This is a genomic window from Streptomyces sp. NPDC020742, from assembly GCF_040641675.1.
Lineage (GTDB): Bacteria > Actinomycetota > Actinomycetes > Streptomycetales > Streptomycetaceae > Streptomyces.
In genome coordinates this window covers 344859-402529 of the sequence record NZ_JBFAEA010000001.1, presented here as the reverse complement: position 1 = coordinate 402529, position 57671 = coordinate 344859, and the positions used below count along the sequence as shown (strand labels likewise).

The 57671-nt window shown below is 71.6% G+C and carries 45 protein-coding genes and 1 pseudogene (2 of these 46 cut by a window edge); 30 read left to right on the top strand and 16 right to left on the bottom strand.

Features of this window, described 5'->3' with window-relative positions:
• On the top strand, window positions 1-350 hold the end of the coding sequence (locus tag AB0G84_RS01645; RefSeq protein ID WP_361313911.1) for an IS630 family transposase. The gene continues 817 nt to the left of window position 1, outside the view; 350 of the gene's 1167 nt are visible here — the last part of the coding sequence; its start codon lies off the left edge, out of view; its stop codon occupies window positions 348-350.
• 325 nt (window positions 351-675) lie between these two features.
• On the opposite strand, the gene AB0G84_RS01640 is transcribed toward AB0G84_RS01645, so the two are convergent.
• Window positions 676-1233 (bottom strand): DUF3291 domain-containing protein, encoded by a 558-nt coding sequence (locus tag AB0G84_RS01640; RefSeq protein WP_361313908.1) that lies wholly within the window; start codon window positions 1231-1233, stop codon window positions 676-678.
• Window positions 1234-1539: 306 nt separating this feature from the next.
• Here AB0G84_RS01640 and AB0G84_RS01635 point away from each other — a divergent pair, with 306 nt between their 5' ends.
• Window positions 1540-1767, top strand: coding sequence for a helix-turn-helix domain-containing protein (locus AB0G84_RS01635; protein WP_361313906.1), 228 nt, complete (start codon window positions 1540-1542; stop codon window positions 1765-1767).
• Between the two features lie 60 nt (window positions 1768-1827).
• Here the strand turns inward: AB0G84_RS01635 and AB0G84_RS01630 are convergent, their stop codons facing one another.
• The 3 genes from AB0G84_RS01630 to AB0G84_RS01620 form a co-directional block, all read right to left on the bottom strand.
• The gene (locus AB0G84_RS01630) at window positions 1828-2028 is read right to left on the bottom strand and encodes a hypothetical protein (RefSeq protein ID WP_361313904.1); all 201 of its coding nucleotides are present in this window, start codon (window positions 2026-2028) and stop codon (window positions 1828-1830) included.
• A 153-nt stretch (window positions 2029-2181) separates the two neighbouring features.
• Window positions 2182-3936 (bottom strand): ferric reductase-like transmembrane domain-containing protein, encoded by a 1755-nt coding sequence (locus tag AB0G84_RS01625; RefSeq protein ID WP_361313901.1) that lies wholly within the window; start codon window positions 3934-3936, stop codon window positions 2182-2184.
• A 237-nt stretch (window positions 3937-4173) separates the two neighbouring features.
• Window positions 4174-5025, bottom strand: coding sequence for an alpha/beta fold hydrolase (locus AB0G84_RS01620; protein ID WP_361313899.1), 852 nt, complete (start codon window positions 5023-5025; stop codon window positions 4174-4176).
• Between the two features lie 57 nt (window positions 5026-5082).
• Here AB0G84_RS01620 and AB0G84_RS01615 point away from each other — a divergent pair, with 57 nt between their 5' ends.
• Window positions 5083-5556 (top strand): MarR family transcriptional regulator, encoded by a 474-nt coding sequence (locus AB0G84_RS01615; RefSeq protein WP_361313896.1) that lies wholly within the window; start codon window positions 5083-5085, stop codon window positions 5554-5556.
• Window positions 5557-5693: 137 nt separating this feature from the next.
• Here the strand turns inward: AB0G84_RS01615 and AB0G84_RS01610 are convergent, their stop codons facing one another.
• Together AB0G84_RS01610 and AB0G84_RS01605 are read right to left on the bottom strand one after the other, a co-directional pair.
• On the bottom strand, window positions 5694-6305 hold the full coding sequence (locus AB0G84_RS01610; RefSeq protein ID WP_361313893.1) for a hypothetical protein: 612 nt from the start codon (window positions 6303-6305) through the stop codon (window positions 5694-5696).
• Between the two features lie 142 nt (window positions 6306-6447).
• Window positions 6448-7095, bottom strand: a complete 648-nt coding sequence (locus AB0G84_RS01605; protein ID WP_361313891.1) for a TetR/AcrR family transcriptional regulator — start codon at window positions 7093-7095, stop codon at window positions 6448-6450.
• 40 nt (window positions 7096-7135) lie between these two features.
• Here AB0G84_RS01605 and AB0G84_RS01600 point away from each other — a divergent pair, with 40 nt between their 5' ends.
• Complete coding sequence (locus AB0G84_RS01600; RefSeq protein ID WP_361313888.1) at window positions 7136-7612, top strand: DUF1453 domain-containing protein; 477 nt, start codon at window positions 7136-7138, stop codon at window positions 7610-7612.
• 313 nt (window positions 7613-7925) lie between these two features.
• On the opposite strand, the gene AB0G84_RS01595 is transcribed toward AB0G84_RS01600, so the two are convergent.
• Window positions 7926-8339, bottom strand: coding sequence for a hypothetical protein (locus AB0G84_RS01595; RefSeq protein WP_361313885.1), 414 nt, complete (start codon window positions 8337-8339; stop codon window positions 7926-7928).
• A gap of 156 nt (window positions 8340-8495) precedes the next feature.
• Between AB0G84_RS01595 and AB0G84_RS01590 the strand changes: the two genes are divergently transcribed.
• The 7 genes from AB0G84_RS01590 (at window position 8496) to AB0G84_RS01560 (ending at window position 16168) form a co-directional block, all read left to right on the top strand.
• Entirely contained in the window at window positions 8496-9326 is an 831-nt protein-coding gene (locus tag AB0G84_RS01590) for a helix-turn-helix transcriptional regulator (RefSeq protein WP_361313883.1), read from the top strand.
• Window positions 9323-9610 (top strand): DUF397 domain-containing protein, encoded by a 288-nt coding sequence (locus tag AB0G84_RS01585; RefSeq protein WP_361313880.1) that lies wholly within the window; start codon window positions 9323-9325, stop codon window positions 9608-9610. Before AB0G84_RS01590 ends, AB0G84_RS01585 begins: the two co-directional genes overlap by 4 nt.
• Window positions 9607-9882 carry a DUF397 domain-containing protein gene (locus AB0G84_RS01580; RefSeq protein ID WP_361313878.1) on the top strand — a complete coding sequence of 92 codons (276 nt, stop codon included), beginning with the start codon at window positions 9607-9609 and terminating at the stop codon, window positions 9880-9882. The genes AB0G84_RS01585 and AB0G84_RS01580 overlap by 4 nt, the downstream gene beginning before the upstream one ends.
• Window positions 9883-9892: 10 nt before the next feature.
• A complete protein-coding gene (locus AB0G84_RS01575) occupies window positions 9893-11098 on the top strand; it encodes a M20 family metallopeptidase (protein ID WP_361313875.1) in 1206 nt (401 codons plus the stop codon).
• Window positions 11099-11141: 43 nt separating this feature from the next.
• Window positions 11142-12101: an NAD-dependent epimerase/dehydratase family protein gene (locus AB0G84_RS01570; protein ID WP_361313873.1), complete on the top strand. Its 960-nt coding sequence runs from the start codon at window positions 11142-11144 to the stop codon at window positions 12099-12101.
• Window positions 12102-12441: 340 nt separating this feature from the next.
• The gene (locus tag AB0G84_RS01565) at window positions 12442-13887 is read left to right on the top strand and encodes a glyceraldehyde-3-phosphate dehydrogenase (RefSeq protein WP_361313870.1); all 1446 of its coding nucleotides are present in this window, start codon (window positions 12442-12444) and stop codon (window positions 13885-13887) included.
• A gap of 226 nt (window positions 13888-14113) precedes the next feature.
• The gene (locus AB0G84_RS01560) at window positions 14114-16168 is read left to right on the top strand and encodes a glycoside hydrolase (RefSeq protein WP_361313868.1); all 2055 of its coding nucleotides are present in this window, start codon (window positions 14114-14116) and stop codon (window positions 16166-16168) included.
• Between the two features lie 103 nt (window positions 16169-16271).
• On the opposite strand, the gene AB0G84_RS01555 is transcribed toward AB0G84_RS01560, so the two are convergent.
• The 3 genes from AB0G84_RS01555 to AB0G84_RS01545 form a co-directional block, all read right to left on the bottom strand.
• Window positions 16272-17210 carry a YcxB family protein gene (locus tag AB0G84_RS01555; RefSeq protein WP_361313866.1) on the bottom strand — a complete coding sequence of 313 codons (939 nt, stop codon included), beginning with the start codon at window positions 17208-17210 and terminating at the stop codon, window positions 16272-16274.
• A 92-nt stretch (window positions 17211-17302) separates the two neighbouring features.
• Entirely contained in the window at window positions 17303-17953 is a 651-nt protein-coding gene (locus tag AB0G84_RS01550) for a response regulator transcription factor (protein ID WP_361313863.1), read from the bottom strand.
• Between the two features lie 12 nt (window positions 17954-17965).
• Window positions 17966-19276, bottom strand: coding sequence for a sensor domain-containing protein (locus tag AB0G84_RS01545; RefSeq protein WP_361313860.1), 1311 nt, complete (start codon window positions 19274-19276; stop codon window positions 17966-17968).
• Window positions 19277-19433: 157 nt separating this feature from the next.
• On the opposite strand from AB0G84_RS01545, the gene nirB reads away from it, so the two are divergent.
• The 15 genes and pseudogenes from nirB to AB0G84_RS01470 all read left to right on the top strand — a co-directional run.
• The gene (gene nirB, locus AB0G84_RS01540; RefSeq protein ID WP_361313857.1) at window positions 19434-22037 is read left to right on the top strand and encodes a nitrite reductase large subunit NirB; all 2604 of its coding nucleotides are present in this window, start codon (window positions 19434-19436) and stop codon (window positions 22035-22037) included.
• The gene (gene nirD / locus AB0G84_RS01535; protein ID WP_361313854.1) at window positions 22037-22444 is read left to right on the top strand and encodes a nitrite reductase small subunit NirD; all 408 of its coding nucleotides are present in this window, start codon (window positions 22037-22039) and stop codon (window positions 22442-22444) included. The genes nirB and nirD overlap by 1 nt, the downstream gene beginning before the upstream one ends.
• Window positions 22445-22556: 112 nt before the next feature.
• The gene (locus AB0G84_RS01530) at window positions 22557-23087 is read left to right on the top strand and encodes an SRPBCC family protein (protein WP_361313852.1); all 531 of its coding nucleotides are present in this window, start codon (window positions 22557-22559) and stop codon (window positions 23085-23087) included.
• A 365-nt stretch (window positions 23088-23452) separates the two neighbouring features.
• Window positions 23453-23749, top strand: coding sequence for a metalloregulator ArsR/SmtB family transcription factor (locus tag AB0G84_RS01525; RefSeq protein WP_361315065.1), 297 nt, complete (start codon window positions 23453-23455; stop codon window positions 23747-23749).
• A 287-nt stretch (window positions 23750-24036) separates the two neighbouring features.
• Window positions 24037-26043, top strand: coding sequence for an APC family permease (locus tag AB0G84_RS01520; RefSeq protein WP_361315062.1), 2007 nt, complete (start codon window positions 24037-24039; stop codon window positions 26041-26043).
• A gap of 248 nt (window positions 26044-26291) precedes the next feature.
• Entirely contained in the window at window positions 26292-27140 is an 849-nt protein-coding gene (locus AB0G84_RS01515) for a maleylpyruvate isomerase family mycothiol-dependent enzyme (protein WP_361313850.1), read from the top strand.
• Between the two features lie 94 nt (window positions 27141-27234).
• Window positions 27235-27663 carry a hypothetical protein gene (locus tag AB0G84_RS01510; protein ID WP_361313848.1) on the top strand — a complete coding sequence of 143 codons (429 nt, stop codon included), beginning with the start codon at window positions 27235-27237 and terminating at the stop codon, window positions 27661-27663.
• Between the two features lie 395 nt (window positions 27664-28058).
• Complete coding sequence (locus AB0G84_RS01505) at window positions 28059-28523, top strand: hypothetical protein (protein ID WP_361315059.1); 465 nt, start codon at window positions 28059-28061, stop codon at window positions 28521-28523.
• A gap of 306 nt (window positions 28524-28829) precedes the next feature.
• Window positions 28830-35426: a toxin glutamine deamidase domain-containing protein gene (locus tag AB0G84_RS01500; RefSeq protein WP_361315057.1), complete on the top strand. Its 6597-nt coding sequence runs from the start codon at window positions 28830-28832 to the stop codon at window positions 35424-35426.
• A gap of 72 nt (window positions 35427-35498) precedes the next feature.
• Window positions 35499-37847: an SUKH-4 family immunity protein gene (locus tag AB0G84_RS01495; RefSeq protein ID WP_361313845.1), complete on the top strand. Its 2349-nt coding sequence runs from the start codon at window positions 35499-35501 to the stop codon at window positions 37845-37847.
• Window positions 37848-38045: 198 nt separating this feature from the next.
• Window positions 38046-39305 (top strand): extracellular solute-binding protein, encoded by a 1260-nt coding sequence (locus tag AB0G84_RS01490; protein ID WP_361313842.1) that lies wholly within the window; start codon window positions 38046-38048, stop codon window positions 39303-39305.
• 44 nt (window positions 39306-39349) lie between these two features.
• Complete coding sequence (locus tag AB0G84_RS01485) at window positions 39350-40297, top strand: sugar ABC transporter permease (protein ID WP_361315054.1); 948 nt, start codon at window positions 39350-39352, stop codon at window positions 40295-40297.
• Window positions 40298-40302: 5 nt separating this feature from the next.
• The gene (locus AB0G84_RS01480; RefSeq protein WP_361313839.1) at window positions 40303-41184 is read left to right on the top strand and encodes a carbohydrate ABC transporter permease; all 882 of its coding nucleotides are present in this window, start codon (window positions 40303-40305) and stop codon (window positions 41182-41184) included.
• 37 nt (window positions 41185-41221) lie between these two features.
• Window positions 41222-41362 (top strand): hypothetical protein, encoded by a 141-nt coding sequence (locus AB0G84_RS01475; protein WP_361313836.1) that lies wholly within the window; start codon window positions 41222-41224, stop codon window positions 41360-41362.
• Between the two features lie 145 nt (window positions 41363-41507).
• Window positions 41508-42057, top strand: a pseudogene (locus AB0G84_RS01470) (TauD/TfdA family dioxygenase); the annotation flags it as partial.
• A gap of 231 nt (window positions 42058-42288) precedes the next feature.
• Here AB0G84_RS01470 and AB0G84_RS01465 read toward each other — a convergent pair.
• The 5 genes from AB0G84_RS01465 to dusB form a co-directional block, all read right to left on the bottom strand.
• Window positions 42289-43125 carry a winged helix-turn-helix domain-containing protein gene (locus tag AB0G84_RS01465; protein ID WP_361313834.1) on the bottom strand — a complete coding sequence of 279 codons (837 nt, stop codon included), beginning with the start codon at window positions 43123-43125 and terminating at the stop codon, window positions 42289-42291.
• Between the two features lie 558 nt (window positions 43126-43683).
• Complete coding sequence (locus AB0G84_RS01460) at window positions 43684-44853, bottom strand: hypothetical protein (RefSeq protein WP_361313832.1); 1170 nt, start codon at window positions 44851-44853, stop codon at window positions 43684-43686.
• A 493-nt stretch (window positions 44854-45346) separates the two neighbouring features.
• The gene (ppdK, locus tag AB0G84_RS01455; RefSeq protein WP_361315051.1) at window positions 45347-48127 is read right to left on the bottom strand and encodes a pyruvate, phosphate dikinase; all 2781 of its coding nucleotides are present in this window, start codon (window positions 48125-48127) and stop codon (window positions 45347-45349) included.
• A gap of 608 nt (window positions 48128-48735) precedes the next feature.
• Window positions 48736-49269 (bottom strand): MarR family winged helix-turn-helix transcriptional regulator, encoded by a 534-nt coding sequence (locus AB0G84_RS01450; protein WP_361315048.1) that lies wholly within the window; start codon window positions 49267-49269, stop codon window positions 48736-48738.
• Between the two features lie 664 nt (window positions 49270-49933).
• Window positions 49934-51061 (bottom strand): tRNA dihydrouridine synthase DusB, encoded by a 1128-nt coding sequence (gene dusB / locus AB0G84_RS01445; protein ID WP_361313829.1) that lies wholly within the window; start codon window positions 51059-51061, stop codon window positions 49934-49936.
• A gap of 147 nt (window positions 51062-51208) precedes the next feature.
• Between dusB and AB0G84_RS01440 the strand changes: the two genes are divergently transcribed.
• The gene (locus AB0G84_RS01440) at window positions 51209-52663 is read left to right on the top strand and encodes an MFS transporter (protein WP_361313826.1); all 1455 of its coding nucleotides are present in this window, start codon (window positions 51209-51211) and stop codon (window positions 52661-52663) included.
• A gap of 310 nt (window positions 52664-52973) precedes the next feature.
• Here AB0G84_RS01440 and AB0G84_RS01435 read toward each other — a convergent pair whose 3' ends face one another.
• The gene (locus AB0G84_RS01435) at window positions 52974-53855 is read right to left on the bottom strand and encodes a helix-turn-helix transcriptional regulator (protein WP_361315046.1); all 882 of its coding nucleotides are present in this window, start codon (window positions 53853-53855) and stop codon (window positions 52974-52976) included.
• A 453-nt stretch (window positions 53856-54308) separates the two neighbouring features.
• On the opposite strand from AB0G84_RS01435, the gene AB0G84_RS01430 reads away from it, so the two are divergent.
• The 3 genes from AB0G84_RS01430 to AB0G84_RS01420 form a co-directional block, all read left to right on the top strand.
• Window positions 54309-55694 carry an MFS transporter gene (locus AB0G84_RS01430; RefSeq protein ID WP_361315044.1) on the top strand — a complete coding sequence of 462 codons (1386 nt, stop codon included), beginning with the start codon at window positions 54309-54311 and terminating at the stop codon, window positions 55692-55694.
• 240 nt (window positions 55695-55934) lie between these two features.
• Window positions 55935-56939, top strand: a complete 1005-nt coding sequence (locus AB0G84_RS01425; protein ID WP_361313823.1) for an aldo/keto reductase — start codon at window positions 55935-55937, stop codon at window positions 56937-56939.
• Window positions 56940-57319: 380 nt separating this feature from the next.
• Window positions 57320-57671 carry the 5' portion of a TetR family transcriptional regulator gene (locus AB0G84_RS01420; protein WP_361313820.1) on the top strand. 230 nt of this gene lie beyond the right edge of the window, so only the first 352 of its 582 coding nucleotides appear in the window; its start codon is at window positions 57320-57322; its stop codon lies beyond the right edge, outside the window.

Genomic DNA, 57671 nt, shown 5'->3' with positions numbered 1-57671 from the left:
TGTTCTGGATCGTCGACAACGGCTCCTCCCACCGCGGCCAGAAAGCAGTCGCCCGGCTGAGGACCGCGTTCCCGAACACGGTCATGGTCCACACCCCCGTCCGCGCCTCCTGGCTAAACCAGATCGAGGTCTACTTCTCCGTCATCCAGCGCAAAGTCGTGACCCCCAATGACTTCACCGACCTGACCCAAGTCAGGGACAGGCTCCGGGACTTCGAGAACCGCTACAACGCCACGGCACAGCCGTTCCAGTGGAAGTTCACCACCTCCGACCTGGACGATCTGCTGGCCAGGCTCGACCGGCACACCGCCGACCACCCAGAACAATCCTCCGACGCACCGACAGCATGATCAACCCCCGAAGGACTTCCGGAGCCGACCACTAAGTGGTCGGCTCCGTAAATCCTGCGGGGGGTGACTGTGGAGCCTGTGTTGTGTGTGGTGCGGGGTCAGAGCTGGGGTCGGTGAGGTAGAGACCGCAGGCGCAGTCGAGGGCGTCTTCGGGGGTGCCGGCGAAGACGCTGGTGGGCAGGATGGCGTCTTGGTACTCGTCGGTGCTCGCGAGGTAGAGGGCGAAGCCCCAGGTACTGACGGATCCGCCGTACCGCGGACGCATCGGTTCGCCGTCATTCAATCGAGGCGTTTGACAGCGGCCCCAGTCGTTCAGGCTTCCTTGTCAGCGAGCCTGGTCGCTCGTCGGCCCGATGCCTTTGTTCCTGGTCGGAGTTCCGTCCGGGGCGAACGAGTGGTGGAAGGTGAAGGCGTGCGGCGCGGAGCCGTGGTCGTGGAGGTGTTCCAGCTTGGAAACCCCGTCCTGCCAGGTGGGTATCACGCCGTCGGAGACCCACCAGCACACGTAGTTCGGGTGTGCTGTCCTCTCGAACCAGTCGTAACGCCTGTTCAGCGCCTCACGGTGCAGACCGGTGTAGACGGCGTCGACGGCGGGGCGCAGGTCGGTCCAGAGTGAGAGGGTCGCGTCCAGGGCGGCGGTTTCCACCGTACGGCCCTTGCCGTACCAGGTCGGTACGGCGAACTCTCCCCATGCACCCCAGTCCAAGTCGAAGTGTGTGCCCCGATCGCGGTCTACCGCTTCAGCACGGGCGAGGTACCCGGGGTGCTGGCTGATCTTCCGGTAGATGGCCTCGCCGCTGGCGTGGAGTTCGCGCGTGAGAGGTGCGGGATCGGCGAGAGGTGACTTCAGGACGCCGAATGTGTACAGCGCAAGATGGGGCATGCGTCTCTCCCTGGTTGGGGGTGCCTGGTGTGGACCCGGTTCGGCGGCTTACGCATGGGGGCGAGGAGTCGTGGGGCGTGACCGACTCATCCCGTCGCGGGTGGCTCAGCCTGAAGGAACTCCTGTGCGACCGTGGGCGATCGCCGAAGACCAGGTGAAGGTAGCCGCCTCTGCGGGCCCTGTCGAAGTTGCGTTTTCCCTGTCCAAGTGGCCTCTCGCACCGGTCGTTGCGGGGGCTGGGGCGGCGACGGGCGGGGCAGGCTGCGGGGTACCAGTGGTCCACTTCGGCCGATCGGTTCGCCCGCCATGCCCGTCCGCACCCCCTGTCCGATAGCCCCGAGTGCCGCCGAACGCGTGCGGTTGAAGAAGATGGCCTACGGCCACAAGACCGAGCACCGGCTGCGGGTGCGTGCACAGGTGGTGCTGCACGCCGCGCGTGGACGCTCCCACGCATGCATCGCCCGGGAGACGGGGCTCCCTTGGGACACCGTGCGCCGCTGGCGTGGCCGGCTCCTAAGGCCCGGACGTGGCTGAGGAGCTGGTGGTGCGTGCCCTGCACCCCACCCGGAGGGCCTGGACCATCGGGCGCCTTCCTCACCGACCGGAGGCGGCCTGCGGATCCGGCAGGGCGTGCCCGGCCGGGGCCCGGTCGGGCGCGGGCGGGGCGGCCGGGTTGACCGTCAGGGTCAGCAGGGTGGCGCTGAGCGCACTGGCACCCGCCAGGCAGGCCGCCAGCTGACGGCGGACGCGCAGGGTGACGACGGGGACGGGGGACGGCTTGCGGTGGCGGGCCATGGACGGTGGTTCCTCAACATTCGGAGGGGCGGACGGCTGGACGGGTACGGGTGGCGCGGACCGGTGCGGGTGGCGCGGAACGGTGTGGAACGGTGTGGGCCTGGCGTGGAACGGCGCGGAACAGGCGCGGACGGCGCGGGACGCGCGCAGGGCTCAGAAGGTGAATTGCTCCGAATGGATACGGGACGCGGGGACGCCGGCCCTCTCCAGGGCGGCGACGGCGGCCCTGGCCATTCCGGGTGGCCCGCACAGGTACACATCGTGCTCCGGCAGGTCCGGGACGAGGTCGCGCAACGCGCGCGGCGCCAACGGGTCGTACGGACCGTCGGACGGGCCGAGCAGGTAGTGCAGGGTCGCGCCCCGGGCGGCGGCGATCGACTCCAGCTCCTCCCGCAGCACCAACTGGGCGGCGTTGCCCGCCCGGTAGAGCAGGGTGAGGTCTCCGGGCCCGCCCGGCAGGGTCTCGAAGAGCGCCCGCATCGGGGTGATCCCGACCCCGCCGGCGAGCAGCAGCACCTTGCTCCGGGTCCGCCGGTGGGCCGTCAGCGCCCCGAACGGCCCGGTGGCCAGCACCCGTACGCCCGGTCGCATCCGGCGGATCCGCCGGGTGTGGTCACCGCACGCCTTGACCGTGATCCGCAGGGTGTCGTCGCGTACCGGCGCGGACAGCGAGAAGGGCAGCGCCGTACGCCACAGCCGCCGGGACAGGAACCGCCAGCGGAAGAACTGCCCCGCCTCGGCCCGCAGCGCCGCCAGCCCGTGCCCCCGCATGACGACCGAGACGACACCGGGCCCCTCGACCCGGACCTCGGTGACCCGCAGGCCGTGTCGCAGCGCCGCCCGCACCGGTACGACCAGGCGGTACCAGAGCAGCAGGGTGCCGACGGTGGTGTGCAGCAATGTCCACAGCCAGACCGCGAGTTGACCACCGGCCAGGTCGGGTCCGGCGAGCTGGTGGGCGAAGGCCAGGGCGGCGGCCAGATACGTCAGCAGATGGACGGCGCGCCAGGTCTCGTGCCGTACCTGGCGGCGGACCGCGCGCGCCGAGGTGACGCCGACGGCGATCAGCAGAACGGTGCCCACGGTGGCCGCCGCCAGCCCCGGGTACCCCAGCAGCCCGCCCAAGGCCGTGAGCAGGTCGGTGCCGGTGTGCGCCGCGTATCCACACAGCGCGAGGAGGGCATGGCCGCAGCAGAGGCTGAGGACGTAGCGACCGCCGAGGGCGTGCCAGCGGGCCAACCGGTCGGCGCCGACGCCGTGTTCGACGGCCGGCACCCGGGCCATCAGCAGCAGCATGGCCAGGGTCCCGTAGCCCGCCAGGAGACCGGTGAGGTGCGCGAGGGTGGCGAACAGCGCATCGAGTCGGACCGACGGCTCGGCCTGTACCAGCCAGAGGCCGGTGACCAGCACCGCCCCGGTGGCCAGCCCGGTCAGCAGGGCGCGCGGCGAGAGGTGCAGCGGCGGCGCCGGCGCCGGCGGGATGCGCGGCGCCCGGACGGGCTTGGGCGGTACGGCCTGCGGGACGACCCGCGAGTAGAGGGGGTGCACGGTGGGCGGCTGCGGGTGCAGCGCCGCGAACGGGTCCGGAGCCGCGAACGCGTCCGCGTGCGCGAACGGGTCCGGGCCCGGGTGCGCATACGAGTTCAGGTCCGGGCCCGGGTCCACGGACAGGTACGGGCCCGCAAAGGGGGCCGGGCCCGCGGAGGGGGCCGGGTCCGCGGACGGCTGCGGGCCCGCGGAAGGGTGCGGCTCCGCGGAGGGTCGCGCTTCGGCGGGAGGGCGTGGGTCCGCGGAAGGGTACGGGCCCGCGTACGACTGCGGCTGCGGCTGCGGCTGCGGCTGCGCGTACGGCTGCTGTTGCGGGCGCGGCTGTGGGTGCGCGAGCGGGGTGTCGGCCTGGGTGGTCACGGGCCGACAACCTATGGCCGAGCGAGCCACGAAACAGCAGGTCAAGGCTCCGATTCCGGTTCCTTAAGGCAGCCTTGAGGAACGGCTGAACCGGGGTTAAGAGCAACCGCCGGAAACGGCTCGCGGGGCCATGCCCCGCACCTGTTCGGCGCCTTGAACGGTCCGCGGGAGGCTTGGGAGGGGAGCCGTGCGCCGTGGTCGGTCACGACCGACGCATCAGAGCCCCGCGTCCGCCCCTCAGCGCCAGCACCCCGTGTCCGCTCCTTCAACGGACACCGAGCGGAGAAAGTGCCCGAGGATCTCGTTGAAGGCAGCCGGTCGTTCCATGTTGGGGTAGTGGGCGGTGCCTTCGACGGTCGTCGCACGGCCGTCGGCGACGGTGCGTACGAGACGTTGGGCCATCCCGGTGTGGTCGGACGAGTCGATGTCGCCGTTGATCGCCAGCACCGGGACCGTGATCTTCGCCGCTCGAACCCAGGTGTCGGTCACCGGGACAATGTGCACGGGTTCGGAGCCGGTGTGCTTGGCGACGGTCCGCCGAGTCATCCCCCGCAACCTGCGCACCACTTCCGGGTCGACGTCGTCGAGCGTACGGTGCGGTCCTGCCGCGAACCGGTTGAACGCCTCGACCCAGCTCTCGGCGTCGCCCGCGGCCAGCGCACGCGCCTGCTCGGCCTCGATCTCGTGGACCCAGGGGTCGACGAATTCGGGCTCGCTGGTGCCGACGCCGCTGACGACCAACGCAGCCACCAGATCGGGGTGTTCGAGCGCGGTGTCGACGGCGACGCTGCCGCCCATCGACACCCCGACGAGGACCGCGGGGCCGACGTCGAGATGGCGTAACAGAGCTGCGACGTCATCGGTGTGCCGGAACGGTCCGCTCGCGTTGGCGGATCCGCCGTGCCCGCGGGCATCCGGTGCGATCACCCGGTGGTCCGGCGCGAAGACCGGCACCTGGTCGTCCCACATGCCGTGGTCCAGGAAGCCGCCGTGCAGCAGCACCAGCGGCCGGCCCGCCCCGACGTCGCGGTAGACGAGGTGGCCGTCCCCGGTGTCGAACGAGAACACATCAGAAGAAGAGTCAGTCATGACAACCAAGGTGCCATTCTCCCCCGCGGTTGGCAACCAAGATGTCATCCTGTCGGAGTGACTGACACCGACTCGCCCCTCGGACCCGACGACCTCGCCCACCGGCTCACGGAGGTGTTCGCCCTGGTCGGCCCGCTGTACCGCCGCGTCCACCGCAAGGTGGAACAAGCGGCACCCATCGAGGGGCTGTCCGTCGGCGTGCGTGCCGTCCTGGACCTCCTCAAGGAGCACGGGCCCATGACCGTCCCGCAGATGGGCCGCGCCCAGGCGTTGAGTCGACAGTTCGTGCAGCGCATGGTCAACGACGCCGCGAGCCGACGACTGGTCGAGATCACCCCCAACCCCGCCCACCAGCGGTCCTCGCTGATCCGGCTGACCGACGAGGGCAGGGCGGACATCACCGCGGTGACCGCCCGCGAGCACGCCCTACTGCGCCAGGTCGGCGGCGATCTGACCGACGCCGACCTGACCGCATGCGTACGGGTGCTCAGGGAGATGCTCGAACTCTTCGACCACGTCGACGTGAACTGAAATCCCCTGCCGCCACCTCATGCGGACGGAGCGCCGCTACAGACGGGCGCTACGGACCGACCTACAGACGGGCACTACGGACCGACCCACAGACGGGCACTACGGACCGACCTACAGACCGGCGCCACAGACCGGCCCTACGAACCGGCGCTGCCGCGTTGCTCCGCGAGCATGTCCTCGATGACCTGCTCGACGAGGTGGGCCTGCCGCGCCGGGGAGGAGCAGCCCTTGATCAGAGCCTTCGCCCGCTGTGCCGCTTCGACGGTCGGCAGGAGTCCCACGAGGAGTACCGGCAGCATCAGGCTCCGGGCGAGGACTTCATCTTCGGCGATGCCCTGTGGCCGACGGACGACCGAGACATTGACCCGGACGGCGTGTTCGTTCCCCGGCCGGGCGCCCGGCCGGTCCCTCTCGATCGCGGCGTAACGGAAGCCATGAGCCAGGTCGCAGGCGGAACAGCCCACGGGACCGCGGCCGAGCCGGTCACCGCATGCGGAGCAGAGCAGCCTGTCGAGCGCGGCATCCACCACCCGCCAGTCGTGCCGGTCGGGTTCGGCCACCACCATGTCGGCGAGGGTGACCTCCTCGTCTCCGCCGACGCCCCACGGAAGCAGAAAGGCGGACCAGGCCTCTTCGACGATGCCGTCCACCAGCGCACGACAGGCACCACAGGCCAGCGCACCGCCGTACTCAAATCCGCCGCACTCCGCACAGCGACGTAAGGCCGCCCCGACCGCCGGTCTCGCCATGCCCTGCCTCCCGTCGATGTCGGTACGACCCACAGGAAGGGACCGCCCTTCTCCCCCTCGCCCGCCCCGGCGAGTCTCCCCCACCCCGACAGACGACGGAAATGGTTTACGGCATGCGCGCGCCCGAAGCGCTGGCCGGAGGTCAGCCACCGGCCCTGAGGGCGTCCAAGTGCCGCCGCAGGACCTGCCGGAGCAGTTTCGGCGGATAGCGGTCCGGCAGCAGCGCCGCCTGGACGGTGAGTCCGTCGAGGAGGGCGGCCAGTCGTGTGCTTTCCAATGCGACGTCCATGCCGTCCGGCAGCCCGCCGGCGCGCTGGGCCTCGTGCAGTACGCGCACCATCAGGGCGTGCAGGTCGGCCTGCATCTCGGCGGCGCAGGGCCGTAGTTCGGGGCGGGTGTGTGCCGCGGCGGTGAAGGCGAGCCAGAGTGCGGCCTCTTGGCGGCGGGCTTCGTCCAGCGGGAGGAACTCGGCCAGGAGCTCCTCCGTTCCGGCCCGGCGGTCGGTACGGCCGTCGGGAGCCAGCAGCCGCTCGGCGTGGGTGCGGATGCGGTCGCCGATGCGCTGACCCAGCTCCCGCATCGTGAAAGTCATCAACTCGTCGTGGTCCGCGAAGTAGTGGCGGACCGAGCCGATGGCGAGTCCGGCTTCTTCGGCGACGTTGCGCAGCGACGCATGCTCCAAGCCCTGCCGGGCGGCGACGGACAGGACGGCCTGCGCCACCGCCCTGCGGCGGGCCACGGGGTCGACGATCTTCGGCACCTTGGCTTTATAGCACGACCGGGCTAACATTTTTTTAGCTTAAGCACGCTAAAAAGATGGGTGGTGCCTGGTGAACCCATGGCTGCTCGCCGCGATCATCGCGGTGGTCGTGATCGCGGTCGTGATCAAACGGATGATCGGGGAACCGGTCAACGCGAAGGACCTTTTCGTGGCCCCGGCGGTTCTGACCGGGATCGGCGTCCTGACCCTCCTCAAGAAGACGGACCTGACCGGCACCGACCTCGCCTGGGTCATCGCCGGCACCGCCTTCGGTGCGGCACTCGGCGCACTCCGCGGCGCCACCGTTCAACTCGTCGACAAGGGAGGGTTCCTATGGCAGCGGTACACCGGCCGCACCTTCCTCGCCGTGATCGGCACCCTGGCGCTCACGGCCGGCTTCAGCGTCCTGGCGGTGAAGCTGGGCATGCACGAGAACGCGCGCCCCCTCCAGCTCTCCCTCGGCGTGAGCTTCCTCGGCGAGTCCCTCATGGTCGGCCGCCGCGGCATGACGTCGGGAATCCCCTTCGCCCCGGCACGTACGCGCTGACGCTTCGCGCCGGCGCGGCCCTGGCACTACCAGCGGGGCGCAACCTCCAGTGGGATGCGCCCTCAGTGGGCCGCGTCCTCAGTGGGCCGCGTCCTCAGCGAGTCATGCCCTCAGAGCGCCGCGTCCTCAGGGGGCTGTCCCGGCTGGCGCCCGGCCCGGCGGCAGATTCCGCAGGGGAACGGGCAGGGCGGTATGGCGCTGCCTGCGGGCACGTACACCACGGCCGCGGCACCCCTCGGAGGCACCGCAAGTAGCGGCAGCGCCTCGGCGTCACGTCCGGGCTCCCCCGCCCCGTCCGCGGGTGGCAGGCGCCTCATCCGAACGCCTCCGCCGGCAGCTGCGGCCCCCGCCCGTCGCCCTGGCGGCCGTCGTGACAGTCGTGGCCGCCACGATCCCCCTCGCCGTTGTTGCCCTCGTCATCCTCGTCGCCCGGGACACCCTCGTAGCCAGGTACGAACAGCCGGGCACCCCGACTCTCCGCGACCCGGTGCACATCGGCCAGCGCGGCGGCCAAGTTCACGGCCAGCAGGTGGATTTCCCCGGGCGTCCAGCGCCGCCCGGCGAGCACCGCCCGCGCCTCCTCAATGAGTTCAGCCGCGGCGTTGAGCTGCTCCGCCTCGATGCGGTCGGCGGCACGGGACACGTAGCCGGTTCCGTCGCCCGCGAGATAGCAGGGCTTGCCGTCGTGACTCGACCAGGGCAGGAGCCGTGGGGTGGGGTCCGTCATCTCGCCAACTTCCTCGCCGTCTTGGGTAACCGGGTGTAGCCAATTGGTCACCGGGACAACGCGGCGGGCAATAGAATCGAAGCGCTTTAGCAGCGCCACGCAAGTCCGCTGCCTGGCGCGACGCTGCATGCGATCACATGACGAGAGGTCACAGCGTTGGACGAGACCACTCCACCCCAGCACTTGAACCCGCTCCAGCGGTTCGGCGCCGACATCAAGCAAGTACGGCTCGCCCGCAAGCTGACGCAGAAGCAGCTGGGCAGGGCGGCGGGCTACTCGGAGGCGTACGTGAGTCGGGTCGAGGCCGGCAAGTTACTGCCCCGCCCCAGCGACAAGTTCGCCAAGGGCTGCGACGTCGCCTTCGGAACGGGCAAGTTGTTCACGGACCTGCTCCACAGGATCGACGAGGGTGATCACCCGAGCTGGTTCGTGCCGTACCTCAACCTGGAGAAGAAGGCGTCGCGGATACTGGACTTCTCGGCGAACCTGGTGAAGGGGATTCTCCAGACCGAGGACTACGCGCGGGCCATCTTCCGCATCTCCAATCCTCAAGCGAGCTCAGAGGCAATCGAGGGCAAGGTCGCCGCGCGCATACGGCGTCGCAATGTGTTCGAGAGGGAAGATCCGCCTCTCTTCTGGATCATCCTCCACGAGTCGTGCTTGCGCACTGTCGTGGGCTGTGACGAGGTGATGGCCGGACAACTTGAGTACCTGTTGAAGGCCGCTACATCGCCATGCATCAAGCTTCAGGTGCTGCCGTTCTCCGGGGGTGCCCCGGCTGCCCATGCGAAGCCCTTCACTGTGTTGCGCTTCACCGACTCACCGACGGTGCTGTACACCGAAAGCAGGGTAGGAGGCAGGATGCACGACTCCGCACAAACGGTCGATGCAGCTCTCGACGACTATGATCTGCTGAGAGCACACGCGTTGTCCCCAGATGGATCAGTCACCCTGATCAGGACCCTGCTGAAGGAGTACCGCGAATGAGTGCCGCCCTGGATCTCGCCGCGGCCAGATGGATCAAGTCCTCCTACAGCGACGGCAGCGGCGGAGACTGCATCGAGATCTCCCCCGACTTCGCCTGGACCAAGTCCTCCTACAGCGAAGGCAACGGCGGAGCCTGCCTCGAATTCACCCGAGCACTCCACGAGCCCCACGGTCTCGTCCCCGTCCGCGACAGCAAGAACCCCGACGGACCAGCGCTCATCTTCCCCACCCCGCAGTGGACTTCATTCGTCACCGCCATCAAAAGCGGGGAGGTCACGACGTGAACCTCACCACCGCCACATGGATCAAGTCCTCCTACAGCGACGCCAACGGCGGCGAATGCGTCGAGATCTCCCCCGACTTCGCCTGGACCAAGTCCTCCTACAGCGAAGGCAACGGCGGGGAATGCATCGAGATCACCCACGCCCTCACCCACCCCCACGGCCTAGTCCCCGTCCGCGACAGCAAGGACCCTGACGGGCCGGCGCTCATCTTCCGTACCCCGCAGTGGACTTCGTTCGTCTCGGCCGTCAAGGGCGGGGAGTTCTCCGCCTGAAGGGAGCCCCGTGAACCTCCGTGATGACGCACGTGCCCTGTCCGACGACCTCGTACGGTTGCGCCGCTCGCTGCACCGCATCCCGGAGGCGGGACTCGAACTGCCCCGTACGCAGGAGACGGTGCTCGCCGAACTGGACGGGCTCCCGCTGGAGGTCAACACCGGTCGCCCTGGCCTGAGTTCGGTGACCGCGGTGTTGCGGGGCGGGCGGCCGGGGCCGGTCGTGCTGTTGCGCGGGGACATGGACGCGTTGCCGGTCGCCGAGCGCACCGGGTTGGACTTCGCCGCCGACAACGGGCGGATGCACGCCTGCGGCCACGATCTGCACACCACCATGCTCACCGGGGCGGCCCGGTTGCTCTCGGCCCACCGGGAGCAGCTGGCGGGCGACGTGTTGTTCATGTTCCAGCCCGGCGAGGAGGGCTTCGACGGGGCGCGGCACATGCTGGACGACGGGCTGCTGGACGCCGCGGGGCGGCGGCCGGTGGCGGCGTACGCGGTGCACGTGCTGTCGGCGGGGCTGGCCGGCGGGGTGTTCCGGGCCCGCGGCGGACCGGCGATGGCCGCGTCCAATGTGCTGCGGGTGACGGTGCGCGGGGAGGGCGGGCACGGTTCGATGCCGCACCGCGCCAAGGACCCGGTACAGGCGGCGTGTGCGATGGTGACCGCCCTCCAGGCGTGGATCACCCGTACCTTCGACGTCTTCGACCCGGTGATCCTCTCGGTGGGCACCTTCCACGCCGGCACCCAGCAGAACGTCATCCCGGAGACCGCGGTCTTCGAGGCGACCGTGCGCAGCTTCTCGGACGCCGCCCAGGCGCGGGTGAAGGACGGCACGGTGGAGGTGTGCCGGGGCATCGCGGCGGCGTACGGGGTGGGCGTGGACGCGGAGTTCGTCGAGACGTATCCGGTGACGGTCAACGACCACGCCGAGGTGGAGTTCGCGGCGGACACCATCCGTACGGCGCTGGGTGAGGAGCGGTTCGTGCCGCAGGCGCAGCCGTTGCAGGGCTCGGAGGACTTCTCCCGGGTGTTGGACGAGGTGCCCGGGGCGATGCTGTTCCTCGGTGCCCCGCCGGCCGGGGCCGATCCGGAACGGAGCGCCAACAACCACTCCCCGCTCGCCGCGTTCGACGACGCGGTGCTGGCGGACGGGGTCGCGGTGTACGCCGAGCTGGCGGCGCGGCGGCTGGGCGCGGCGTCCACACCGGCGTAAAAGCACGCGCCGGCGCCGCGGGCCGGCACTAGGGTCGGCGCCCATGCGGATTCTGGTATTGGGCGGCACCGCGTTCGTGGGCCGCGCCATCGTGGAGGACGCCCTGCGCACCGGGGCGGAGGTGACGCTGTTCGGCCGGGGAAGGACCGGGACGGACCTGTTCCCGGAAGTGCGGCGGCTGATCGGGGACCGGGACACCGGGGACTACGACGCGCTGCGGCACGGCAGTTGGGACGCGGTGGTGGACGTCAGCGGCTATGTGCCGCGGCACGTCGGCCAGGCGATGGACGCGCTGGGCGACCGGATCGGCCGGTACCTGTTCGTCTCCAGCCATGCGGTCTACCAGCGGGCGGGGGTGGGGCCGGGCTCCGACGAGGACACCCCGCGCCGGCCGCCGGTCCGGGACACCGAGGTGCTGACCGAGGAGACCTACGGGCCGTGCAAGGTGGCCTGTGAGGACGATGTGCTGGCCCGGTACGGCACGCGGGCGACGCTGGTGCGGCCGGGCAAGGTAGCCGGGCCGTACGACACCGCGGACAGCTTCACGTACTGGGTGCGCCGGGCCGCCCGCGGTGGACGGGTGGCGCTGCCCGGTGACCCCGGGCAGCCGGTGCAGATCGTCGACGTACGGGACCTGGCCCGTCTGGTGGTGCGGCTGCTGGCCGACGACCGGCCGGGGGCGTTCCATGCGGTGGGCCCGGCCGAGCCCGTCACACTGGGCGGGCTGATCGAGACCTGTGCGCGGGTGGCGGGCAGCGAGGTCGAGCTCGTACGGGTGCCGGACGACGACCTGCCGCCGTTCTTCCCGTTGGTGCGTCCGGACCGGGCGTCCCAGCAGCGCAGCCCGGCCCGGGCGCGGGCGGCGGGGATGCCCGCGACGCCGCTGGAGGTGACCGCGGCCGATGTGCTGGCCTGGGACCGGGCGCGGGGCGAGCCGCCGCTGGAGACGGGCTTCACGGCCGAGGAGGAGCGGGCCCGGCTGGCGCGGCGGGACGGCGTCTGAGCGGGTCCGCTACGGCCTCCGGGCGGGAAGGCGCCTGAGCGGGTCCTCTCGCCTCCGGGCGGGGTCGGCGGGGAGCGGGCCCGGCGACGGCCGTGCGGACCACTCGGGGACCGAGCGGACGAAGCGCAGCAAAACGGCACAGAGCGCCAGTCGGGGACGGGGCGGTTCCGATCCGCCTCCGACCCGGCCCCAGCCCGATCGCCGCCCGGCAGGCCCGCGCCCCACCCGAGGCCGTTCCACACCGTCTGAGCAGCGCTTCTCTCATATGTCGGCACCGCCTGAACGATCAACAGAGCGGCCGGTTAGCATATGAGCACCGCCTAGCTCGAAAGATAAGCCTGTGACTGTCAACGAGGACTCGTTCACGAACTGGAAAATCCGCGAGGAGATCGCGGAATCCATGATCCCGATCATCGGGAAGCTGCACCGCGAACAGGACGTCACGGTCCTGCTCCACAGCCGCTCCTTGGTGAACAAGTCGGTGGTCAGCATCTTGAAGACGCACCGGTTCGCCCGGCAGATCGCCGGTGCGGAGCTCTCGATCACCGAGACGCTGCCGTTCCTCCAGGCGCTCACCACGCTGGACCTCGGCCCGTCTCAGATCGACATCGCCATGCTCGCCGAGGCGTACCGCGCCGACGACCGGGGTCTGTCGGTGGCGGAGTTCACCGCCGAGGCCGTCGCCGGAGCCACCGGCGACCAGAAGATCGAGCGTCGCGAGGGCCGCGACGTGGTGCTCTACGGCTTCGGCCGGATCGGCCGGCTGGTCGCCCGGCTGCTGATCGAGAAGGCCGGGTCCGGCAACGGCCTGCGGCTGCGCGCCATCGTCGTCCGGCAGGGCGGTGAACAGGACATCGTCAAGCGCGCCTCGCTGCTGCGCCGCGACTCCATCCACGGCCAGTTCCAGGGCACCATCACCGTTGACGAGGCGAACAGCACGATCGTCGCCAACGGCAACGAGATCAAGGTGATCTACGCGAACGACCCGTCGGAGGTCGACTACACGGCGTACGGCATCAAGGACGCCATCCTCATCGACAACACCGGCAAGTGGCGCGACCGCGAGGGCCTGTCGAAGCACCTGCGCCCCGGCATCGACAAGGTCGTGCTGACCGCGCCGGGCAAGGGCGACGTCCCCAACATCGTGCACGGTGTCAACCACGACACCATCAAGCCGGACGAGCAGATCCTGTCCTGCGCGTCCTGCACCACCAACGCGATCGTCCCGCCGCTGAAGGCGATGGCGGACGAGTACGGCGTGCTCCGCGGCCACGTGGAGACCGTCCACTCGTTCACCAACGACCAGAACCTGCTGGACAATTACCACAAGGCCGACCGCCGCGGCCGCTCGGCGCCGCTCAACATGGTGATCACCGAGACCGGTGCCGCCTCGGCCGTCGCCAAGGCGCTGCCCGAGCTCAAGGCGCCGATCACCGGCAGCTCGATCCGCGTCCCGGTGCCGGACGTCTCGATCGCGATCCTCAGCCTGCGGCTCGGCCGGGAGACCACCCGCGAGGAGGTCCTGGACCACCTGCGCGACGTCTCGCTGAACTCGCCGCTCCAGCGCCAGATCGACTTCACCAGCGCCCCGGACGCGGTCTCCAGCGACTTCATCGGCTCGCGCAACGCCTCGATCGTCGACGCCGGCGCCACCAAGGTCGACGGCGACAACGCGATCCTCTACCTCTGGTACGACAACGAGTTCGGCTACTCGTGCCAGGTCATCCGGGTCGTCCAGCACGTCTCGGGGGTGGAGTACCCCACCTTCCCGGCCCCGGTGGTCTGACACCAGCGCACTTCGGTGGTCTGATCCCGGCACCCCGCCCGGTCCGTTTCCCGGCCGGCGGGTGGCAGTGGGCGGCAACCGCGCCTCATCGGCGCCCGGTTGCCCACACGCCACCCGCCGGCCGGCGGCGTCTTCGGGGCCCCGATGCCGGGCTCTGTCACCACCGCGGGGTGGGTGTGGGACTCGGTCTTAGAACTCTCTTAGACCCCGGGACTATCCAGTCCTCATGACCTTCAGCCATCCCATCACCCCCCAGGGCGACCGCCGTTACGGGCGGGGCGCCACCCGGGCGCTCGCCGCCTCGCTCGCCCTGGCCGCCACCGCCCTCTGTCTGACGGGGTGTGACAGCGCCGCCGCCGGCACCCTCGACGGCAACAAGCTCGCCCTGCCCGTCGACGGCGGCACCGCCGTCGTCGACACCGCCACCCTCGCGGTGCGCGCCCGGACCGACGACGGGCGCAGCCTGGTGCTGTCCGGGGCGGCGGCCGGCGGGCTCGGCACGCCGGGCCCGGTGACCCGCACCGCCGACGGGGCCCGCTGGAGCTACCCCGCCAAGGGGCTGACGGTGTCCGCCGGTTCGGAGCACGGGCGGCTGCGGATCCGGCTGCGGTCGGACCGTGACGGGTCGGTCAGCTGGCCGGTGACCGGCACCGACCGCGCGGCCTCGGCCGTGCAGGTGCCGCGCGGCGAGGGCCTGGACATCCCCGTCAAGGACACGTTCTGGAACTCGGCGGACGGCGGGCTGGCCGGCAGCACCGCGGACGTCGGCGGCGACCTGGCGCTGCCGCTGTGGGGCTACTCCCTGGACGGCGGGAACGGCGACGCGAACGGCGAGGGAGAGCGCGGCGGGAAGAGCGGCGCCGGGCGGGGGCACGGCGTCAGTTACCTCACCCCCACCGACATCGGCACCTCGCTGCGCTTCAGCTCCACCGGGGGCCGGCTGCGCACCACCGCCGCGCACGCCTTCGACGCCGGTGAGGGCACCCGTGACTACGAGGTCTCCTTCGCGCTGACCGACGGCGCCCCGGTCGCCCCCGCCACCGACTACCGCTCCTACCTCGCCCAGCGCGGCCAGCTCGGCAGCCTGCGCGAGAAGATCCGGAAGAACCCGGCCAACGCCAAGCTGCTGGGCGCCTTCCACGCCTATGTGTGGGGCGAGGCCGGCACCCCCGAGGGCGTGCAGAAGCTGCGTCGGCTCGGGGTGGACCGGATGTGGCTGGGCTACGACGCCGGGCCCAACCCGCCGGGCGCCGCGATGGTCACGGCGGCCAAGAAGGCCGGCTATCTGGTCGGCCCGTACGACACCTTCGCCAACGGGCAGGCCCCCAAGACCGCCGACAGCCCCACCTCGGTCTGGCCCGACCGGGTCTACCCCGACTTCTGTGTGCGCAAGGCGGACGGCACGCCGGTGACCGGGTTCGGCAACCGGGGCTGCTACCTCAGCTCCCGCGCGTTCGAGAAGGCCGAGCCGGACCACCACTACCTCGCCGACCGCACGGCCAAGATGGTCGCCAACGGTGCGGACAGCTACTTCCTCGACGTCGATGCGACCGGTGAGGAGTTCCGCGACCACGGCAAGGGCCATGAGATGACCAAGGCCGAGGACCGGGAGAACCGGCTGGCCCGGATGGGACGGCTGTCCCAGAAGCTCGTCCTCGGCTCGGAGGCCGCCCAGGCCTGGGCGAACAAGGCGGTGGCGTTCGACCACGGCTCGGGCACCCCGGTCGCCGACGGGCTGTGGAAGCTGGAGCGCGACAAGGAGACCTGGGGCGCCTTCTACCCGGAGAACGCCCCGAAGGTGTTCTTCAAGCCGGTGCAGCTGCCCGCCGCGCTGGCCACCGCGATGTACGACCCGAAGTACCGGGCACCGCTGTACGAGACCGCGCTGCACGGCTCGCTGGTCAACGCCGAGCGCTGGGAGCTGTCGTACGAGAAGCTGCCGGCGCAGAAGACCACCCGCGCGCTGCTGGCGATGCTCTACAACACCCCGCTGAACTACGTCCTCGACGGCCCGACGCTCGGCAAGAACGGCCCCGAACTCGCCGCGCTGCAGAAGTACTTCTCGCCGCTGCACAAGGCGGCCGGCACCGAGCAGCTGACGTCGTTCCGCCGGCTCACCGCCGACCGCACCGTCCAGCGCACCATCTTCGGCAACGGCACCCTCACCGTCACCGCCAACTTCGGCACCCGCGCGTACGACGGGCTGCCCGGCGGCTGTGTGGACGCCAAGCTGAGCACGGACCGGACGCCGCGCCGGCTGTGCCCGGCGCAGCTGGGGTAGCTGCCGCCCGGGCGGCGATCGGGGCCCGGACCGGCAGCGCAGCTGGGGTAGCTGCCGCCCGGGCCCCGGTTGCCGGTCAGGGCCTGTGTCCAAGACGCCGTTCTCAGAAGTTGTAGCAGACGTAGGCGCCCTCGGGCCCACGGGCGATCCGGTCCGAGCCCCAGCAGTGGAGCATCGGCGCAACGCGGTACAGGGCGGTGCCACCGGCCAGCAGGACGAGGACGGTGAGCCCCCCGGTCACGATCCGCATGGTCGTCATCCGCCGGACGAGCCACCAAGCCCCGGCGACCGCAAGCGCCCCCAGCACCAGCATGACGGCCGATATCGGGGCGGTGTTCTTCTGGATCCCGGGAAAGCTGTCCGGGTGCGTGGCCCGTTGGACGGCGGCGAAGGCGAAGAAGAACAGCAGCAGCCCCAGCAGCAACAGTCCGACGGAGCCGGCCCCGCGGCCGACGGCCCGGCCCCGGCTCCGCGGGCTTCCGGGCGCCTCGGCGGCGTCCGCGCGCACCAGCCGCCGGTCGAAGACCGCCCGCAGCCGGTCCACTTCCTCCGGGTCCGCCACGGCCCGCTTGGGCAGGACGACGAAGCCGACGGCGGACTTGTCGGCGCTGAGAAGCACGAACAGCTCCGGCGTCTCGACATAGCGCGAGTAGAGGTGCCAGTCGTGGCTGCCCGAGCTGTGCGCGGTGGTGAGCCGGACCCCGGTGTCGTCGACCGTCCCGCGGATGTCCCCCTGCCGTTCGGCGAGCAGGTGGAGGCGGCGCGCCTGCAACCACGGCATCGCCATCGTGAAGGCGACGGAGACCACCGCCCCCGCATACAGCGGCCACGGTGTGTCCCGGTGGCCGGAGCCGGCTGCCGACAGCAGGGCGCCGATGGCCATGACCGTCGCCGTCCAGATCAGCGCCCGGCGCTGAAAGCGTCCCGCCCCGGTGCTCCTCGCGCGTGCCCGCAGCCCGGACGCCAATTCGCCGACGGTCGGCCGGTAGGCCAACTCCACCGGTCTCTCGGCGACCGCGTCCGTCTCCCGGCCCTCGACCATGAGCCCTCCCTGGTTCAGTGTTCAACCGGATCGTAGAGGCTCTCTCAGCCGCTCCGTACCGGGGTCTGAACCGGTCCGGTCCGGGCCCCGGTTCAGTCGTCCGCCTCCAGGTACCGCAGCACCGCCAGCACCCGGCGGTGGTCGGTCTCCGAGGGCGGTAGGTCGAGCTTGGTGAAGATCCGGGCGATGTGCTTCTCCACCGCCCGCTCCGAGACGGTCAGGGCGGTGGCGATGGACTGATTGGTGCGGCCCTGGGCCATCAGGGACAGCACTTCCCGCTCGCGCGGGGTGAGCGCGTCCAGGGCCCTGCTGCGGCGGCTCGCGACGAACAACCGGGACACCACGTCGGGGTCGAGCGCGGTGCCGCCGGCCGCGACCCGTTCCAGGGCGCCCACGAACTCCCCGATGTCCACCACCCGTTCCTTCAGCAGGTAGCCGACGCCCGCGAAGCCCGCGCCGAACAGCCGATCGGCGTAGGCGGTCTCGACGTACTGGGAGAAGATCAGCACCCCGGTGTCCGGGTGGTCGCGGCGGAGCGCCACCGCGGCTCGCAACCCCTCGTCCGTGTGGTCGGGCGGCAGGCGGATGTCGACCACCGCGGCGTCCGGCCGGTGCTCGGCGACGGCGGCGCACAGTGCCTCGGCGTCCGTCACGGCCGCCGCGACCTGCACCCCGCGCAGCTCCAGGAGTTGCACCAGGCCCTCGCGCAGGATCGCGGAGTCCTCGGCGATGACGACACGCATGGTGGCCTGCCTCTAACGGTGTGGGGGGCGGGAGGGCGCCGGACGCGTCGGATACGGCAACCGGACGGCGACCACGGTAGGCCCTCCGTCGGGGCTGTCGCAGGTCAGCGTGCCGTCGACGGTACGGATCCGGCCGAGCAGCCCGGTCAGTCCGCTGCCCGCGCCGACCACCGCGCCCCCCTGTCCGTCGTCCCGTACGGACAGCGCCAGGGCGGTGCCGTCGGCGGGGTCGTGCGCGGTGCGCACCTCCACCGTGACCCGTGCCGCGCCGCTGTGTTTGACGGCGTTGGCGAGGAGTTCGGCGGCGCAGAAGTAGGCGATGGACTCCAGGGCGGGGGTGGGGCGCGGGGCGATCTCGGTGCGGACGGTGACCGGCAGCGGGACGTCCGCGGCCAGGCCCGCTAGGGCGGTCGCCAGGCCCTGGTCCAGGACGGGCGGGTGGATGCCGCGGACGAGGTGCCGCAGGTCGGCGACGGCCTGGGTGGCGTTGCCCTGCGCGGTCTCCACCACCGCCAGCAGCCGGTCCCGGTCGGCGCCCTGGGTGAGGAGTTCACGGATGAGGGTGAGGTGCATGCCGAGGCCTACCAGGCGGGCCTGGGTGCCGTCGTGCAGATCGCGTTCGATCCGGCGGAGGGTGGCCGCGGCGTCGTCGACGGCGTGCGCGCGGGTCTCCTCCAGGGTGCGGATCCGGGCGTCCGCGGCGGTCGGGCCGAGCAGCCGGCGCAGCAGCAGCCGGTGCGGTGCGCCGGCCCCACGGACCAGCCGGGGCGCGAGCAGCACCAGCAGCACCCCGACGGCGACCACCACCGTCCAGCGCGGCCAGCTGTCGAACTCCACTCCGTGGATCTGTATGCCGATGTGCCGCTCGGTGCCGTCCGGGCCGCGCACGGTGGTGTAGTTCCAGTGCCGCAGCACGGGGTGGGTGAGCGCCAGCAGGCCGTAGACATAGCCGACGAGGACGGTGACCAGCGGCAGCAGGGCGGTCAGCGGGGCGAGCAGCGCGGCGGCGACCGCCCGCCAGCCGGCCGGGTCGCCGAGCACCGCCCGTCGCCAACCGAACACCCCGGGCTCCGCGCGGCGCTCCGCCGGCTCGATCCCCTCTCCCAACAGGCTGCGTACGAGGGCGCGTTGGAGGTCACCCAGGCCCAGGGCGCCGCGTACGGTCAGCGCCAGCAGCCAGGGCCCCAGCGCCGTCCAGGACAGCACCGCGCCCAGCGCCAGCCCCACCGGCACCAGCACCAGCCCGGTCAGCGCCAGCGGCGCGGCGAGCAGCGCGTGCAGCACCGCGGCGAGGGCGCGGGGCGTGAAGGGGGTGGCCAGCACCGCGGATAAGCGGCGGGCGGGGTGTGTACGGGGCATGGGGCCACGGTAGAACCTCGGTGCGCCTCACACGGCCGGCGGCGGCGCACTGAGGGCAGCGTTCCGCCCGGGAAACAGTGCAGATGCCGGCGGGTAACAGCCGGGCCGCACGCTGGCGGCCATGACCACCACACACCCGCACCCCGACGCCGCACCGGGCACCACCCCGACCCTCGTCCTGATAGGCCACGGCATGGTCGGCCAGCGCTTCCTGGAGGAGCTGGCCGACCGCGGGGTCACCGGGCGGGCACGGGTGGTCGTGCTGTGCGAAGAGCCCCGGCCGGCCTACGACCGGGTCCAGCTGACCTCGTACTTCGCCGGGCGGACGCCGGACGAACTCAGCCTGGTCGACCCGGACTTCCTGGCCCGGCACGGCATCGAGCTGCACCTCGGCGACCCGGCCACCGCCGTCGACCGCACCGCCCGCACGGTCACCGCCCGCTCCGGGCTGACCGTCCGCTACGACGCACTGGTGCTGGCCACCGGCTCGTACCCGTTCGTGCCGCCGGTGCCCGGCAAGGACAGCGCGGGCTGCTTCGTCTACCGCACCGTCGAGGACCTGCTGGCCATCGAGGAGTACGCCGGGACCGCCCGCACGGGCGTGGTGGTCGGCGGCGGGCTGCTCGGGCTGGAGGCGGCCGGTGCACTCAAGGGGCTCGGACTGCGCACCCACATCGTGGAGTTCGCGCCCCGGCTGATGGCGCTCCAGGTCGACGAGGGCGGCGGCCGGGCGCTGCGCCGCACGGTCGAGGGGATGGGCCTGGCGGTGCACACCGGCGTCGGCGGCCAGGAGATCGTGGCGGACGCGTCCGGCGCGGTGACCGCCATGGGGCTGTCCGACGGCTCCCGCATCGAGACCGATCTGGTCGTCTTCTCCGCCGGGGTCCGCCCGCGCGACCAGCTGGCCCGGGACTGCGGGCTGCCGGTGGGCGAGCGCGGCGGCATCGTCGTCGATGCGCAGTGCCGCACCGAGGACCCCGCGGTGTACGCGATCGGCGAGTGCGCGCTGGCCGCCGACGGCCGGGTCTACGGGCTGGTCGGACCCGGCTACGACATGGCTCGGGTGGCCGCCGGCGAGCTGGCCGCCCGGCTCGGCGGGGACGGCGGCGGGACGGCGGACGGCTTCACCGGCGCCGACCTGTCCACCAAGCTGAAGCTGCTCGGGGTGGACGTCGCCTCGTTCGGCGATGCGCAGGGCACCACCGAGGGCTGCCTGGACGTGGTGTACTGCGACGCCCGCGGCGGGGTCTACAAGAAGCTGGTGGTCGGCGCCTCCGGCGAGCTGCTGGGCGGGGTGCTGGTCGGCGACGCCGAGGCGTACGGCATGCTGCGGCCGCTGTGCGGCACCGTGCCGCCGGTGCCGCCCGAGCAGTTGGTGCTGCCCGCCGGCGCGGGCGCGCCCGCCGCGCTCGGCCCGGAGGCGCTGCCCGGCGATGCGGTGATCTGTAGCTGCCACAACGTCACCAAGGAGGCCATCCAGGCCTGCGGGACGCTGCCCGAGGTCAAGCAGTGCACCAAGGCCGGTACGGGGTGCGGCAGTTGCGTCAAGCTGATCGGCCGGCTGCTGCCGGACAGCGGCGATCCGAGCCTGTGCGGCTGCTTCCCGCACACCCGCGCCGAGCTGTACGAGATCGTCCGGGTCCGCCGGATCGGGTCCTACGCCGAGCTGCTCGACGCGCACGGCCGCGAGGAGGCGCGCGGTGGGGAGGGCTGCGAGATCTGCAAGCCGGCGATCGGGTCGGTGATCGCCTCGCTCGCACCGTCGGTCGGCGCCGACGGCTATGTCCTGCACGGTGAGCAGGCGGCGCTCCAGGACACCAACGACCACTTCCTCGCCAACCTCCAGCGGAACGGCTCCTATTCGATCGTCCCGCGCATCCCGGGCGGCGAGATCACCCCGGAGAAGCTGATCGTCATCGGCGAGGTGGCCCGGGACTTCGGCCTCTACACCAAGATCACCGGCGGTCAGCGGATCGACCTGTTCGGCGCCCGGGTCGACCAACTGCCGCTCATCTGGACGCGGTTGGTGGACGCCGGCTTCGAGTCGGGGCATGCGTACGGCAAGGCGCTGCGCACCGTGAAGTCGTGCGTGGGCGAGACCTGGTGCCGCTACGGCGTACAGGACTCGGTCCGGATGGCGATCGACCTGGAGCTGCGCTACCGGGGGCTGCGGGCGCCGCACAAATTGAAGTCCGCGGTGTCCGGGTGCGCGCGGGAGTGCGCGGAGGCCCAGTCCAAGGACTTCGGCGTGATCGCCACGGCGAACGGCTGGAACCTCTACGTCGGCGGCAACGGCGGCGCCACCCCGCGGCACGCGGACCTGCTCGCCCAGGACCTGAGCGACGCCGAGCTGATCCGCCTGATCGACCGCTTCCTGATGTTCTACATCCGCACCGCCGACCGGCTGGAGCGCACCGCGGCGTGGTTGGAGCGGATCGAGGGCGGCCTGGACCACGTACGGGACGTCGTGGTGCACGACTCCCTCGGCCTGTGCGCGGAGCTGGAGGCGCTGATGGCCGCCCATGTCACCCACTACCGAGACGAGTGGGCCGAGACGCTCGCCGACCCCGAACGGCTGGCCCGCTTCGTGTCCTTCGTCAACGCGCCCGACGCCCCGGACCCGTCCGTCCGCTTCGTGGCGGAGCGGGACCAGGTCAAGCCGGACCTGACCCTGCTGGCCGGGCCGACCCTGCCCGTTCGCACCCTGGAAGGGACCTCTGCCTGATGACCACCGCCACTGCCCCCGCCCCGTCCCCGAGTGCCGCCCCGGTGACGGCCACCGCCGCCACCACCATCGAGATCCGCTGCCCCAGCGGCGACTGGCTCGCGGTCTGCACCCGGGACGCCCTCACACCGGGCCGCGGCGTCGCCGCCCTCCTCCCGGACGGCAGCCAGGCCGCGCTGTTCCTCGACCGGGCCGGCCGGATCCACGCCATCGGCAACCGCGACCCGTTCACCGGCGCCCAGGTCCTCTCGCGGGGCCTGACCGGCTCGGCACAGGGCCGCCCGTTCGTGGCGTCACCGCTGCTCAAGCAGCGCTTCGACCTGACGACCGGGGCGTGCCTGGACGATCCGGAGGCGTCGGTGCCGGCGTACCGCGTCCGGATCCGGGGCGCGGAGGGCGACGGCTGAGCGCCCCTCCCCCGCAATGCGCAACCCATGGGTTGCACCTCCAGACCCCACGTGCAACCATTGGGTAGCACGTAAGGGGAAACACCGGGCACGGTTCAGTAGGAGGCACCCCATGAGCACCCACAGCAACGACAGCGGCACCGGAGCCGGCACGGACGCGGGCACCGGCGTGGGTGCGGGCACCGGCGGCGGCCGGAACCGCATCGAGCGGGAGATCAGCATCGACGCGCCCGTGGAACGGGTCTGGGCGGTGCTGACCGAACCCGAGCACGTCGGCTCGTGGTTCGGACAGGGCGAGCCCACGCCGGTCGACCTGCGGCCGGGCGGCATCATGCAGCTCGACCACGGGGAGTACGGCCGGTTCCCGACCACGATCGTGAAGGTGGACCCGCCGCACCACTTCTCGTACCGCTGGGCCAGCGGCTACCCGGGCGAGGTGGCGGTCGAGGGCAACTCCACCCTGGTCGAGTTCACCCTCACCCCGGAGGGCGGGGGCACCCGGCTGCGCGTCGTGGAGACCGGCTTCGAGGAGATCGTGATCCCCGAGGAGCGGATGCCCACCGCCGGCTACGAGAGCCACTCGGCCGGTTGGTCCGGCCAGGCGGAGAACATCAAGCAGTACGCGGAGCGGCTCGCGGCATGACCAGGGACGAAGGGGCGGGCACGGGGGCAGCCGCGGACGCGGGCCGGGGCGCCGCGGCGCGGGGCGGGGCCGCCGGGGCGGAGCGGGGCCGCGACCGGGGCGCGGGGACGGAGCCGGGCCGGGACCCTGGGGCCGCCAGGGAGCGGCGCCAGGACCCCGGCGCCGGGGCGGAGTCGGGCCGGGACCGGGGTGCCGCCAGGGCACGGCGCCAGGACCCCGGCGCCGGGGCGGAGCCGGGCCGGGACCGGGGTGCCGCCAGGGCACGGCGCCAGGACCCCGGCGCCGGGACGGAGTCGGGCCGGGACCGGGGTGCCGGGGCGGGCGACGGCGTCGGCCCCGGGCCCGGCTCGGACGCCGTCGCGGCGGTGTTCGCCGCGCTGGCGGACCCGACCCGACGGCGGATACTCGACGCCCTCGCCGCCCACGGCGAGGCGACCGCCACGGCCCTGGCCGCCGAACTCCCGGTCAGCCGCCAGGCCATCGTCAAACACCTCGGCGTCCTGGACCGGGCCGGTCTGGTCGCCGGCCACCGGGAGGGCCGGGAGGCGCGCTACCGGGTCATACCGGAGCGGCTGGGGGTCACCGCCCGGTGGATGGACCGGGTGGCCGCTGCCTGGGACACCCGGCTGTCGGCCATCAAGCGCCTCGCCGAAGGGGAGTGATCGGGCCGCTCAGACGGGTCGGGCCGACGGCCCGGGCTGGCTGCGGCCGACGGCCCGGCACGTACCGCGGACGCCGCCCCGCTGCCTCCCGCCCCTCCCCTCCTCCACCCGCCCGTCAAGATCCCGTGAAGAACGGCCGTGCGCACGCCAAGGGCTCGCCAAGGACCGCAGACGGCGCCCGCCGCGCCGCGCACGCTGGGCTGGTCCAGCACACCGCCGGACCTGCCCTCCTCCCGCACCGGGCCGGTCCGGCGCAGCGCCACCGCGCCGTACGGAGGTACGACGACATGTCGACGGTGTCCCAGCCCGAAGGCCGGCCCGAGGAACCGCCGGATACCGCCGCCGGCGCGGTCACCGTCCGGCCCGACGCCCCCGTTCGCCACACCGGCACCGACGCCGACACCGGTACCAGCACCGGCACCGGCACCGGCGCTGCGACCGCGGTGGCCGGTCCGGACGCCGGGCCCGACGGCGCCCCGGCCCCCGACCCGGACGCCCGCCACCGGCTCACCGCACTGCAGGGCCTGGCCGCGCTCTCCCTGGACGCCATGGCCTCGGTCGCGTACGGCCCCGAGTCGATCGTGCTGGTCCTGGCCGCGGCCGGCAGCTACGGCCTCGGCTTCACCCTCCCCGTGACGCTCGCGATCGCCGCGCTGCTCGCCGTGCTGGTCGCCTCGTACCGCCAGGTGATCGCCGCCTTCCCCAACGGGGGCGGCTCGTACGCGGTGGCCCGGACGCACCTCGGGCGGCGCACCGCCCTGACCGCCGCGGCCTCGCTCATCCTCGACTACGTCCTGAACGTCGCGGTATCGGTGACCGCGGGCGTGGCGGCGCTGACCTCCGCCTTCCCCGCCCTCTACGGGGACCGCGTGGTGATCTGCCTGGCGGTCCTGGTGCTGATCACCGGCATCAACCTGCGGGGAATCGTCGACTCGGCACGGGCGTTCCTCGTCCCCACCGCGGTCTTCATCGGCTCCGTCCTGGCGATGATCGCCGTCGGGCTCTTCCGCGACGCCCCCGCCTCCACCGTCACCGCCGACGGTCACCTCTCGGTCCTCGCCCAGAACGCCACCGCCGTCGGGGCGTTGCTGCTGCTCAAGGCGTTCGCGTCCGGCTGCTCGGCGCTGACCGGCGTCGAGGCGGTCGCCAACGCGGTGCCGTCCTTCCGGGCGCCGGCCGCGCGGCGCGCCCAACGGACCGAGGTGGCGCTCGGCGCCCTGCTCGGCGTGATGCTGATCGGGCTGTCCGTCCTGATCGGCCGCTTCCACCTGCAGCCGGTCGCGGGCGTCACCGTCCTCGCCCAGCTCGCGGACGCCTCGCTCGGCCACAACTGGGCCTTCTACGTCGTCCAGTTCGCCACCATGGTGCTGCTCGCGCTGGCCGCGAACACCTCCTTCGGCGGGCTGCCCGTCCTGATGGGCCTGCTGGCCCGGGACAACCACCTGCCGCACGTCTTCGGCCTGAAGGCGGACCGGCAGGTGCACCGCCACGGCGTGCTGGCGCTGGCCGCCGTCGCCGCCGCCCTCCTGGTGTTCTCCGGCGGCGACGTCAACACCCTCGTTCCGCTCTTCGCCATCGGCGTCTTCGTCGGCTTCACGATCTGCCAGGTCGGCATGGTCCGGCACTGGCGGCTGGCGCGCTCCGCCGGCTGGCGCGGCAAGATGCTGCTGAACGGCTTCGGCGCGCTGCTCACCGGCGTCTCGGCCGTCGTCGTCACCGCCACCAAGTTCACCGAGGGCGCCTGGCTCATCGTCATCGCGCTGCCCCTGCTGGTCCTCACCTTCGAGGCCGTGCACCGCGCCTACGCCCGGATCGGCGCCGGGCTGGACCTGGGCCGGGTGCCCGAGGCCCCGCGCCGCGCCCCCTCCCTCGTCGTCGTCCCGGTCTCCCACCTGTCCCGGCTGACCTGCGAGGCACTGAACGCGGCGGTATCGCTGGGCGACGAGGTGGTGGCGGTCACCGTCACCTACGACGACCCCGAGGACCGCCCGGCCGCCGAGGCCCTGCGCCGCGACTGGGAGCTGTGGAACCCGGGCGTGGAACTCCTCGAACTGCCCTCCACCACCCGCTCCCTGGGCCGCCCGCTCGCCGCCTACGTCGGCGACCTGACGATCCGTCGACCCGGCACCCGGATCACCGTGCTCATCCCGGAGGCCGAACCCGCCCACCTGTGGCAGCGCCTCCTCCAGAACCAGCGCGGCGCGGTGGTCGCCCATGCCATCCGCCGCGACACGGACGCGGTCATCTGCCGGCTGCGCTTCCGACTGGGGGCGGGGGCGGGGGCAGGGCGGTGAGCACCGCCCGGGCAGCGGGGACGGCCTGGTGGTGAGCCCGGCAGGGTGGTGAGCCCGGCCTGGTGGTCAGCTCGACTTGGTGGTCAGCCCGGCCCGAGTGGAGCGGTGGCCTGGGGTCCGGTCCGGTCCGGTCCGGTCCGGTCGGGTCCGGTCGGGTCCGGTCGGTGGGGTCCGGGCCGGTGGACGGCCCGGGATGGGGCCTGCGGCGCCTACGGCCGATCGCCGGTGGTGGCCTCTACCGTGACGCCATGAGCTCCCCCAAGAACTCCGGAACGGGCCGCGGAACGCACTCCGGATCGCCCTCCGCCATGGACTACGACGGCCACTGCGCCGAGATCGTCACCCAGGCGGGCCTGCTCGCGACCGCCCTGCGCGCGGAGGGCACCGATCTGACGGCCACCGTCCCGTCCTGCCCCGACTGGAACCTCGCCCAGTTGGTCCGGCATCTGGGCGCGGCGCACCGCTGGGTCGAGGAGATCGTCCGGACCCGGGCCACCGAGCCCCCGCCGGACACCGCGCTGCGGGTCCTCCCCCGCGACCCGACCGAGGCCCCGTCCGCCCTCGCCGACCGGCTCACCGAGGGCGCCGGACTCCTCGCCGGCGCCCTCCTCGCCGCCGGCCCGGACGCCTCGATCTGGACCCCGCTCCCCTCCGGGAGCCCCCGCTTCTTCGCCCGCCGTATGTGCCACGAGACCGTCATCCACCGGGCCGATGCCACCCTCGCCCTGCACACCGACTTCTCCGTCCCGGAGCCGGTCGCCGTCGACGCCCTCGACGAGTGGATGGAACTGGGCTCGCTCCCCGAGATGTTCGACTACCACCCCGACCGGCGCGCGCTCCTCGGTCCCGGCCGCACCCTCCACTTCCATGCCACGGACACCCCGCCGGAGGCGCGCGCCGACTGGCTCGTCGACCTCACCGGCGACGCGCTGGCCTGGCGCCGCGCCCAGGAGCCGGCCGCCGTCTCGGTCAGCGCCCCGCTCACCGAGCTGCTCCTGCTGATCTACGGCCGCCGCTCCTCCGACACCGCCCCCGTCGAGATCACCGGCGATACCGAACTGCTGGAGTTCTGGCTGGCCCTGGTCAACTTCGAGTGAGCACCGAACGAGCACCGAACTGAACCATTCCGGCCACCGCAGCGTGCGTTAGGTTGACACCACCGACAGAAGCAGTGCCGAAGGAGACAGCGTCATGGCGGATGCCAACCACAGTGGCCACAGCCCGGCCGTACCGCCCACGCCTCCCCCGCCTCCGCTGCCGCCCACGCCTCCCCCGCCGCAGGTCGGGCCGGCAGAGGGCGCACCCCGACCCGTCCCCACGAGCGCGGACGAGGCCCTGGAGATCGGCCGGCAGCACTTCCCCGAAGCCGGGTCGCCCGGCGGCCCCACCAGCCTGTTCGTGCACGAATTCGACACCGGCTACCTGGTGTACGCGGGCTGGCCGGCGCCCGAGGACCCCACCGCCCCGCCGGCCTCACCCGGCGGAAGCAACGTCGCCATTTCCAAGATCAACGGCGATGTGACCCCGCTGCCCAACTTCCCGCCCGAAGAGGCCGTGGACGTCTACCACCGCTTCTACCGCCCGAGCGACGCAGGCACCCCGAATCAGCCAGGCGTCTGAACCCGCTTCCGCTTCTCCGGGCGCCTTGGAACAGCCCCGATGGCTCCCGAGCAGCCCCCGAAGGCTCCCGCGCGCTCACCGCACGAGCGCCGAAGGAGCTGCTCGGAAGGGCCGTCCGGGTGGCCGCGGACCGGCCTCCAAGCCGCCACTGCGCCTCTGTTGAGCGGCCGTCGGGCGACCACTGGGCGATCGTCGAACGGGCGCCGAGCGGGTGCCGAGCGGCCCGCGGGACCGAGGGGCCGCGTAGCACCCGGTGCCCGGGCGCACTTTCCCCTGCCGATGACGCCTGGTGGGCCCTCACCAGCTCCCGCTAAGCTTTGGCTTGAAAAGCTCATTGGCTGACCATTGCGATCGTGGGGGACGTTGTGGCTGGTGCAGGCGGATTCCAGACAGATGTGGAGTCCCTCAAGTCCGAGGGTACGAACTTCACCAAGCTCGGCGAGGACTTCTCGCAATCGGTGTCCCGCCTGATGAACGGCCTCAGCGCGCTCGGCGCGGGGCCGCCGGCCAATGGGCAGCAGGGGCCGCAGCCGGCGCAGAAGTCGTTCGGCGAGCAGTTCTGGAGCGGCCTGACGTCGTTCGCGAGCAAGGACGGCGCCCCGCCGTGGGGGGACGACGACATCGGCGAGAAGTTCGGCGTCGCCTACGAGGGCCTACGGGACGGCATGTACGAGTCCATGGGGCACCTCTCCGCGAAGCTCCAGGAAATCGGTAAGGCGCTGTCCGATATGTCAAAGAATCATGCCGAGAATGAGGACTTCAACGACGCGCTGATCAAGCAGCACGTCGACAACAAGCAGGCCTGGTCGGATCCCACCCAGGACCCCAACGTCCACGCCTCGCTGAAGCCCGTTCACTGACGTCCGCGGTCAGCGGCGCAGCCGCGCACCGCCGCCGCTGACCACCGACACCGTTGTTCACCCACAACGGCGTTCACCACACCGTCGTTCACCAACACTGCAGTACGCCGACCTCGCAGTACGCGGGCACCGCAGTACGCCGGCACCGCACAGTGCGCCGACGCTTCGTCGCGCTGAGACGCCGCTGCCTCTGCCCCTGCTTCTGCCCCTGCCTCTGCGCACCGGACTCGCTGCGCACACCGCCGACCGCACCCACACGCACGCTCAACTGCATCATCCTCACGGGGGAGTTCCGCCTTGTCTCTCATGCTGCCGAATTCACTTGAGTGGATTCTGGAGATGCTCGGCTTCAACTGGCCGACCGCAGATGAAGACAAGCTGATCGAGTGTGCGCAGGTCTGGCGCACGTTCGCGTCGGAGGTCGAGGGGCACCAGTCCCTGGGCATCACGGCGGCGTCCAATGTGCTCAGCCAGAACGCCGGCGACTCGATCGAGGGCTTCAGCAAGACCTGGGACAAGTTCGCGGGCGGCTCGGGCTACTTCAACGACGCCCGTGAGGCGGCGGAGCTCATCGCCTTCACCTTCGAGGCCGCCGCCGGTCTCGTCATCGGGATGAAAGTCGCCGTCATCACCCAAATGGCGATCTTGGCAGCCGAGATCATCGCCGCACAGGCCGCGGCACCCTTCACACTGGGCCTATCCGAAATCGGCGGCGCGGCGGCGACCCTGGCGACCCGTGAGGTGGTCCGCAAGATCCTCAAGGAGGTCGCCAAGCAACTGCTGGACACGATCCTGGAGGCCGCCAAGGAGCCGGTGATCTCCGCGCTGGAGGCCATGGTCTCGGACATCATCGCCCAGACCGTCAACCAGAACTTCGGCGCCCAGAACGGCTACAACGTCGGCCGGACCCTCAAGGAGGGCTACAGCGCCGGTAAGGACGCCCTGGAGAACACCGGCGAGACCCTGGGCGAAGGCCTCCGCGACGGCGCCGGCCACCGGGCCGGCCACCGCGCCCGTGGCGGCCTGGACTCCGCGGCCGGCCACGGCAGCGAGCACGGCGGCGACAGCACCGGCTCCGAGCACTCCTCGGACGGCGACTCGGACAGCGACTCGAACGGCGGCTCGGACGAGGGCTCGGACGGCGGCTCGGAGAGCAGCTCCGGCACGGGCTCCGGCGGCGACAGTGACACCGGTGGTGGCAGCGGCGATAGCGGCGGCGGCAGCAGCAGCAGCAGCAGCAGCAGTTCGAACGCGTCCGGCTCCGGCAGCGGTTCCGATGGAGGCAGCTCCGGCAGCGGTTCCGATCGGGGCGACTCCTCCGGCGACTCCGGTGGCAACTCGTCGGCCGACGGGGGCTCCACGAGCCACTCCCCCCGTGCCTCGGACTCCCTCGCCGCCACCAGCCGGGACAGTGGCGGGAACGGCGACGGCGGAGCCGGCGGCGCGAGCTCCCCGTCCGCCGGCGACGGTTCTGGCAACGGCAACGGCAACGGCTCGGACATTCCGCGCACCGTCCCCGACGCACAGCCGCTGCCTCCGCCGGACCAGCGCTCCCCCTTCGACGAAGGCTTCCAGGGCGGCAACCACAGCCCCTACGCGGACTCCGCCAGCCCCGACACCGGACACCCACCGGAGGCGGGCCCCACCCCTGACGCCGCCAGCCCCGACTCCGGGCCCTCCACGGACCACTCCCGCCCGGACCATGACGCGGTCAGCACCCAGCCGACGCCCGACACCACCCCCGACGCGGCCCGGCCCGACCCGGACGGCATCAGCACCCAGCCGGCACCGGATCACACCCCGGACGCGGCCAGACCGGGCTCGGACGACATCAGCACCCAGCCGGCACCGGACCACTCCCCCACGCCCGACGGGCCCCCGCACCCCGACGCCTCCCCGGACCCGTCGCCCTCGCCGGTCCCCGACCCGGTGGCCGGCAACCCGCCCAGCTCCGCCGACTCCCCCGCCGGTTCCCATGACAGCGGCAGCGACAGCAGCAGCAACGGCAACGGCAACGGGGACAACGCCACCGGCAGCGGCGGCGGACGCGGTGCCGTGCCACACCTCGGCGCCCCGCCCCAGGGAGCCCCCGTCCACCACTCCCCGTCGTCCGGCCAGCCCATCCAGCAGCGCGATCCGGCGCCGGGCAACCCCATGCCCACGATGGACGGCAGTGACGACACCACCGTCAACACCCAGTCCGCCGCCGGCACCGCGACCCTTCCCCCGCCCACCCAGCACACCGCGGACGCCGGTGCCGGGAACTCCGGCACGCCCTCGCCCACGCCCTCGCCCCAGCAGGCCCAGTCCAACACCCCCCAGGCCAACGGCCCGATGATGATGGGCGGCGTGCCGCCCCAGGGCGGCGCCGGCACCCCCACCGCGCCCCGCACCGGCAGCACTCCCTCGGCCCCCTCCGCCTCTTCCGCCTCTTCCGCCCCCAACGGAAACGCCGCCGCACGCCCCACCAACCGGCGCCCCGACGGCTCCCAGGTCATCCAGGACCACACCCAGCAACCGCGCCCGGACCGCCCGGCCTACAACCGCCGCCTGGACGGACCCCGCCGCGACGACACCCCACCGCCGTACGACCGCCGTCTCGACGGACCCCGCCGCGACGACACCAACGGCGCACGCCCCGATTCCCCGGCCGCCCCCAACAACAACCACCCGGACGGCACCCGCCCCGACAGCACCCGCCCGGACGGCTCAGGTCCCGACGGGACCCGCCGCGATGGCGCACGCCCTGACACCTCACGCCCTGACGGCTCACGTCCTGACGGAACCCGCCCGGGCAGCACGGGCCCCGACGCCTCGCGCCCCGGTGCCGATGCCCCACGTTCCGGCCCCGACTCCTCACGCCCCACAGCCGACGGCTCGCGCCCCGGCGCCGACCGCCCCACCGGTACGCAGCAGCAGTCCACCCCGTCCCGTCCGGACGGGGCCCAGCAGCCTGCCGCCACCCCCTTGGACCGCCCCCGGAACGACACCCCGGACCGGGCCGCTCCCACGACCCCAGGCGCCCAGAGCCCCGCCGCTCCCACCCCCAACTCCCCCTACCAGCAGCCTCAGCACCAACAGCAACAACACCAGCAGCAGGCCCAGGCTCAGCAGGCCCACTCCCCGCAACAGACCCAGCAGGCCCAGGCCCACCAGCACGCACAGCAGCAGGCGCAGGCCCAGCAACACCAGCCCACCCTCCAGAGCGCCACTCCCCACCAGCAGCAGCCCCAGCAACCGGCGCCGCACCAGCAGCAGCCACACCACCAACAGCCCGCACCGCACCAGCAACAGCAGGTCCCGCACCACCAGCCGGCGCCGCACCACCAGCAGCAAGCTCCCCACCACCAGCCCCCTCACCAGCCCCAGCCCGCTGCGCCCCAGCACCAGCAGCCGCAGCACCAACCGGCGATCCCACAGCCCCAGAACCTCGCGAGTCATCTCGACGTCCGGGTCAGCCTCAACCACCAGCCTTCCGGCCTGTATTCGCCCTTCCCGCACGACCAGCAGGCCCTGGAGGCCAGCTTCCCGCGGAACCCGGACGGCACCCCGCGCGCCTTCAACGACCCGTTCCAGCCCTGGGCCCAGCTCCAGAACGACGGCGGCCCCACCGTCCTCGGCCGCTCCAACAACTGCGCCGACTGCACCCGTTCCTTCATGGAGTCCTGGTACGGCAACCCGCAGGTCTCCGGGGTCCGTACCTACGACGTGCACCCCAACGGCAGCTACGACACCACGTCCGGCGAGCGGGACGGCACCCGCAACATCGAGCAGTACACGGGCGCCAAGTTCCGCTACTCCGGCCAGAATTCCGTGGACGGCTACGCGCAGATCGCCAAGGACCTGCAGCAGGCCGGCCCCGGCGCGGCCGCCGCCGTCCTCGTCACCTGGCCCAAGAAGCCGGACGGTTCCGGCGGCGGGGCGCACGTCTTCAACGCCGTCAACCACAACGGCAAGGTCGTGTGGGTCGACACCCAGACCGGCAAGGTGAGCCACCAGCCCATCAACACCAGCGCCGACAAGGTCTGGCACCTCGTTCTCGACGCCAACCGCCAGCCCTTCGATCCGGCCACGGCGCACAATCAGCCCCAGCACCACCAGCAGCAAGCCCAAGCCCAGGCCCAGGCCCAGGCCCAGGCTCAGCAGCACGCTCAATCCCAACAGCCCCAACAGGCTCAGGCCCAGCAGCAAGCCCAGCAGGCTCACGCCCAACAGCAGGCCCAGGCCCAGGCGTACGCCCAGCAGCAGCACCAACAGCAACAGCAACAGCAACAGCAACAGCCATACACGCAGCCGCAGCAGCCAAGCCCGCACCAAGCGCCCCACCAGCAGCCAGTTCCGCCGGAGGCCAATCCCTACGCCCAGCCGCACCAGCAGCAGCAACCGTCGCCGCACCCCCAGCAGTCACAGCCCCAACACCAGCAGCCGTACGCGCAACAGCACCCGTACGCCCAGCAGCAGCACCCTTACACCCAACAGCCCTACCAGCAGCCCCAGCACCAGCCCCAGCCCCACCCGCACAACCCGTATCAGCAGCCGGCTCCACCCCAGCCCCAGCACCCCCAGCACCCCCAAAACCCGCAGAGCCCCCCACACCCGGCAGGCGCACCGGCCACCGCCGGCAGTGCGCCGTCCCCGGACGGCCAGCACCACCAGGACGACAACCCGAGCCACCAGGACAACCAGGCCCACCAGAACGACCAGCACCACCGCGACGACCACAACGACCGGGCCGACCACAACGACCAGACCGATCACCACGACCGGACCGACCACGACGACCGGACCAACCAGGCCGACCCCTCCGACCACCACGAACCCCACAACCAAGAGAGCCAGGACAACCACAACCACAACCACAACCATCACCCCCCAGCCTCCGAGACCCGCAACCGCGAGCGTCCTGGTGGGCTCGACGGCCCCACCGACGAGCACCAGCAGCACGTCGAGGACGCGATCCCCAAGGACGAGAACGGCGCCCCGCAGCGCCACCCGGACCCCCAGGACGGCCACTGGGTCGACTCCATCAACGACCCCGGCCCGGATGCGCCCGGCCGCAACAACAACTGCGTCGACGCCGCGCTGGCCACCGCCGACACCTACTCCGGCAACCCCACCGCCGCCGCCCACCGCACCCCCGACACCAACCCCGACGGCACCCCCTCCGACCGGGGCGAGACGGGTGGCCGGGACCGCATCGAGAACACCCTCGGCGCCCGCTTCCACGACTACGGTGACGGCCACGACGCCTTCCACCGCCTGGAGACCGACCTCCAGAACGCCGGCCACGGCTCCCAGGCCGTGATCATCACCCAGGACCGCAACGGCCGCGCCCACGCCTGGAACGTCGTCAACCACCACGGCGACCTCACCTACATCGACGCCCAGACCGGCCGGACCAGCGACCGGCCCCTCCACGACGGCTCCCACGGCGTCCACGCCATCCCCCTCAACGCCGACCGCCGCCCCCTCCCGGCCGCAGCCCCCGGGAGGGACACCGGCACGGGCCACGGCACCCCGTCGCACCCGGCCACCGGCGACCGCCGGCCCGCGGCAGAACCGGCCGGCACCAAGCACAAGGCGGAGGACGACGGCGAGGATTCCGGCCCGCCTAAGAAGAAGGCCAAGCCGACCAGCGCCGAGAAGCGGCAGCAGCACCTCGCTGTCTCCGAGCGTCCGTTCAACAGCGCCGACTACCGGGGATCGGCCGACTACAACGTGGCGCAGGTCGCCGGCGACACCCATGACGGCATGCGGGGTGACGCCGCCCAGCAACGGCTCCGCGGCACGCACGACGTGGTGCAGACGGACATCGGGCCGGTGCTGGATTCCCTCCACAAGTGGGCGGAACCGAAGAAGCCCGGAACCGAAGCCCCCCTTCTGCAGGCCGTCCGGCAGATCAAGGCCAATGGCGCGCTGGATGTGGAGAAGCTCAACGACCTCCTGCCGGGATTCCGCGACCTGGACCGTCACCAGAGGTTGGCCGCCCTCGCCGGTATCGCCCGCCTGAGCAATGCGGTGCACCGGGAGTACTCCTCGCTCAACGTCCCCGTCCAGGACGACACCCCGAACGGCGGTCTGCGGATCCACAATGCGCACGCGATCACCGGTGGTTCGCTGGCAAAGGACCCCAAGGCGATCGCCCGGGAGTACGCCGCGCGGCAGAGCGTTCCGAAGGGCGACGACGACTCCAAGATCGCGCAGCAGAAACGTCTGAAGGCGATCAATGCGCAGAAGAAGCGCCTGGTAGCCCTGTGGAAGAAAGAAGTGGGGGAAACGGCGGAGGATATCTTCCGCCCCGATATGTCGGGACGGAATTACATGGCACTCGAGGTCACCGAGACCGATAGTGAGGGAAACACCCGGATCCACTATGTCGTCGACTCGTCCGTACCGCCGGGCTCGGCCGAGGACGGCGAAACCTCCGCGCATTCCGAGCCGCTGGGCGGCGAAGCGCTGCGCCGGGCACGGCTCAAAATGCCGCAGAACAGCTTCACGCTGACGTCCTTGTACACCGAGTACGAACCGTGCGGTAACAGCAATGAGCTCGGTGGCCAGGCCTGTTCCCACTACATCAGCGAAAATCTGGACCGTCCGACCTCGGGGGAGGGTTCGCAACGCACCAAGTTCAGCGACCTCACCGAGGAACAGGTGAAATCCCTGCCGGACGAGAAGGGCGTGACAGAGGTGTCGTACGCCATTCCCTACCGCTACGGCGATCTCGACGACGCCACGCTCGGCGCGGACGAGGCGGAGGAGCGGCAACAACATCTCAAGAACAAATGGGGCGCCGGAATGCACCAGGTCCGCGGTGAACTCCTGCGGGCCTGGGACCGGGCGATCCAGACCCGGCAGACGCCGCTCCCGCCCCAGGCGGGGGCGTCGGCGGCCGATTCGTCGTAATCCCGGCCGTAGTACCGTCGAACCGCCTACCGCCCGCCCCTCACCTCTCCCCTCGATCGGAGCCGTTTCCCGGTGCGCCACGACGAAGCTCTCACCCGCCTCGCTCTTTGGCTGACCGAGCCGCCGGAGCAGAACCGCTTCGTCCCGGTCAGGGGGAAAGTGGGGGCGGGGAAGACCCACCTCCTCAAGGAGTTCGCCGACCGTACCGAAGGGGCGACCTTCGTCGATTGCCGCGGTCGGGAGATGGATGACGTCCTCGTCGCCCTGCTCGGTGCATGGGGATATGAACCCGGTTTTCTCCGTGACCGGTCGGACCCTCTGGACGACGCCGTGCGCGAAAGGACCGGGCAGCGGTCGGGACGGCGGACGGATCTCGTCGTACTGCTCGCAAATGTGCAGTGGGCGGGCCGGACGGCCACCTCGAACGAGCCGCGGCGCATTGCCGAATCGCTGGTCCCGGCGCTCGCGGTGTCCGGCGGACGGGCGATGCGGCTGATCGTGGAGGGAGACGCCGAAGAGGCGTTGGTACGGTACGGCCGCACCACCGCCACCGCGGTATTCCTGGACGGCGACGGCGACGGTGACGGCGACAGCGTCGAAGACACAAACGGTGACGGCATCGGTGACGGCATCGGTGACGGCATCGGTGACGGTATCGGTGAAGCGGCTGATACCTCCGGGCACCGGCCCGGCGCCGCACTCCTCGCGCAGTATCCGCCCCTGCGGGCCCTGGCCGTGGCCGAATCCCGAGATGTCTCCCTGCCCGCCTGGGCGACCCTGTGCAGCGCCATGGGAATTCCCGCGTCGGTGGAAGACCTCCGGAATGTGCTGGCCTCCGTGCCGTCCGACATCGCCGATTCCCGGGCCGACGACGGGGGCGTCGACCGGGTCGGTTTCCGCACGGACGGAATCCGCCACCTCTTCCGTGCGGAACAGCCGCCAACGGCCGGGGAACAGCGCCGGATCACCGACACACTGCTGCATACCTTCGAATCCTCCGGGCCGTCGCAGGAGTTCCAGGAGCACGGAAATCCCGCGGAGTACGCCGCGTTCGCACTGCCCGTGCATGCGGCGCTCGCCGGCCGGCTCCCCGCCTTGCTCGACTCCCCCGCGTTCCTGGTCCGCGCGGACCACCGGACCGTCCTCGGCAGCCTGGCGCTGGCCCATCCGGACGGGATCCCCGTCGGCACCCGCGCCTCGTCCCTCCACTACCTGGAGGCGGACGGGGTCGCGCCCGGCAGCCAGGAGGAGTGGCTCTCCTGGCTGCACTGGGCCGAAATGAACCGCGGTGAGACGGAGTTCGCCGACCGGCTGGCCCGGGAACACCCGTCGCTGCCGTGGCGGACCCGCTGGTCCCGCTGGCGGCCGTACGGCACGCTCGGCCCCTGCCTCAGCGACCGGGCGGTCGCCGACAACCTGGTCGTGGGCACCCTCCACGGCACCCCCGTCCTCGCCACCCAGTGCGAGGTCGACGAGGACGAGCTGCCCGAGGACACCGACCTCGATGCGGACGGGTGGGCCGAGGAACAGGTCTGGGACCTGCGGGACGGCACACCGCTGAACGGCCCGGGCCTGGTCCAGGAGTACTGGGACGACATGGGCGAGACCGAGCGTGTCGAGGGCCGGGAGTTCGACGAGGCGCCGGTGCCGCTCGACGAGAACGGCCCGGCGCCGCGGGCACCGGAGTCCGCCGAACTTCTGGAGGCCGCCGGGGACGGCGTATGGGTGTACGGCGGCACCGGCGGCGCCTTCGTCATCGAGGTGACCGATCCGGCCGGGGTCGTCGAGCGTCCGCGCTGGCGCGTCGGGCCGCTGCTGAGCGCCCACAACCGGTCGGCCCGCTGGCCGGTGCCGCAGGCGGCGGCGGGCGCCGACGCGCCCGCACGCGCCTGGCTGGAGGAGGTCTTCGAGGCTCCCTGCCGCCCCGTTGCCGCGGACCGGCTGCCCGATGCGAGCGCGGACGGGATCACGGACGGGCCCACCCGTGCCTTCCTGACCGCCACCGGCCTTCCGGAGCTCCCCGACGACCTCGCGTTCGTCGACCTCGTGGACCTCGCGGAGACCGGTCTGCGCCCGGCCGACCGACCCTCGGACGTGCCCCCGCCATCGGACGGCACCTTCTACCGCCTCGGCCGGTGGCTGCGCCACGACCTCCTGCTCGACGGGGCGACGGGACGGGTCTTCCACAATGCCGACGGCGCCCCAGCCGGTCGCCAACTGGCCGGCAGTCTGCCCCAGTTCCTGACCGTTCTCGGCCTCTACTGGTATGTGCGCCGGAGCAACGTCACAACGGCGGAAGAGGGCCGGGACGCCCGGCGCAGCCTGCGCGCCTGGTGCGCGGAGATCGACCCGGTCACCGAGGACCACCCCGTCTGGAACGCGGTGCTCCGCGGCCACTGGGACGATCACGAGACGCTCTGACCGTCCGGAACCGGGACGGGCAGGTCGAAGCGGGGGAGGCTGCGGGTGCGAGGCGCACGCCAAGGGCCGCCCCGGCACCCTTTCCTGAAGATCCACTGCGCGCAGCGCGCTCGTACGGCAGAGTGGACGGTCGCACCGCACGGTGATCGCTCGGCGATCGTCGGTTACGACAAGCTACGAGCACAGGGGCGACCTGACATGACGGAGATCGACAGACGGCGACTGCTCGCGGCCGGCGGCGGGGTCGCACTCGCCGCGGCCCTGACGGCGGGGTGCGGCTCCAACACCGGCCGGGGAGACGGGGGTTCGGGGCCGGGCATCAGCCAGTGGTACCACCAGTACGGAGAACCCGGGACCGAGCGCGCCGTGCAGCGGTACGCCGCCGCGTACAAGAAGGCGAACGTCACGGTGCAGTGGCGGCCCGGCGACTACGACCGACAGACGGCGGCTGCGCTGCTCACCGACTCGGGGCCGGATGTGTTCGAGGTCAACGGGCCGTCGCTGGAACAGATCCAGGGCGGGCAGGTCGTCGACTTAACCGCCGAGGTCGCGCCGGTCAAACACGACTTCAACCAGGCCGTGCTGGCGCCGAAGATCTGGCGGGACAAGATCTGGGGCATACCGCAGACGGTGGACATGCAGTTGCTGTACTACCGCAAGAGCGCGCTGCTGGAGGCGGGACTTCAGCCGCCGGGGACCCTGGACGAGCTGGTGGACACGGCGAAGAAGCTCACCACGAAGAAGACCAAGGGGCTGTTCCTGGGCAACGACGGCGGCGTGGGGATGCTCGGCGGGACGCCGTTGTACGCCGCCGGACTGAGTCTGATCACTGCGGACCAGAAGGTCGGGTTCGACGACCCGGCGGCGGCCCGGACGCTGGCGAAGATCCGGCAGTTGTACGTGGACAAGTCGCTGCTGCTGGGCGCGCCCACGGACTGGTCCGACCCGGCCGCCTTCATCCAGGGGCTGACCGCGATGCAGTGGTCGGGGCTGTGGGCGCTGCCGCAGATCCAGAAGGCACTCGGGAACGACTTCGGGGTGCTGCCGTTTCCCATGGACGGCCCCGGCGGGAAGCCGGCCGTCCCGGTGGGTGCCTACGGTTCCGCGGTGAGCGCGCGGAGCAAGCGCACGACGGAGGCCAAGGCCTTTGCGAAGTGGCTGTGGGTGGAACGCACCGACTTCCAGCAGGACTTCGCGCTCTCGTACGGCTTTCACATCCCGGCCCGGATCTCCCTCGCGAAGCACGCCCAGCAGCTGCAGACCGGCGCGCCGGCGGACGCGGTGCGGTTCGCGACCGAGTACGGCCATGCCGAGCCGCTGCTGTGGACGAACGCGAGCCGCACCGCCTACCAGGACGCGCTGAGCCGGATCATCAAGGACGGCGCCAACCCGGAGAGTGAGTTGAGGTCGGTCGTCCGCAGGGTCAATGCCGAGATCCAGCGGGTCAGGAAGAAGTGACCGGGGGAGCCGTCGATACGGCGGAGCGCAGCCGGGGCGCGGCGGTGCCCGCGCCCGGCCGTCCCTCGCCCGGCGCCCGGCTGCTCGGCCCGCAGCGGCGGAACCTCTGGTTCTGGGTCTTCGTCGGGCCGTTCGCGATCGGGCTGGGGCTGTTCACCTATGTGCCGCTGGTGTGGAGCGTCTACCTGAGCTTCTTCGACGCGCACAACACGGTGAGCCCGTCCGGCTCGGACTTCGTGGGGCTCGGCAACTACGGCACCATGCTGAGCGATGACGCCTTCCTCGGCAGCCTGGGGACGTTCCTGCTGTTCAGCGTCTTCATCGTGCCGGCCACCTACGCGCTCTCGCTCGGGCTCGCGCTGATGGTCAACCGGCTGCGCTGGGCCCAGGCGTTCTTCCGGTCGGTGTTCTTCCTGCCGACGGCCTGCTCGTATGTGGTCGCGGCGCTGATCTGGAAGTTGTCGATCTTCAACGGGGTGCGGTTCGGGCTGGCCAACACCGTGCTGGGGTGGTTCGGCGCGGACCAGACCGCCTGGCTGTCGACCACCGATCCGCCCTGGTACTGGCTGGTCATCGTGACCGTACGGCTCTGGCTGCAGGCCGGGTTCTACATGATCCTCTTCCTGGCCGGGCTCCAGCGGATCCCGCCGCAGCTGTACGAGGCCGCGGCGGTGGACGGGGCACGGCCCGGCTGGCAGACCTTCCGGCACCTCACCTTCCCGCAGCTGCGCGCCACGTCCGTGGCGGTGGTGCTGCTGCTGGTGATCAATGCGTTCCAGGCGTTCGACGAGTTCTACAACCTGCTGAGCGATGCGGGCGGGTATCCGCCCTACGCCCGGCCGCCGTTGGTCTACCTGTACTACACGGCGCTGGGGCAGGGGCAGAACCTCGGACTGGGGAGTGCCGGGGCGGTGATCCTGGCGGTGATCATCGCGGTGGCGACGGTGGTGCAGGCCCGGTGGTTCGGCCTCGGCCGCAAGGGAGAGGACTGAGCGAGATGCCGGTTGCACAGACGCGGCGTGCGGGGAGGCCCGACGCCCGGAGGCAGGATGCGCTGACGCGGGCGGGACGAGCGCTACGGGTGGTGCTGATGATCGCCCTGGCGCTGCTGTTCCTGATCCCGTTCTACCTGCTGGTGCGCAACGGTCTGGCGACCGAGCAAGACATCACGGCGCCCGACTGGACGTTCTTCCCACACGATCTCCAGTGGTCGAATCTGACCGAGGTCTTCCAAGACCCCGGCCTCCCCCTGGGGCGGGCGCTGCTCAACTCCACGCTGATCGCGGTGTCGACGACGGCCGGTACGGTCGTCCTGGCCTCGCTCGCGGGGTACGGACTGGCCCGGATCCCCTACCGGCACGCCAACCTCGTCTTCTACGCGATCCTGGGGACGCTGATGGTGCCGGCGGCCGTGACGTTCGTGCCGAGCTTCGTACTGGTGTCGACGCTGGGGTGGATCTCGACCCTGCGCGGACTGATCATTCCGACCCTGTTCAGCGCCTTCGCCTGCTTCATCTTCCGGCAGTACTTCCTGGGCTTCCCCAGGGAGTTGGAGGATGCGGCCCGGGTCGACGGGCTGGGCCACTGGCGGACCTACTGGCGGATCGTGGTGCCGAACTCCCGGCCGGTCTTCGCCGCCGTCGGCACCATCGTCTTCATCGGGGCCTGGAACGCCTTCCTGTGGCCACTGGTCATCGGGCAGGACCAGGAGGCCTGGACGGTGCAGGTCGCGCTGTCCACGTTCACCACGGCGCAGAACCTCAATCTGCACAAGCTGTTCGTGGCCGCCGCGGTCTCCATCGCACCGCTGGTGGTGGTCTTCCTGCTGCTCCAGCGGTACATCGTCGCGGGGGTGGAGCGCAGCGGGATCGACGACTGAGGCATCGCCGACGGACGTACGGGATACGGTGCATGGCATGAGCACGCATCTGGACGTCCGTGCGGCGCCGTCGCGCGACCGCGACGCCCACGGCGGGTGCGCGCCCCGCGGCCTGAGCTTCCTGCGCCGCCGCGGCCGGGTGGGGTCTCCTCCCGCCCCCTGTCCCCGTACGGACTGAGGCCGGTCCGACACCCCGGCTCCGCCCGGGAGCTCGGCACCGCCCCCGGTCCCGGCACCGCCCCGAGGTCCCCACCAACTCCCCTCTTGCCCCACCACTCCGCCACCTCCCGCCTCTCCCGCCCCTCCCGCCACCACCGAGCCGGGCCGAGATCCGCGGACCGGACCTGTCCCGGCCGCTCTCCGAGGGCCTGCGCACGGAGCTGAACCGGGCGCTGCTGGAGCGGAAGGTGCTGTTCTTCCGCGGCCAGCACCTTACTTCCGAGTCACCACGCGAATTCGCCAGCAATTGGGGCCAGTTGGAGACCAATCCACTGCTGGCGCCGGGCGATTCGAAGGAGGTGGTGCGCTTCGACAAGGCCGCTGGAGGGGTTGCCACGTTCGAGAACGTATGGCATGCGGATGTCACGTTCCAGGAGCGTCCGGCGCTCGGTGCGGTGTTGCGGCTGCGCGAGGTGCCGCCCACGGGCGGGGACACCCTGTGGGCCGATATGGCGGCGGCGTATGACAATTTGCCTTCGGAAATCAGAGCCCTGATCGATGGTGCGCGAGCGGTGCACGACTATCTCCCGGGCTTCGCCCGCTTCTACTCTCCCGCTCAACTCGCGCCATTCCAGCGGGAGTTCCCGCGGGTTGAGCACCCCGGTGGTGCGCCGACACCCGGAGACCGGGCGCCGGATGCTCTTCGTCAACGCCGGGCCGCGCGGCGGGTCGCGGACCGCGTCGCCCTCGCGGGCGACCGTCCGTACTGACGGCGGTGCGCGCACCTCGGGAGCGGGCGGCCGGCGCGCGCACCGCGCTCCGAGGCCCGCCCTGCCCCCGCCTCACCACGCGCCCCTCACTCCGGCGCTGAGCACCTCACGCCCCGCACCTCACCCCGCTCACACCCCGCACGTCATCTCCCCCACACCCCGCACGCCACCTCCCTCACCCCGACCACGCCGCCTCCTCCGCCCGCGCGCCGCGCAGCAGGGCCGCGCCCAGCGGGGTGAGGGTGTGCAGTACGGCATTGCCCTGCCGCAGGGTGTTCAGCAGGCCGGCGTCGCGCAGCACCGTCGCGTGCTGACTGGCGGAGGCCAGCGAGACGTCGGCGCGGCGGGCGAGTTCACTGGTGGTGCAGCCGACGCCGATGCCCTGGAGTATCGCGGAACGGGTCTGCCCGACCAGTCGGCCGAGGGAACGTTCCGGCGGGACCTGCGGGGTGAGCCTCGGCGCCGGGTGCTCCACCGGGTAGACCAGGACCGGTGTGAGGTCCGGGTTGTGGAAGGTGACCGGGGTGCGGCGGCAGAAGTACGAGGGCAGCAGGAGCAGTCCCCGGCCGTTCAGGTGCAGTTCGCGGTCCACCGGGTAGTCGGCCTCCAGCACCGGCGCGCGCCAGCGCAGCATCGGCGGCAGCGAGGCCAGCAGCCGGTCCGCCCCGCCGTCCAGCAAGGCGCGACCGCGGGCGGCACGGTCGGCCTCTATGCGGCCCTGCACACGGGACCAGTACGGGGCGATCGCCACCTCGTAGTAGCGCTGCAGTATGCCGGCCAGCCGCCCCAGGGCGCGGCTGTCACCGTCGGCCATCGCCCGTATCCACGACGGGAGCGGGCGGTGGGCGGTGGACAGCCGGGAGAGCTCGTCGTGCAGCCGGACGGCGGGCGTCTCCCGCAGCGCGGCGAGCGCGTCGTCCATCCCCAGGAGGCCTTCGGCGGGCGTCAGGAAATCGGGGAAATAGCCGCGGGTGGGCACCAGCGGCGCCAGCAGCCGCGCTTCGCCATTCAACTTCCCACGCGTTTCCGATCGCCATTTGCCGAACGCCGAATCGTCCCGTCGGTCGCGGAGCCGGTGAAAGCTTAAGACCGTCTCCCACAGTGCGTCCGGGCGTGCCGCAATCCGCACTCGGGCCAGATCGAGTCCACTGAAATGGACGCGTAACACCGAACCCCCACCCCTGTTTCCTCAGACGGCCCCCGGCACGCCTGAGTATGCACGCCAACACGCGCGGTCACCATGCCCTTTTGGCCAGACTTGAAAGTGGTCGCGCCACCGGGCGGGCGGCAGGAATGCTTGTACTCAATTCGACGGCGGCGTGACCGGCCCGGATTGCTCGATCCCGTGGGGGGTGATGGGCAAGGAACCGGCCGCTCGACGGCCCCGCCGAAGGCCGCCTTCCCGCGCCGACCGGGGTGGCGGCAGCTCCCGAGGGGGGAGTCCGGAGAAAGCGAGGGCGGCACCTCCGCACAGGTGCCGCCCTCGTTCCCGTTCCCCCGCGCATCGGGCACCGCGCACCGCGCACCGGGCGCAGCAGTACGGTGCACAGGGGCCCGGCCGGTCCGCGGATCAGTGGGTGCCGCGTATCCCGCCATGGCGGCGGGCGGCCGAGACCACCTCGGCGGCGGTGGCGTACTGCCCCAACGAACCGGCCTTACCTACCTTGACCGCCTCGGCAGCCTTGCCGGGCTTCCCAGGCTTGCCGGGCTTGCCCGGCTTGGCTGCGGCCCGCAGCACCGCGAAGTCGTAGCGCTTCATCGGGCCGATGAGACACGGGTTGTAGTCGTCGCCGGCGTCGCCCGCGAAGAGGGCGAACGCCTTGGTGCCCGGCGCCCCCTTCTCGATCACCATGCGCATCTTCACGTCGGTGCGGGCACCGGGCTTGACGTCCTTCATGGCGGGGAGGTGCTCGTCGTGCTCGGCGTCGCTGTACAGCGGCTGCCAGCGGGAGCCGTCGGACCACTCCACCTTCATGAAGTGCTGGGATTGGTTCTGGGCCTCCAGGCGGAAGAAGACCAGCGGCCTGACCTGCAGCGTGCGGTCGGTGCCGTTGGCCACCGTGAAGGAGAAGTTGACCGTGGTGCCGGTGACGACCTTCGCGGGCAGCTTGTTCGCGAGGACGGTCAGGCCCTGCACCCGTACGCACTCCCCGGCGGCGGCGAGCGCGCTGTCCGCCGCCTGCTTGGCCTTGAGGGCGGCGGCCAGTGCGTTCGTGACCTCGTTCCACTCCCGGAGTACGGCGACCCGGGCGTCGTCCAACGCGGTCCGGGCCGCCTTGCTCTTGGCGTCCGCATCCGCCGCGGCTTCGGCGGCCTTGGCGGCGTCGGCCTCGGCCGCCCTCAACACCTTCTGGGCCTCGGCCTTCTCGGCCTCGTTCTTGGCCGCGTCCAGACCGGCCCTGGCCTCGGCGACGGCCTTGTCGGCCGCCGTCTTCGCCGCGGCGGCAGCCGTGGCCGCCTTCTCCGCGGCGAGCACGGCCGCCTTGAGCGGGTGGGAGTCCTGGTCGAGCGCGGCCATGTCCGCGTCCACCTTGTTCTGCCCGAGCGCGTGGGCGGCGACCGCTTCCCGGTACACCCGCTGCGCCTCCTGGGCGGCCTTCTGCAGCTCCACGTAGGTCGGCTTCTGCTGCGTCTGCGCCGGGGGCTTGGCCACGGCGGAGGCGGAGCCCGCGGAGAGCAGGACGGCGGGCGCGGTCACGGCGGCGACGAGTGCGGTCGCGAGGGTACGGCGAGGATTCACTGGGGCCTTTCCCGATCGGAGAGAAGAGGACCCGCCGCGTGAGCGGGGCGCTCAGGCGTGCGGGGCGCCCCGGATCGTACGGCCGAAACAGGGACCAACGTCAACGAAGATTCCACAGGGTCACATGCCCCCCACCGTCGAACTCGACGGGCAAATCAGCGCAAGAGCGCATAGTTGCCCACGTCCCCCATGGTTTCTCTGTGATCTAGACAACGGGGCACATCCCGCCCCCTCCCTACCTGACGCTCCCTCAACTACCGTCCCTCCCCCACCAGTAGCCCCGTAACGGCGACCCACCACACCGTGTTTCCCGCACATCCGGCACGGATGTGCTCAGGAACAAGACCGAGGGCGGCACCTCCGCACAGGTGCCGCCCTCGTCTGGTTCCGGAGTCCGACGTGCCGGACGGTTGAGGGTGTGAGGGTGCCCCGCCGTCGGATCCGGTGGTTTCGGGGCACCGCGGACGCGTGTGCGCCCGCGGTGCCCGGTGGGTCAGCGGCTGTCGCTGCCCTTCGACTCGGCCGCCGCCCGGCCCGCCTCCAGCCGTGCGACCGGGATGCGGAACGGGGAGCAGGAGACGTAGTCCAGGCCCGCCTCGTGGAAGAAGTGGACCGACTCCGGGTCGCCGCCGTGCTCACCGCAGACGCCGAGCTTGAGGTCCGGGCGGGTGGCCCGGCCGGCCGCGGCGGCGTTGCGGACCAGCGAGCCCACGCCGTCCTTGTCGATGGTCTCGAACGGGCTGACGCCGAAGATGCCCTTCTCCAGGTACGCGGTGAAGAAGCTGGCCTCGACGTCGTCGCGGGAGAAGCCCCAGACCGTCTGCGTGAGGTCGTTCGTACCGAAGGAGAAGAAGTCGGCCGACTCGGCGATCTGACCGGCCGTGAGGGCGGCGCGGGGCAGTTCGATCATCGTGCCGAGGGTGAGCTTGAGGTCGACGTCGTGGGCCTTTTCGACCTCGGCGATGACCTGCTCGGCCTCCTCGCGGACGATCTCCAGCTCCTGGACGGTGCCCACCAGCGGGATCATGATCTCCGCACGCGGGTCGCCATTGGCCTTCTTGCGCTCGGCGGACGCCTCGGCGATCGCCCGCACCTGCATCGCGAACAGCCCGGGGATGACCAGGCCGAGGCGCACACCGCGCAGACCCAGCATCGGGTTCTGCTCGTGCAGCTTGTGCACGGCCTGGAGGAGCCGCAGGTCGTTCTCGTTGGCGTCCTTGCGGGCCTCGGCGAGCGCGACCCGGACCGACAGCTCGGTGATGTCGGGCAGGAACTCGTGCAGCGGCGGGTCCAGCAGCCGCACGGTCACCGGCAGCCCGTCCATCGACTCGAACAGCTCGATGAAGTCGGCCCGCTGGAGCGGCAGCAGCTCCTGGAGCGCGGCCTCCCGGTCGGTCTCGGTGTCGGCCAGGATGAGCCGCTCGACCATCTCGCGGCGCTCACCGAGGAACATGTGCTCGGTGCGGCACAGGCCGATGCCCTGGGCGCCGAACCGGCGGGCGCGGGCGGCGTCCTCGGCGTTGTCGGCGTTGGCCCGTACGCGCAGCCGGCGCACCCGGTCCGCGTACGCCATGATCCGGTGGACGGCCTTGACCAGCTCGTCGGCGTCCTCGGCGCCGGCATGCATCCGGCCCTCGAAGTACTCCACGACCGGGGACGGCACGACCGGCACCTCGCCGGCGTAGACCTTGCCGCTGGAGCCGTCGATGGAGACGACGTCGCCCTCCTCGATGACGGTGCCACTGCTGGTCGTCATCCGGCGGGCCTTGGTGTCGACCTCCAGCTCCTCGGCGCCGCAGACACAGGTCTTGCCCATACCGCGGGCGACGACGGCGGCGTGCGAGGTCTTGCCGCCGCGGGAGGTGAGGATGCCCTCGGCGGCGATCATGCCGTTGAGGTCGTCGGGGTTGGTCTCCCGGCGGATCAGGATGACCTTCTCGCCGGAGCGCGACCACTTGACGGCGGTGTACGAGTCGAAGACGGCCTTGCCGACCGCCGCGCCCGGGGAGGCGGCGATACCGCGGCCGATCGTCTCGGACTTCGCGCCCAGGTCGAAGCGGGGGAACATCAGCTGCGCCAGCTGCGCGCCGTTGACCCGCTGGAGGGCCTCGGCCTCGTCGATCAGGCCCTGGTCGACGAGCTGGGTGGCGATCCGGAAGGCGGCACCGGCGGTGCGCTTGCCGACCCGGGTCTGCAGCATCCACAGCTTGCCGCGCTCAATGGTGAACTCGATGTCGCACAGGTCCTTGTAGTGCGTTTCGAGCGTCTCCATGATCTGCATCAGCTGGTCGTACGACGCCTTGTCGATCGACTCCAGGTCCGCGAGCGGAACCGTGTTGCGGATACCGGCGACGACGTCCTCGCCCTGCGCGTTCTGCAGGTAGTCGCCGTAGACGCCCTGGTGGCCGCTGGCGGGGTCGCGGGTGAAGGCGACGCCGGTGCCGGAGTCCGGGCCGAGGTTGCCGAAGACCATGGAGCAGACGTTGACGGCCGTGCCGAGGTCGCCGGGGATGCGCTCCTGGCGGCGGTAGAGCTTGGCGCGGTCGGTGTTCCACGAGTCGAAGACCGCGCGGACGGCGAGGTCCATCTGCTCGCGCGGGTCCTGCGGGAAGTCCCGGCCGGTCTCCTTGGCGACGATGTCCTTGAACTGCGTGACCAGGCCCTGGAGGTCGGCGGCGTCCAGATCGACGTCGACGCGGACGCCCTTGGCCTGCTTGGCCTCCTCCAGGGCCTCCTCGAAGAGCTCGCCGTCGACGCCCAGCACGGTCTTGCCGAACATCTGGATGAGGCGGCGGTAGGAGTCCCAGGCGAACCGCTCGTCACCGGCCTGCCCGGCGAGGCCGGAAACCGATGCATCGGAGAGGCCGATGTTGAGGACGGTGTCCATCATGCCGGGCATGGAGAACTTCGCCCCGGAACGCACCGATACGAGCAGGGGGTCGTCGGCCTGGCCGAGCTTCTTGCCCATCTTCTGCTCAAGGGCGTCGAGGTGTTCGGAGACCTCGGCACGCAGTGCCGCGGGCTCGCTACCGCTCTCCAGGTAGACCTTGCAGGCCTCGGTGGTGATCGTGAATCCCGGAGGGACGGGGAGGCCCAGGTTGGTCATCTCGGCGAGGTTCGCACCCTTGCCACCGAGGAGGTCCTTGAGCTCCTTGTTGCCCTCGGTGAAGTCGTAGACGAACTTCGCCGCCGAAGGCTGGGTTACGTGGGGATCTTGTGTTTCCGGCACGGCACTGACTCCTCGCCGACGGGCTGCCCTGACGGCGAGGAACATACCCAGATCGAAGGCGTATGGGTACGTCCACTTGGTCGACATACCTGCGTAACCAGTCGTCCGCCACTAGATCGAAAGTGATCATGCCTCCAGCACTTCATTCATTACCTGAATGCATCACTCCTCTTCGTGTTCGATTACGCCGAATACACTACTCAACGCAACGATTGCGTTCGCTTCTCGAACGCATGACTCATGGCACCGGGTGCCACCCTTGGAGAGATGGAGCCCACCACGCCCCGCTCATCTGAGCGCAACCCCTATCAGGGGTGGCGAGAATCACGCGCTCATGTGTGAGCGGGTCCCATCATTTGGACCCCTTGGGCGCCCTCTGATTCAAGGAACGCCTCGATCAGAGCGTGCCACCATTCCCGCTACGACCGGCAGATCTGCGCACAATTCGGCCACCCGTCGTGCGGGGGCTGCCCCGCCCGGGCCGCGGGCTCCGCCTCGACATGGCACAGGGAGCGCCGGGCGTCAGGATCAGGTCATAGTTCCCGGTCGACGCGGAGGCCGGCTCCACGGCCGGGTTCGTATACCGCCTCCCCCGCACGCTCATACGAGCCCGCTCGGGCCCGGAGAACGCCAGAGCGCCCTTTAGGGCTCCCTCAGGGCGCCTCACAACTGGGCGCGCCCTTCGCCCGCCGGCCGCTCCGCCGGGGGTGCGGCTCCCGGCCGTCCAGGAGCTCCCGCCGTCGGTCCGCACCCCGGCTCTCGACCTGGGCCACGACCCGGCCCAGCAACTCCGCTAGGTCCACCGCCTCGTCCTCGCCCAGCGCCTCGGTGACGAAGGCCTCTTCGGCGTTGAACTCCGGGACGATCCGGGCCATCAGCCGCTCCCCCTCGGGGGTGAGGGAGAGCAGGGCGAGCCGCCGGTCGGTGGGGTGCCCGGCGCGCTCCAGCAGGCCACGGCCCTGGAGGGTGCGGGCGACGCCGGTGAGCGTGCCCTTGGAGATCCCAGCCTCCTGGGCGACCTGCCGGGTCTCGCGCTCGCCCCGGACCCACACCACCCACAGCACGACGAAGGAGGTCCAGGTCAGTTCGGCACCGCGCAGCACGGAGTTCTCGAAGTGCTGGCGGACGGCCGCCGCGGCGCGGTAGAGCTGCGCCACCGCGGCCCGCTGCTCATGGCGGATGGGCATGTCGCCGAGCTTGGCCCGTACCGCCTGCTCGGTGTCCTCGACGGACCGTTCGGTGCCCGCGCAGGGCTTCTCGGTGGCGGCGGGAGACTTCTCGGCGGCCGTGACGGGCTGCTCGATGCCCCCGACGGACTTCTCGGTGGGCTCGCTGGGCCTCCCGGCGTCCTCGACGGGCCGTTCGGCATCCTCGGTGGGCTTGTCGGTGGCCCCGATTTCCTCGATGGAACGGTGTCCGCTCTCCACAGCTCTCCCTGACCGCATCCCCGCGGGGCGCCCCGTGGGAACTCCGTACGGGCTCCATCGGTACCGCGGAGCCGGCCGGCCCGCCCTCGTCCGTGCGCCGACACTCCTAACGGGTGCGCCCCCGGTGGGTCACTCGACGGCCGGCCCGGCGCACCGGGCATGCCCGAGCCGGCCTGGCGGGCCTGGCCGGCCGCATACCGCCGGCCGCGCCGGGCCCACCGGCCCGCAGCGCACCAGCGCCGCCCGACAGTCCCGCGGCCCCCCGGAGCCGGCTCCGGCACTCCCCACGCCGGTGCCGGAGCCCACTCCGTTCCTTCCCCCGCCGGTCCCCCAAGGGTGCGCGAGGGGCATGCTGGGGGCCTCACCATCAAGGGGGATAGTCGGCGCTTCCCCTCCCCCGTACGGGGGAGGGGTACCAGGCGGCTCAGCCGCCGGAGGTGTCCAGCTCCGCGTCCGCGTCCACGCCGGCGCAGTCGTTGGGGTCGTCCAGCCAGCCGTCCGGGAGCACCACGCGGTTACGGCCCGACGTGCGGCCACGCGGTCCGTCGGCACCGGCCGGCCAGGGCTGGTCCAGGTCCAGTTCCTGCAGCAGCGCGTCGAGTTCGTCCAGCGAGGAGGTCACCGCGAGGCTGCGGCGCATCTCGGACCCGATGGAGAAGCCCTTGGTGTACCAGGCCACGTGCTTACGGAAGTCGATCACGCCGCGCGCCTCGTCGCCGATCCACTCACCGAGCAGGGTGGCGTGCCGCAGCATCACCGCCGCGACCTCCTTGAGCGTCGGCCGGGCGTACGTCCCGGTCCCCTCGAAGGCCGCGACCAGATCCCCGAACAGCCACGGCCGCCCCAGGCAGCCCCGGCCCACCACGACCCCGTCGCAGCCGGTCTCCCGCATCATCCGCTGCGCGTCGTCCGCCGACCAGATGTCGCCGTTGCCGAGCACCGGGATCTCGGGGACGTGCTCCTTGAGGCGCGCGATGGCGTCCCAGTCGGCGGTGCCGCCGTAGTGCTGGGAGGCGGTCCGCCCGTGCAGGGCGATCGCGGTGACGCCCTCCTCGGCGGCGATCCGCCCCGCGTCCAGGTAGGTGAGGTGGTCGTCGTCGATGCCCTTGCGCATCTTCATGGTCACCGGCAGCGAGCCCGCGTTCGCCACCGCCTCGCGCAGGATGGCGCGCAGCAGAGGCCGCTTGTAGGGGAGCGCGGAGCCGCCGCCCTTGCGGGTCACCTTGGGGACCGGGCAGCCGAAGTTGAGGTCGATGTGGTCGGCGAGGTCCTCCTCCGCGATCATGCGGGCGGCCTTGCCGACGGTGTCCGGGTCCACACCGTAGAGCTGGATCGAACGGGGCTTCTCGGTCTCGTCGAAGTGGATCAGCTGCATGGTCTTCTCGTTGCGCTCGACCAGCGCCCGAGTGGTGATCATCTCGCTGACGAACAGCCCCTTGCCGCCCGAGAACTCCCGGCACAGCGTCCGGAACGGGGCATTGGTGATCCCGGCCATCGGCGCGAGGACCACGGGCGGCTGCACCGCGTGCGGACCGATCTGCAGCAGAGTCATGGGGCTGTCTTCCTCGACCTTCTTCGGCTTTCGTCGGCTTGCTTCGGCGTACGGGGAGTTGCGGAGGTGCCGCGACCTCCTATTGTCCCGCACCGCGCGAGCGCCCCTCCCGGAGCCCGATGCCCGGGATCGTTGTAGCGTTCAACCATGCCCGATCTCAGCCGCCGGCGTCGACTCCTGGTACTGGCGATCTGCTGCATGAGCCTGCTGATCGTCAGCCTCGACAACACCGTCCTCAACGTCGCCCTGCCGTCGATGCAGCGCGAGCTGGGCGCCTCGGTCTCCGGGATGCAGTGGACGATCGACGCCTACACGCTGGTGCTGGCCTCGCTGCTGATGCTGGCCGGTTCGACCGCCGACCGGCTGGGCCGGCGGCGGATCTTCCTGGTCGGGCTGGTGGTCTTCGCGTTCGGCTCGCTGCTGTGCAGCCTGGCCCCGAGCCTGGCGTGGCTGGTGGGCTTCCGGATGGTGCAGGCGGTCGGCGGCTCGATGCTCAACCCCGTCGCGATGTCGATCATCACCAACACCTTCACCGACCCCCGGGAGCGGGCCCGCGCCATCGGGGTGTGGGGCGGGGTGGTCGGCATCAGCATGGCGGCCGGGCCGGTGATCGGCGGTCTGCTGGTGCAGAGCGTCGGCTGGCGCTCGATCTTCTGGATCAACGTCCCCATCGGCGCGCTGGCGGTCTTCCTCACCCTGCGCTACGTCCCCGAGTCCCGCGCGCCCCGGCCGCGCCGGGTCGACCCGGTCGGCCAACTGCTGGTGATCGCCGTGCTCGGCTCGCTGATGTACGCGATCATCGAGGCACCGAGCGTCGGCTGGGCGTCCCCCCGGATCCTCTCGTTCGTAGTGATGGCGCTGGTCTCGCTGGCGGCGCTGATCGGCTACGAGCGGCGGCGCACGGAGCCCCTGATCGACCTGCGGTTCTTCCACAGCGCGCCGTTCAGCGGCGCCACCGTCGTGGCGGTCTGCGCCTTCGCCTCGCTCGGCGGCTTCCTCTTCGTCAACACGCTCTACCTGCAGAACATCCGCGGACTGTCCGCCCTGGAGGCCGGGCTCTACCTGCTGCCGATGGCCGGCATGACGCTGGTCTGCGCCCCGCTGTCGGGGCGGCTGGTCGGCAGCATCGGGCCACGGCTCCCGCTGCTGCTCGCCGGTACGGCGATGGGCGCCAGCGGACTGCTCTTCGCGGCCTTCGACGCCCAGTCCACCGACGCCCTGCTCTCCACCGGCTATGTCCTCTTCGGAATCGGGTTCGGCCTGGTCAACGCGCCGATCACCAATACCGCGGTGTCGGGGATGCCACGCGCCCAGGCCGGGGTGGCGGCCGCCGTGGCCTCCACCAGCCGGCAGGTGGGGCAGTCGCTGGGCGTCGCGGTGATCGGCGCCGTACTGGCGGGCGGGGCGCACGCCGCGGCCACCGCGGACCAGTTCCTCGCGGCCGGGCGTACCGCGTGGTGGATCATCGCCGGCTGCGGTGCGGCCGTCCTGCTGCTGGGCGCCGTGACGACCGGCCGGTGGGCCCGGGAGACCGCCCGGCACACCGCGGCGCTCTTCGAGGACGACCACGCGGGCCGACAGCCGGCGGATGCCCGGCCCTAGGGGCGGGACGGTGTCGGGGCGGGGCCGTGTCGGGACGGGGCGGGGCGTGTCGGGACGGTATCGGGGCGGGGCGTGTCGGGACGGGACGGTATCGGGGCGGGGCGCTGGCGTCAGGGCGGGCGTGCGGGTCGGCGTGCGGGCGGACGCCCTTTGGAGCCAGGTGGGCGAGCGTCCGTAGGGGCCGGAATCCGTCACAGCCGGGCGGGCGGACGTCCGTAAGAACCGGAATCCGTCAGAGCCGGGCGTCCGAGGAGCGAGGGTCCGAGGGAACGGGCGGGCCCACCGTCGCGCCCCCGGGCGGAGGGCTCCGTCAGACCGCCGCCAGCGCCAGCTCCTCCAGTTGCTGGAGCCGCTCGCGGGTGGTGTCGTCCACCGGGATGTACGTCAGCAGCTTGGGACCGTGGTTGGGGCCCGTCCAGAGGTTGGTCGCGGTCAGCTGGAGCACGCCCACCTGCGAATTCCGGAACGACTTGAGGGAGCTGACCGGGCGGATGACCTCGTGCTGGGCCCAGATCTCGCGGAACTCCGGTGAAGCCTCGGTCAGCCGCGCGACCAGTGCCTTCCAGGCCGGCTCGGCGACGTGCTCGGCCATCGACGCCCGGAACTTGGCTGCCATCACCCGCATCGTGGCGTCCAGATCGACCACGGACGCCCGCCACTCCGGGTGGGTGAAGGCCAGCCACATACAGTTGCGGTCCTCCTCGGGCAGCGCATCGAGGTAGCACATCAGGCGCCCATAGGTTCTGTTGTAGGCGAGGATGTCGAACCGGCTGTTCTGGACGACCGCCGGGAACGGCGTCAACTGCTTGAGGATCGCCCGCACTTCACGCGTCACGCCGGTGCACTCCGTGCCTGGCTGCGGATCGACCGCTCCGGCGAGCGCGAAGAGGTGGCTACGCTCAGCGCGGTCCAACAGCAGCGCGCGGGCCACCGCATCCAGGACCTGCGGGGACACATGGATGTCCCGGCCCTGTTCGAGCCAGGTGTACCAGGTCACGCCGACGGCCCCCAGGTGCGCGACCTCTTCGCGGCGGAGTCCGGGCGTACGGCGACGGGCGCCGCGCGGCAACCCGACGTGTTCGGGGGTGATCCGCTCGCGACGGCTGCGCAGGAAGGCGGCGAGCTCGGCACGGCGGGCGGCATCGTCCGCCGGAGTCCGCGGCGCGTGCGGGACCTTTGAAGCCTGTGAGATCTGCGGGATCTGTGGGATCTGTGGGATCTGCAAGGCCTCTGGGTCCGCTGGAGCCCTTGAGGCCTCCGGGGGCCCACCCTGGGGCACCCCTGGAGCCGAGGCCGTGCCTGCGCGCTGGGCGGCGCCGGCCGGAGGAGCGACGGGCCTACCGGTCCTGGTGGCAGCCTGCGTCATGCTGGCATCGACGGTCATGCTCCCCAGCCTGCCGCAGACCTCAGCCGGTTGCCAGGTAGCACCAGTACCAGGATAAGGAGACTCTGGTACCCGTCTGAGCACTCGACGATCGTCGACTCCGTGAGCGATATCCGAGCACAGACCGTTCCTCTGGAGACGTCCCCTCTCCCCACCCCGGACCCCCGGGGCTCGCTGGCCACCACGGACACCCCGGACGCCCTGGCCACCCCGGCCTTCACCGCGCCTCAGCAGTCCCCGGCGGCGCCCCGGCAGTCACCCGTGACGCCCCTACTGACCCCGCTCGGTCTGCTGACCGTTCTGCTGGGCGCGGCGCTGCCGATGATCGACTTCTTTATCGTCAATGTCGCTCTGCCGACCATCGACCACGATCTGCACGCGGGCCCCGCGATGCTGGAGATGGTGGTGGCCGGTTACGGGGTCGCGTACGCCACGCTGCTGGTGCTCGGCGGCCGGCTCGGCGACATGGTCGGTCGCCGGCGGCTGTTCCTGTGGGGCCTGGCCACCTTCGGTCTGACCTCGCTGGCCTGTGGTCTCGCACCGGACGCCGGCACACTGGTGGCCGCCCGGGTCGCCCAGGGCGCGGCGGCGGCGCTGCTGCTGCCGCAGGTGCTGGCCACCATCCAGGCCACGACCACCGGCCGGCGACGCGCCAAGGCCCTCAGCCTGTACGGCGGGACGGCCGGCATCTCCAGTGCCATCGGCCAGGTACTGGGCGGGGTGCTGGTCTCCGCCAACCTGGCGGGTACCGGGTGGCGCGCGGTCTTCCTGGTGAACGTGCCGATCGCGGCGGTCGCCTGGCTGCTCGCCGCCCGCGCGGTGCCCGAGAGCCGGTCCCCGCACGCGACCCAGGTGGACGGCGCCGGCACCGCGCTGCTCGCCGCCACCCTGGTGACCCTGCTGCTGCCGCTGACCGAGGGCCGGGCGGCCGGGTGGCCGCTGTGGTCCTGGGTGCTGCTGGCCGTGTTCCCCTTCGTCGGCACCGCGTTCGTACTGGTCGAGCGCCGGGCCGAGCGCGCCGGCCGTACGCCGCTGGTACCGCCGTCGCTGCTCCGCATCCCGTCCGTGAACAGCGGCCTCGCCATGATCATCCCGTTCACGATCGGCTTCGGCGGCTTCATGTTCGAGGTGGCGGTCGCGCTCCAGACCGGGCTGCACTACGGCCCGTTCGCGGCGGGGCTGTCGCTGGCGCCGCTGTGTGCCGCGTTCTTCCTCGCCTCGCTCGCCGGGCCGCGGCTGGTGGGCCGCTTCGGACGGCGGGTGGTGATCGCCGGTTCGCTGATCCAGGGCACCGGGCTGGTCGTGCTGGCGCTGACCGTGCACGCGACCTGGCCCGACACCACGGTGGCCGGTCTCGCGCCGAGCATGACGGTCCTGGGCTTCGGCCAGGGCATGGTGCTGCCGGTCCTGATGCGCATCGTGCTGAGCGAACTTCCGGTGACGCAGGCGGGCGTGGGCGGCGGCGCGATGGTGACGACGCAGCAGTCCGGACTCGCCCTGGGCGTGGCGACCCTCGGCACCCTCTTCCTCGCCCTACTGCCGACCGTGGGCATCCGCGATGCGCTGCTCACCGCACTGCTGGCCCAGCTCGCGATCGTCGCGGGGACCACGCTCCTCGCCCTGCGCCTACCGCGCACCCTGCGCTGACCTGCGAGAAGACCACAGAGGAGCGGGACCGGCGGCACCACTCGCCACTCGACCCCACCCATGACGGCTGACAGATATTGAAATCTGTCAGCCGTCATGCCATAGTGAAATCGTCGAAGGATCCCCGAGACCCACCAAGACCCTGCGACACGCGAAGAGCCCCGTCCCTCCGAGACCCCTCCACGCGTCCGCCCCTCGACCTCTCCGGCAGCCCCGCCCCTTCTCATTCAGGAGCACACCGTGCAGACCCGCACCTTGGGCACCACAGGCCCGCAGACATCCGCCCTCGGCCTCGGCTGCATGGGCATGTCCGCCCTCTATGGCAACACCGACCGCGGCGAGTCCATCGCCACCATCCACGCGGCCCTCGACGCCGGCGTCACCCTGCTCGACACCGGTGACTTCTACGGCATGGGCCACAACGAACTCCTGATCAACGAGGCCCTGCGCACCGCCCCCACGGCGGCCCGCAACTCTGCACAGATCAGCGTGAAGTTCGGTGCCCTGCGCACGATCGAGGGCGGCTTCACCGGCTACGACGGCCGGCCGAACGCGGTGAAGAACTTCGCCGCTTACTCTCTCCAGCGCCTGGGCACCGACCACATCGACATCTACCGCATCGCCCGGCTCGATCCGGACGTACCGATCGAGGAGACCGTGGGCGCCATCGCCGAGCTGGTGGCGGCCGGGCATGTGCGGCACATCGGCCTCTCCGAGGTGGGAGCGGAGACCCTTCGCCGGGCCGCGGCCGTCGCGCCGATCTCCGATCTCCAGATCGAGTACTCCCTGATCTCCCGCGGCATCGAGGACACGATCCTGCCCACCGCCCGCGAACTGGGGATCGGCATCACCGCGTACGGCGTGCTGTCCCGCGGGCTGATCAGCGGCCACTTCGACCGCGACCGCAAGCTCGCCGCGAACGACTTCCGGGGGATGAGCCCGCGCTTCCAGGGCGAGAACCTCACCCGCAACCTCGACCTCGTGGACGCCCTGCGCAAGATCGCCGAGCAGAAGGGCATCACGGTCGCCCAGGCCGCCATCGCCTGGGTGCTCTCCCGCGGCGAGGACATAGTCCCGCTGGTCGGTGCCCGCCGCCGCGACCGGCTGGCCGAAGCCCTGGGTGCCCTGGACATCGCGCTGGACGCGGGGGACCTGGCCGCGATCGAGCAGGCGGTTCCGGCCGACGCCGCCGCCGGGGCGCGCTACCCGGCCGCGCAGATGGCCCACCTCGACAGCGAGCGCTGACCACGACGGACGGCGAGGGAGCGTACGGGTACCGTCCATGAGGGCAACCGACGAGCGCAACCGACCTTGAGGACGCCCCCTGTGAGGGCAACCGTCGTGGCGGCCGACCGTCCTCGAGGACGACCGTCCGTGAAGGCGCCGCCCATGAGGTCCGCGAGACCGGCAACCGAACGCGGTGGTGGCGCCGGAGCCAGGTACCGTCCGTACGTACCCGGCCGCACGGGGCCGGAGCACGCCCCGGCGACGTACGGTGCCGGGGTACGGACCGGCGCAGGCACCGGCAGCGGCAGCGGCAGCGGCAGCGGCTGGGGTGATGTCGCCGGAACTGCCCGCCCACGCCCTCCGTCCCGCCCGCTCTCCTCGAAAGGCCGGCCCGCCCCATGCCCCCCGAGACGTTGACCCCCGAGCGCATCCTCGAAGCCACCGAGGAGGTACTTCGCCGGTACGGCCCGGCCAAGGCCACCGTCGTGGATGTGGCGCGCGCCCTCGGCGTGAGCCACGGCAGCGTCTACCGCCACTTCCGTACGAAGACGGCGCTGCGCGAGGCGGTCACCGCCCGCTGGCTGAACCGGACGAGCCAGGAACTGTCGGCAATCGTGTCGGAAGAGGGCCCGGCGCCCGAGCGGCTGGACCACTGGCTCACCACCCTCTTCGAGGCCAAGCGGCGCAAGGCCGGTGACGACCCCGAACTCTTCGCCACCTATATGACGTTGATCGGCGAGAGCGGCGGGG

What these genes read in the sequence shown, in the direction of transcription:
- AB0G84_RS01550 (WP_361313863.1), bottom strand. Translation starts at nt 17,953, where the DNA reads ATGCGTGTCGTCATCGCCGAGGACTCCGCGATCCTGCGCGAGGGCCTG.
- ppdK (WP_361315051.1), bottom strand. Translation starts at nt 48,127, where the DNA reads ATGTTCCTCGCCGTCAGGGCAGCCCGTCGGCGAGGAGTCAGTGCCGTG.
- AB0G84_RS01610 (WP_361313893.1), bottom strand. Translation starts at nt 6,305, where the DNA reads ATGGCGAGACCGGCGGTCGGGGCGGCCTTACGTCGCTGTGCGGAGTGC.
- AB0G84_RS01635 (WP_361313906.1), top strand. Translation starts at nt 1,540, where the DNA reads ATGCCCGTCCGCACCCCCTGTCCGATAGCCCCGAGTGCCGCCGAACGC.
- nirD (WP_361313854.1), top strand. Translation starts at nt 22,037, where the DNA reads ATGACCACCGCCACTGCCCCCGCCCCGTCCCCGAGTGCCGCCCCGGTG.
- AB0G84_RS01530 (WP_361313852.1), top strand. Translation starts at nt 22,557, where the DNA reads ATGAGCACCCACAGCAACGACAGCGGCACCGGAGCCGGCACGGACGCG.
- AB0G84_RS01585 (WP_361313880.1), top strand. Translation starts at nt 9,323, where the DNA reads ATGAGTGCCGCCCTGGATCTCGCCGCGGCCAGATGGATCAAGTCCTCC.
- AB0G84_RS01640 (WP_361313908.1), bottom strand. Translation starts at nt 1,233, where the DNA reads ATGCCCCATCTTGCGCTGTACACATTCGGCGTCCTGAAGTCACCTCTC.
- AB0G84_RS01500 (WP_361315057.1), top strand. Translation starts at nt 28,830, where the DNA reads ATGCTGCCGAATTCACTTGAGTGGATTCTGGAGATGCTCGGCTTCAAC.
- AB0G84_RS01520 (WP_361315062.1), top strand. Translation starts at nt 24,037, where the DNA reads ATGTCGACGGTGTCCCAGCCCGAAGGCCGGCCCGAGGAACCGCCGGAT.
- AB0G84_RS01480 (WP_361313839.1), top strand. Translation starts at nt 40,303, where the DNA reads ATGCCGGTTGCACAGACGCGGCGTGCGGGGAGGCCCGACGCCCGGAGG.
- AB0G84_RS01560 (WP_361313868.1), top strand. Translation starts at nt 14,114, where the DNA reads ATGACCTTCAGCCATCCCATCACCCCCCAGGGCGACCGCCGTTACGGG.
- AB0G84_RS01630 (WP_361313904.1), bottom strand. Translation starts at nt 2,028, where the DNA reads ATGGCCCGCCACCGCAAGCCGTCCCCCGTCCCCGTCGTCACCCTGCGC.
- AB0G84_RS01605 (WP_361313891.1), bottom strand. Translation starts at nt 7,095, where the DNA reads ATGTTAGCCCGGTCGTGCTATAAAGCCAAGGTGCCGAAGATCGTCGAC.
- AB0G84_RS01490 (WP_361313842.1), top strand. Translation starts at nt 38,046, where the DNA reads ATGACGGAGATCGACAGACGGCGACTGCTCGCGGCCGGCGGCGGGGTC.
- AB0G84_RS01555 (WP_361313866.1), bottom strand. Translation starts at nt 17,210, where the DNA reads ATGGTCGAGGGCCGGGAGACGGACGCGGTCGCCGAGAGACCGGTGGAG.
- nirB (WP_361313857.1), top strand. Translation starts at nt 19,434, where the DNA reads ATGACCACCACACACCCGCACCCCGACGCCGCACCGGGCACCACCCCG.
- AB0G84_RS01515 (WP_361313850.1), top strand. Translation starts at nt 26,292, where the DNA reads ATGAGCTCCCCCAAGAACTCCGGAACGGGCCGCGGAACGCACTCCGGA.
- AB0G84_RS01450 (WP_361315048.1), bottom strand. Translation starts at nt 49,269, where the DNA reads ATGCCCATCCGCCATGAGCAGCGGGCCGCGGTGGCGCAGCTCTACCGC.
- AB0G84_RS01475 (WP_361313836.1), top strand. Translation starts at nt 41,222, where the DNA reads ATGAGCACGCATCTGGACGTCCGTGCGGCGCCGTCGCGCGACCGCGAC.
- dusB (WP_361313829.1), bottom strand. Translation starts at nt 51,061, where the DNA reads ATGACTCTGCTGCAGATCGGTCCGCACGCGGTGCAGCCGCCCGTGGTC.
- AB0G84_RS01570 (WP_361313873.1), top strand. Translation starts at nt 11,142, where the DNA reads ATGCGGATTCTGGTATTGGGCGGCACCGCGTTCGTGGGCCGCGCCATC.
- AB0G84_RS01595 (WP_361313885.1), bottom strand. Translation starts at nt 8,339, where the DNA reads ATGACGGACCCCACCCCACGGCTCCTGCCCTGGTCGAGTCACGACGGC.
- AB0G84_RS01440 (WP_361313826.1), top strand. Translation starts at nt 51,209, where the DNA reads ATGCCCGATCTCAGCCGCCGGCGTCGACTCCTGGTACTGGCGATCTGC.
- AB0G84_RS01620 (WP_361313899.1), bottom strand. Translation starts at nt 5,025, where the DNA reads ATGACTGACTCTTCTTCTGATGTGTTCTCGTTCGACACCGGGGACGGC.
- AB0G84_RS01510 (WP_361313848.1), top strand. Translation starts at nt 27,235, where the DNA reads ATGGCGGATGCCAACCACAGTGGCCACAGCCCGGCCGTACCGCCCACG.